The 57,671-nt window shown below is 42.4% G+C and carries 51 protein-coding genes (2 of these 51 cut by a window edge); 20 read left to right on the plus strand and 31 right to left on the minus strand.

Annotated elements, in window-relative coordinates; translation table 11 throughout:
- From ACQ4LT_RS12875 to ACQ4LT_RS12920, 10 genes are all read right to left on the minus strand, one after another.
- On the minus strand, positions 1 to 445 hold the 5' end (the start) of the coding sequence (locus ACQ4LT_RS12875; RefSeq protein WP_445666469.1) for an HlyD family secretion protein. It extends 470 nt beyond the left edge of the window; only the first 445 of its 915 coding nucleotides appear in the window; the start codon lies at positions 443 to 445; its stop codon lies beyond the left edge, outside the window.
- A 7-nt stretch (positions 446 to 452) separates the two neighbouring features.
- Entirely contained in the window at positions 453 to 1,736 is a 1,284-nt protein-coding gene (locus ACQ4LT_RS12880; protein WP_445666470.1) for a TolC family protein, read from the minus strand.
- A gap of 6 nt (positions 1,737 to 1,742) precedes the next feature.
- Positions 1,743 to 2,348, minus strand: coding sequence for a TetR/AcrR family transcriptional regulator (locus ACQ4LT_RS12885; RefSeq protein ID WP_445666471.1), 606 nt, complete (start codon positions 2,346 to 2,348; stop codon positions 1,743 to 1,745).
- Positions 2,349 to 2,578: 230 nt separating this feature from the next.
- A complete protein-coding gene (locus tag ACQ4LT_RS12890) occupies positions 2,579 to 4,291 on the minus strand; it encodes an ATP-binding protein (RefSeq protein ID WP_445666472.1) in 1,713 nt (570 codons plus the stop codon).
- Positions 4,292 to 4,404: 113 nt separating this feature from the next.
- Entirely contained in the window at positions 4,405 to 5,679 is a 1,275-nt protein-coding gene (locus ACQ4LT_RS12895) for a hemolysin family protein (RefSeq protein WP_445666473.1), read from the minus strand.
- Positions 5,680 to 5,888: 209 nt separating this feature from the next.
- Positions 5,889 to 6,665 (minus strand): enoyl-CoA hydratase/isomerase family protein, encoded by a 777-nt coding sequence (locus tag ACQ4LT_RS12900; protein ID WP_445666474.1) that lies wholly within the window; start codon positions 6,663 to 6,665, stop codon positions 5,889 to 5,891.
- 7 nt (positions 6,666 to 6,672) lie between these two features.
- The gene (locus ACQ4LT_RS12905; RefSeq protein WP_445666475.1) at positions 6,673 to 7,569 is read right to left on the minus strand and encodes a hypothetical protein; all 897 of its coding nucleotides are present in this window, start codon (positions 7,567 to 7,569) and stop codon (positions 6,673 to 6,675) included.
- 6 nt (positions 7,570 to 7,575) lie between these two features.
- Positions 7,576 to 8,031 carry a hypothetical protein gene (locus ACQ4LT_RS12910; protein ID WP_445666476.1) on the minus strand — a complete coding sequence of 152 codons (456 nt, stop codon included), beginning with the start codon at positions 8,029 to 8,031 and terminating at the stop codon, positions 7,576 to 7,578.
- Between the two features lie 16 nt (positions 8,032 to 8,047).
- Positions 8,048 to 8,836 carry a PspA/IM30 family protein gene (locus ACQ4LT_RS12915; protein WP_445666477.1) on the minus strand — a complete coding sequence of 263 codons (789 nt, stop codon included), beginning with the start codon at positions 8,834 to 8,836 and terminating at the stop codon, positions 8,048 to 8,050.
- 111 nt (positions 8,837 to 8,947) lie between these two features.
- Complete coding sequence (locus ACQ4LT_RS12920; protein WP_445666478.1) at positions 8,948 to 10,288, minus strand: thymidine phosphorylase; 1,341 nt, start codon at positions 10,286 to 10,288, stop codon at positions 8,948 to 8,950.
- Between the two features lie 65 nt (positions 10,289 to 10,353).
- Between ACQ4LT_RS12920 and ACQ4LT_RS12925 the strand changes: the two genes are divergently transcribed.
- Positions 10,354 to 11,481, plus strand: a complete 1,128-nt coding sequence (locus ACQ4LT_RS12925; RefSeq protein WP_445666479.1) for a 4-phosphoerythronate dehydrogenase — start codon at positions 10,354 to 10,356, stop codon at positions 11,479 to 11,481.
- Here ACQ4LT_RS12925 and ACQ4LT_RS12930 read toward each other — a convergent pair.
- Both ACQ4LT_RS12930 and ACQ4LT_RS12935 read right to left on the minus strand, forming a co-directional pair.
- Positions 11,474 to 12,235 carry a TatD family hydrolase gene (locus ACQ4LT_RS12930; RefSeq protein WP_445666480.1) on the minus strand — a complete coding sequence of 254 codons (762 nt, stop codon included), beginning with the start codon at positions 12,233 to 12,235 and terminating at the stop codon, positions 11,474 to 11,476. The two genes, ACQ4LT_RS12925 and ACQ4LT_RS12930, sit on opposite strands and share 8 nt — an antisense overlap.
- The gene (locus tag ACQ4LT_RS12935; protein ID WP_445666481.1) at positions 12,232 to 13,083 is read right to left on the minus strand and encodes a hypothetical protein; all 852 of its coding nucleotides are present in this window, start codon (positions 13,081 to 13,083) and stop codon (positions 12,232 to 12,234) included. Before ACQ4LT_RS12935 ends, ACQ4LT_RS12930 begins: the two co-directional genes overlap by 4 nt.
- Positions 13,084 to 13,222: 139 nt before the next feature.
- On the opposite strand from ACQ4LT_RS12935, the gene ACQ4LT_RS12940 reads away from it, so the two are divergent.
- The 12 genes from ACQ4LT_RS12940 to rodA all read left to right on the plus strand — a co-directional run bounded on the left by ACQ4LT_RS12940 (position 13,223) and on the right by rodA (position 26,166).
- Complete coding sequence (locus ACQ4LT_RS12940; RefSeq protein WP_445666482.1) at positions 13,223 to 14,005, plus strand: tryptophan 2,3-dioxygenase; 783 nt, start codon at positions 13,223 to 13,225, stop codon at positions 14,003 to 14,005.
- 25 nt (positions 14,006 to 14,030) lie between these two features.
- A complete protein-coding gene (locus ACQ4LT_RS12945) occupies positions 14,031 to 15,221 on the plus strand; it encodes an aminotransferase class V-fold PLP-dependent enzyme (RefSeq protein WP_445666483.1) in 1,191 nt (396 codons plus the stop codon).
- Between the two features lie 238 nt (positions 15,222 to 15,459).
- Complete coding sequence (gene recA, locus ACQ4LT_RS12950; protein WP_445666484.1) at positions 15,460 to 16,524, plus strand: recombinase RecA; 1,065 nt, start codon at positions 15,460 to 15,462, stop codon at positions 16,522 to 16,524.
- Between the two features lie 2 nt (positions 16,525 to 16,526).
- The gene (locus ACQ4LT_RS12955) at positions 16,527 to 17,195 is read left to right on the plus strand and encodes a regulatory protein RecX (RefSeq protein ID WP_445666485.1); all 669 of its coding nucleotides are present in this window, start codon (positions 16,527 to 16,529) and stop codon (positions 17,193 to 17,195) included.
- The gene (locus ACQ4LT_RS12960) at positions 17,192 to 18,271 is read left to right on the plus strand and encodes an AI-2E family transporter (RefSeq protein ID WP_445666486.1); all 1,080 of its coding nucleotides are present in this window, start codon (positions 17,192 to 17,194) and stop codon (positions 18,269 to 18,271) included. Before ACQ4LT_RS12955 ends, ACQ4LT_RS12960 begins: the two co-directional genes overlap by 4 nt.
- Before the next feature lie 81 nt (positions 18,272 to 18,352).
- Entirely contained in the window at positions 18,353 to 18,955 is a 603-nt protein-coding gene (gene purN / locus ACQ4LT_RS12965; RefSeq protein ID WP_445666487.1) for a phosphoribosylglycinamide formyltransferase, read from the plus strand.
- Between the two features lie 15 nt (positions 18,956 to 18,970).
- Positions 18,971 to 20,551: a bifunctional phosphoribosylaminoimidazolecarboxamide formyltransferase/IMP cyclohydrolase gene (purH, locus tag ACQ4LT_RS12970; protein ID WP_445666488.1), complete on the plus strand. Its 1,581-nt coding sequence runs from the start codon at positions 18,971 to 18,973 to the stop codon at positions 20,549 to 20,551.
- Positions 20,552 to 20,684: 133 nt separating this feature from the next.
- On the plus strand, positions 20,685 to 21,737 hold the full coding sequence (locus tag ACQ4LT_RS12975) for a rod shape-determining protein (protein WP_445666489.1): 1,053 nt from the start codon (positions 20,685 to 20,687) through the stop codon (positions 21,735 to 21,737).
- A 15-nt stretch (positions 21,738 to 21,752) separates the two neighbouring features.
- The gene (gene mreC / locus ACQ4LT_RS12980; RefSeq protein ID WP_445666490.1) at positions 21,753 to 22,595 is read left to right on the plus strand and encodes a rod shape-determining protein MreC; all 843 of its coding nucleotides are present in this window, start codon (positions 21,753 to 21,755) and stop codon (positions 22,593 to 22,595) included.
- Positions 22,592 to 23,062, plus strand: a complete 471-nt coding sequence (mreD, locus tag ACQ4LT_RS12985) for a rod shape-determining protein MreD (RefSeq protein ID WP_445666491.1) — start codon at positions 22,592 to 22,594, stop codon at positions 23,060 to 23,062. The genes mreC and mreD overlap by 4 nt, the downstream gene beginning before the upstream one ends.
- Positions 23,063 to 23,066: 4 nt before the next feature.
- A complete protein-coding gene (mrdA, locus tag ACQ4LT_RS12990; RefSeq protein ID WP_445666492.1) occupies positions 23,067 to 24,938 on the plus strand; it encodes a penicillin-binding protein 2 in 1,872 nt (623 codons plus the stop codon).
- Positions 24,916 to 26,166 carry a rod shape-determining protein RodA gene (rodA, locus tag ACQ4LT_RS12995; RefSeq protein ID WP_445666493.1) on the plus strand — a complete coding sequence of 417 codons (1,251 nt, stop codon included), beginning with the start codon at positions 24,916 to 24,918 and terminating at the stop codon, positions 26,164 to 26,166. Before mrdA ends, rodA begins: the two co-directional genes overlap by 23 nt.
- A 4-nt stretch (positions 26,167 to 26,170) precedes the next feature.
- Here rodA and ACQ4LT_RS13000 read toward each other — a convergent pair whose 3' ends face one another.
- On the minus strand, positions 26,171 to 26,770 hold the full coding sequence (locus ACQ4LT_RS13000; RefSeq protein WP_445666542.1) for a ribonuclease HII: 600 nt from the start codon (positions 26,768 to 26,770) through the stop codon (positions 26,171 to 26,173).
- 112 nt (positions 26,771 to 26,882) lie between these two features.
- Between ACQ4LT_RS13000 and ACQ4LT_RS13005 the strand changes: the two genes are divergently transcribed.
- Complete coding sequence (locus tag ACQ4LT_RS13005) at positions 26,883 to 27,992, plus strand: vWA domain-containing protein (protein WP_445666494.1); 1,110 nt, start codon at positions 26,883 to 26,885, stop codon at positions 27,990 to 27,992.
- A 56-nt stretch (positions 27,993 to 28,048) separates the two neighbouring features.
- Here the strand turns inward: ACQ4LT_RS13005 and ACQ4LT_RS13010 are convergent, their stop codons facing one another.
- From ACQ4LT_RS13010 to ACQ4LT_RS13070, 13 genes are all read right to left on the minus strand, one after another.
- Positions 28,049 to 28,600: an OmpH family outer membrane protein gene (locus ACQ4LT_RS13010; RefSeq protein WP_445666495.1), complete on the minus strand. Its 552-nt coding sequence runs from the start codon at positions 28,598 to 28,600 to the stop codon at positions 28,049 to 28,051.
- 18 nt (positions 28,601 to 28,618) lie between these two features.
- Positions 28,619 to 29,155, minus strand: a complete 537-nt coding sequence (locus ACQ4LT_RS13015; protein WP_445666496.1) for an OmpH family outer membrane protein — start codon at positions 29,153 to 29,155, stop codon at positions 28,619 to 28,621.
- 59 nt (positions 29,156 to 29,214) lie between these two features.
- Positions 29,215 to 29,718 carry an OmpH family outer membrane protein gene (locus ACQ4LT_RS13020; protein WP_445666497.1) on the minus strand — a complete coding sequence of 168 codons (504 nt, stop codon included), beginning with the start codon at positions 29,716 to 29,718 and terminating at the stop codon, positions 29,215 to 29,217.
- Positions 29,719 to 29,762: 44 nt separating this feature from the next.
- Complete coding sequence (gene bamA / locus ACQ4LT_RS13025; protein ID WP_445666498.1) at positions 29,763 to 32,243, minus strand: outer membrane protein assembly factor BamA; 2,481 nt, start codon at positions 32,241 to 32,243, stop codon at positions 29,763 to 29,765.
- Between the two features lie 50 nt (positions 32,244 to 32,293).
- Positions 32,294 to 33,112, minus strand: a complete 819-nt coding sequence (locus ACQ4LT_RS13030) for an isoprenyl transferase (protein ID WP_445666543.1) — start codon at positions 33,110 to 33,112, stop codon at positions 32,294 to 32,296.
- Between the two features lie 80 nt (positions 33,113 to 33,192).
- Positions 33,193 to 33,660: a 6,7-dimethyl-8-ribityllumazine synthase gene (ribH, locus tag ACQ4LT_RS13035; RefSeq protein WP_445666499.1), complete on the minus strand. Its 468-nt coding sequence runs from the start codon at positions 33,658 to 33,660 to the stop codon at positions 33,193 to 33,195.
- A 3-nt stretch (positions 33,661 to 33,663) separates the two neighbouring features.
- Complete coding sequence (locus ACQ4LT_RS13040) at positions 33,664 to 34,503, minus strand: PHP domain-containing protein (RefSeq protein WP_445666500.1); 840 nt, start codon at positions 34,501 to 34,503, stop codon at positions 33,664 to 33,666.
- Between the two features lie 2 nt (positions 34,504 to 34,505).
- Positions 34,506 to 36,155, minus strand: a complete 1,650-nt coding sequence (locus tag ACQ4LT_RS13045) for a S41 family peptidase (RefSeq protein ID WP_445666501.1) — start codon at positions 36,153 to 36,155, stop codon at positions 34,506 to 34,508.
- An 11-nt stretch (positions 36,156 to 36,166) separates the two neighbouring features.
- Positions 36,167 to 38,167 (minus strand): LysM peptidoglycan-binding domain-containing protein, encoded by a 2,001-nt coding sequence (locus ACQ4LT_RS13050; protein ID WP_445666502.1) that lies wholly within the window; start codon positions 38,165 to 38,167, stop codon positions 36,167 to 36,169.
- Positions 38,168 to 38,219: 52 nt separating this feature from the next.
- Complete coding sequence (locus tag ACQ4LT_RS13055) at positions 38,220 to 39,890, minus strand: NAD+ synthase (protein ID WP_445666503.1); 1,671 nt, start codon at positions 39,888 to 39,890, stop codon at positions 38,220 to 38,222.
- A gap of 14 nt (positions 39,891 to 39,904) precedes the next feature.
- Entirely contained in the window at positions 39,905 to 41,581 is a 1,677-nt protein-coding gene (locus ACQ4LT_RS13060) for an amidohydrolase (protein ID WP_445666504.1), read from the minus strand.
- A gap of 96 nt (positions 41,582 to 41,677) precedes the next feature.
- On the minus strand, positions 41,678 to 42,139 hold the full coding sequence (locus ACQ4LT_RS13065) for an NUDIX domain-containing protein (protein ID WP_445666505.1): 462 nt from the start codon (positions 42,137 to 42,139) through the stop codon (positions 41,678 to 41,680).
- An 11-nt stretch (positions 42,140 to 42,150) separates the two neighbouring features.
- On the minus strand, positions 42,151 to 43,803 hold the full coding sequence (locus ACQ4LT_RS13070; RefSeq protein ID WP_445666506.1) for a CTP synthase: 1,653 nt from the start codon (positions 43,801 to 43,803) through the stop codon (positions 42,151 to 42,153).
- A 164-nt stretch (positions 43,804 to 43,967) separates the two neighbouring features.
- On the opposite strand from ACQ4LT_RS13070, the gene dnaE reads away from it, so the two are divergent.
- Together dnaE and trxA are read left to right on the plus strand one after the other, a co-directional pair.
- The gene (gene dnaE, locus ACQ4LT_RS13075) at positions 43,968 to 47,450 is read left to right on the plus strand and encodes a DNA polymerase III subunit alpha (RefSeq protein ID WP_445666507.1); all 3,483 of its coding nucleotides are present in this window, start codon (positions 43,968 to 43,970) and stop codon (positions 47,448 to 47,450) included.
- A gap of 94 nt (positions 47,451 to 47,544) precedes the next feature.
- Complete coding sequence (gene trxA, locus ACQ4LT_RS13080) at positions 47,545 to 47,910, plus strand: thioredoxin (RefSeq protein WP_445666544.1); 366 nt, start codon at positions 47,545 to 47,547, stop codon at positions 47,908 to 47,910.
- Positions 47,911 to 47,994: 84 nt separating this feature from the next.
- On the opposite strand, the gene ACQ4LT_RS13085 is transcribed toward trxA, so the two are convergent.
- Both ACQ4LT_RS13085 and ACQ4LT_RS13090 read right to left on the minus strand, forming a co-directional pair.
- Positions 47,995 to 48,417 carry an ATP-binding protein gene (locus ACQ4LT_RS13085; RefSeq protein WP_445666508.1) on the minus strand — a complete coding sequence of 141 codons (423 nt, stop codon included), beginning with the start codon at positions 48,415 to 48,417 and terminating at the stop codon, positions 47,995 to 47,997.
- A gap of 61 nt (positions 48,418 to 48,478) precedes the next feature.
- Positions 48,479 to 49,786, minus strand: coding sequence for a Glu/Leu/Phe/Val family dehydrogenase (locus tag ACQ4LT_RS13090; RefSeq protein ID WP_445666509.1), 1,308 nt, complete (start codon positions 49,784 to 49,786; stop codon positions 48,479 to 48,481).
- Positions 49,787 to 50,105: 319 nt separating this feature from the next.
- Here ACQ4LT_RS13090 and ACQ4LT_RS13095 point away from each other — a divergent pair, with 319 nt between their 5' ends.
- The 3 genes from ACQ4LT_RS13095 to ACQ4LT_RS13105 all read left to right on the plus strand — a co-directional run bounded on the left by ACQ4LT_RS13095 (position 50,106) and on the right by ACQ4LT_RS13105 (position 52,731).
- Positions 50,106 to 50,603, plus strand: a complete 498-nt coding sequence (locus tag ACQ4LT_RS13095; protein ID WP_445666510.1) for an HNH endonuclease — start codon at positions 50,106 to 50,108, stop codon at positions 50,601 to 50,603.
- A gap of 108 nt (positions 50,604 to 50,711) precedes the next feature.
- Positions 50,712 to 51,842: a tRNA 2-thiouridine(34) synthase MnmA gene (gene mnmA, locus ACQ4LT_RS13100; protein ID WP_445666511.1), complete on the plus strand. Its 1,131-nt coding sequence runs from the start codon at positions 50,712 to 50,714 to the stop codon at positions 51,840 to 51,842.
- 133 nt (positions 51,843 to 51,975) lie between these two features.
- Entirely contained in the window at positions 51,976 to 52,731 is a 756-nt protein-coding gene (locus ACQ4LT_RS13105; protein ID WP_445666512.1) for a hypothetical protein, read from the plus strand.
- Positions 52,732 to 52,812: 81 nt separating this feature from the next.
- Here ACQ4LT_RS13105 and ACQ4LT_RS13110 read toward each other — a convergent pair whose 3' ends face one another.
- Positions 52,813 to 53,676 (minus strand): anti-sigma factor, encoded by an 864-nt coding sequence (locus tag ACQ4LT_RS13110; RefSeq protein ID WP_445666513.1) that lies wholly within the window; start codon positions 53,674 to 53,676, stop codon positions 52,813 to 52,815.
- Positions 53,677 to 53,761: 85 nt separating this feature from the next.
- Between ACQ4LT_RS13110 and ACQ4LT_RS13115 the strand changes: the two genes are divergently transcribed.
- A complete protein-coding gene (locus tag ACQ4LT_RS13115; RefSeq protein WP_445666514.1) occupies positions 53,762 to 54,934 on the plus strand; it encodes a metallophosphoesterase in 1,173 nt (390 codons plus the stop codon).
- Positions 54,935 to 55,167: 233 nt separating this feature from the next.
- Here the strand turns inward: ACQ4LT_RS13115 and ACQ4LT_RS13120 are convergent, their stop codons facing one another.
- Both ACQ4LT_RS13120 and ACQ4LT_RS13125 read right to left on the minus strand, forming a co-directional pair.
- Entirely contained in the window at positions 55,168 to 57,258 is a 2,091-nt protein-coding gene (locus ACQ4LT_RS13120; RefSeq protein WP_445666515.1) for a thioredoxin domain-containing protein, read from the minus strand.
- A protein-coding gene (locus ACQ4LT_RS13125) for a methylglyoxal synthase (RefSeq protein WP_445666545.1) crosses the window boundary here: on the minus strand, positions 57,259 to 57,671 show its 3' portion. The gene runs 31 nt beyond the window's last position; 413 of the gene's 444 nt are visible here — the last part of the coding sequence; its start codon lies off the right edge, out of view; its stop codon occupies positions 57,259 to 57,261. It lies immediately after the preceding gene.

Below are 57,671 nucleotides of genomic sequence, written 5' to 3' on the forward strand. Positions count from 1 at the left end.
CCTGGATCTGTTTCTGGATTGTTTGAACATTACCTTCAGCATCATCTAGCTGTTGTGCAGTAGCTGCACTTTCTTCTCGCATTGCACGAATTCTCTTCAGGCTTTTTTGCGCCGTCTCCAGCCTTTGCTGCTGCACGGCAATTTCTGCATCAATATTATTTATTTTAGATTCAACCGCTTCCCGCTGCGACAGCAGTTCATCCTTTTTCAAATTCAGCTGCACCGTATCAATTACCGCCACTTTTTCTCCCGCTGTAATAGTTTCTCCCTCCGAAATGTTAAATGACAATAACTCACCGGATACCTTGGCCGAAATAGTCGTTTCTACGGCTTCAAATTGCCCGTAGGCATCTGACTTTTCGTTATTAACACATCCACTAATCATCACAAAAGAGAGGATACCTAAAAATACTCCATACAAACTATTTCCTTTATATCTCATCATATCGTCTTTATTGTCTATGTTCTGAAATACCCAATGTTGTTTGATAATTAATTTTTGACTGCGACAACTTTGTACGATGAATCATCTGCGACATCCGGGCCTGTGTAACTTTATTCAACTCAATGATATATTCTGTTGCAGTAACACTACCGTTTTTCATCTGACTCGCTTTCTCGTCCACCACTTTTTCTCGCAGTTCAATGATCTGTTGATCCTGCTCTAACTTCACCTCAAATAATTCTATCTGCCTCCTAATTTTACTTAAACTGGCTTTTAACTGACGTTCAAACGCCCGTTCTTCTTTAGTGATTGCTTTCTGCTTCAGCTGATACACCTGCTGCTTTTTTGCTGCATTCTGCGCATTCCAAAAGTTCCATTGCAGCTGCAAACCCACCATATAAAAGGCATGAAACTCATCAGCAAATACATTATAACCCGGACGTCCATAGGTAGCACTTCCAAACGCTGAGAGCGTAGGCCATTTATCGGTTTGTGCCAGTTCTTTTCGATAACCCAACACCTCGCGGTTGTTTTCAAAAAGCTCGAATTCGGGACGCTGCCTCGGCAATTCACCTGCCTGAGGCAAATTTACTCGTGGCATTTGAAGTTTCGTATTGGGATTTATTTCCTCTCCGATAAGATCACTTAACATTTGATATCCGGAGGAAATATTGGATCGTATTTCTGCCGAATCCTGTCGGGCGTTGATAAGTTCAGCTTCCAGCGTATACTTTTGGCTTGGAAGCAGTACCCCATGGTCTACCTTAGAGGATACCTCTTTGATTTGGGCTTCAATATTTTTCATCAACATATTAATAATGTGAAGCTGCTCCTGTGCTAATAATATCCCAAAATAAACTTGGTTAACTTGCTCTTTAATTTGACGCAACTCCACTTCTGTAACTTTATTTTTTCCTTGCCCACGGATTTCCTCAAGCTCTTTTCTGATACCTACAGCTCCGCTATTGTAAATAACCTGTGATGCCTCTACTGTCGCCTTATACTGATCTTTGCTGAGCTCGGGAGCACTAAACTGCCCACCGGATGGAAATGAAAGCTCTGTTACTTCGGATTGATAAGTTGCAGTGGTCCCAAAATTAAACTGCGGATAAGCCGCTGTGCCTGCAATCTTTTTATTGAGCTCAGTAATATCTTTTTGCAGATCAATCTTTTGTGCCAGCGGATAATTAGCCTCAATTTGCGTATGAATATCGTCGAGTGAAAGCGTATCCGTGGAAGTCGGTTGAACGCCTATCAGCGTTATAATGGAAAACAGTAGTGCAGTTAGCATATTCGCTTACTTTTTTACAGCGTTTAGAATAAATTTTGGCAGCTCTTTCTTGCGCTGCTCCAAAAACTGTTGATACTGATCTTCGCTCATATCAAAAACGGTCTCTATCATTGGACGGGCGATAAGCGGAAACACACAAAGGCCAATCGTGTTGATGATAAATTCGCGGGGATCAATTTTTCGCATGTTTCCTGATTCAATTTCAGCCCGAATTTGTTTCACAAATCGTTCTGGAATTTCAAAACCTGTCCTTTTAACAAATTCTCTAAAACGATCGGGATGCTGATTCATCTCGTGGATCACAAAGCGTGGCAAATGCGGATGCTTTTTAAACATCTCATAATAGGTTTCTACCAGCTTTTCGACCTTTGGGACGAAAGCCAAATCTGCATTCAGCACTTTTAGTATTTCCGGAAAAAACTGCCGGATGCTATCCTCAAATACCTTCTGAAAAAGCTTGTCCTTGCTGCGAAAATAATAATGCAGCATTGATTTATTGATGTCCGCCTCGTCGGCAATTTCCTGCATTCGCCCCCCTGCAAAACCCCGCTCTTGAAAAACCTGTTTTGCCGCTTCTAATATCTGTTCTTCGGTCTGTAATTCTTCTGACATAATTCATTTTATTTTAATTCAGCTATAACCTACATACTTTAACCAATTAATTCAACCATATAGTTAAATCAATTGGTTTCAATGTTTAATACAGTTCATAACTGAATTTTATTTAGGTACTGGAACAGGCTTAGGAGAGCAAAAAGGGTTCTTTTTCACAATGTTCAACTAAAAACCCTGCAGAGTTGGGAACTCTGTCAGGGTTATACTCACCGAATCAAATAGTAAATTTAACCGATACGATATTTCAATTCTTCGATCTTGCTAAGAATTTCGCCGCGATCCATCTCCTGGTATCGCTCGGGCAATAGTTCTTTGGAGGTGCATTCAATAACAGCACTGAGCGTTTGTAGCTCAATTTCCTCGGGATAGGTAGGCGGAAGAAAATCATTGAGGGCAATATCTAAAACTTCGGGTGTGACTTTATCTAAATCCTGAGCAGCTGCCCGAAATTTTGCTCGTGTAAGGGCTGCTTCCATATCCGCGCCGGAAAAGTTTTTTAAGCCTTGTTCTATAACCTGCGGCGTATAGTTTTCGGTAAGCTGCAGGCCGGTTTTCTTTTTCATGGCATTAAAAAGCTCTACTCGTTCTTCTTTGGTGTGCGGCGGGAACAATGCCAGATGTTCTTCGGCTCGCCCCTGTCGTTTGAGATCCACCGGCATTAAATCGGGACGCGCAGTCATTAAAAACCAGATAATTTCACCGCGATTTCGGGTATCACTCATAAACGTAGCGATCTGGGAAAATACACGACTGGAAACACCACTGTCCCCGCTGGCATCACGATCGCCAAGATAGGCGTCGGCTTCATCAATCATCACAGCAACGGGAGACATCGCTTTGAGTAGCCCAAGTATCTTTTCCAAATTTCCTTCAGTCACCCCCTGCCATTGGCTGCGAAAGTTTTTCAGTTTCACCATCGGAATACCCACCTCACTTGCAAAACAGGTTACCATAAATGTTTTACCTGTTCCCACCGGGCCACAAACCAGATAACCCATCGGGAGTACATCCTGTCGACCACTTTTGAGCGCCTGTACGGCATGACGAAGATGTTCTTTTACTTTTGTGTGACCCGCAACATCATCGAGCGTATAGTCCGTTTCTACAAACTCCAGCAGTCCGTACGCTTCGGCCTCAATCAGTTCTTTCTTTGCTTCGGATAGCCGATCGTGGGTAATCTTCTCTTGATTCTCCCGGGCATTAGACAGGATGCTGCGAAGATTAATAAAATTGAGACCGGCTGTTTGCTGAGCTACTACTTTTTCGCTGACCTCAGAAAACGCCTCAAACTCCTTTGCTGTAGACTCAAAATCAATAAACTGCCGACGCTGTTGCTCATCAGGAATATTGATTTTGATATCCGTCGTATAGGGATTTTGTACCAGCGTTTTATTCAGATCCGCCAAATTTTCGGTGAGCAACACTGTGGTAAAATCCGCCGCTAAAAACATCGGATCATGCGCCCATCGCGAAAGGTACACCATCGACGTACGATCTTCTGATCCGCTGGTTCCCGCTTCACTCATCGGCACAATGGTATCAGCATAATCAATAATCAGGGCAATGCTCTTTTTATCATCAATACGTACTCGGAAATACTGCTCCAATAGCGAAAAAACGCGTACCGGATCCTTGGGCATTTTATTGGCATAATCAGTACCCAGCAGGGAATCGCGTCCCGACAAAGCACGGTTAAAATCTTTTTTTGACTCCCCATCCCTGAAATAAATACCTGATGACCGATCATAAAAAATGACGTAATCACGTGCCCCAAAAAACTCTTCTGACAAAAATGATTTCAGGCGTACAAAGTCTGTCTGCTCTTTGCGCTGGAGTGGGACCAAATCATGCACATTGCCATGCAGGATAAACTGGTTGATCGTTCGACTGAGATATTTTTGCGCAAATTCCTGCGCCCAGCTGGGATAATGGTCAAACATACAATTTTCAGTTATTAGTTATCAGATGCTGCTGGTTTTGGAAATGTTAGTCAAGTGCAAATTCAAAAAAATCTATATCTTTTCTTAGTACTTCTACCACACTATTAACTGTATTATTCCAACACAACAACTTTTACAGTTTCAATACGGCTTGGTGTTGCTTTACTAATGATGATCTTCTTGCCATCAATTAAAAGCTCTTCATTCACTTTGGGAATACGTCCCAGTTTATTAATGATATATCCAGCTATTGTTTCATACTCAGCGGACTCTTCTGGCAAATCGATTTCAGGAAATTTTTGAAGCAGATCTTCGATATCGACACCACCACTTAAAATATAACTGTTGCCGGATAACTTTTTTAGGATTCGATCTTCAGTATCGTATTCGTCCTGAATATCGCCCACGACCTCCTCTAAAAGATCTTCAATCGTAATCATCCCGGCTGTACCCCCATATTCATCGATAACAATAGCCACAGAAATATTTGAGCTCCGGAATTCAGAAAGCAGATCTTTCGACTTTTGTGACGCAGGGACCAACTTAATGGGACGTATTATCTCAGATAGATTCTCGGGATTACTAAATAGATCGTAAGCAAAAATAACCCCAATAATATCGTCAATTGATTCTTGGTAAACGGGGAGCTTTGAAAAGCCCGAAGAAATAAAAAGCTTTAAGGTTTCGTCAATGCTGGTATTTTTTTCAACAGCCACAATATCAGTACGCGGTATCATCGATTCCTTCACGCGTTTATTCGAAAGCTCAAGCACATTGTGAAGGATTTCAGAATCATCTTTATCCAAATCGTGTCCACCGGTGTCGCGCAGCTCTTGAAATATTAGCTCTACATCTTCTCGGCGGAATACATTGCCAGAGCTATCTACTTCTGGGTTAATAAGCTTAATAATAAAATCTGAAGATTTATCCGCTATAAAGATCAGTGGCTTAAATAGCTGATTACATACTTTTTGAGGAATAGCAATGATCTTCATCCACCAGTCGGCATTTATTCGGAATAAAGCCTTTGGTATTATTTCACCAAAAAGCATAATCACAACAGAGGCAATCACTGTTTGAATCACTAAAACCAGCGCTTCGGAAGGCATTGTCCCCATCCAACTTTGATAAATTTCGGTGATGGGACCTACCAGAAAAATCGTCATCAAGGTAGCATACAGTACATTAACTATATTATTACCTACCAATGTAGTGGTTAAGAAGGTTTCCGGATTATGGATAAAGTCATTTACGATACGCCCCGTCCATGATCCTTTTCGCGACTCTATCTCCAGCTTTAGTCGATTGGAACTGACAAAAGCTATCTCTGATCCCGAAAAGAAACCACTGAGAAGAATAGTTAATATAATAAGGAGTAATTCAGTCATATATCAGGTATAGGGAAATAGGGGGATAAGGAATTTGAAGATTTTCGACAACACTAAATTCTGCCAGTTTCTTTTTACTTCGTTACAAAATTAATGTATCCATTCAATACTTTCTTTGATTCTTCAAGCAATTTCAACAGTAAAATGCACGTTTTCATTATCCATTATAACTCTATGCAATCCTATACCCTATTCCTATATATCTATTATTACTTCCCCTTAAACTCAGGTTTTCGTTTTTCAAGAAAGGCTAAGGTTCCTTCCATGCTATCTTCTGTTTCGCAAAGTTCACCAAATAGATCTGCCTCTACCTGATAACCGGAACGGTGATCAGAATGATAAACAGCTTTAATAGCATTCCTAATGGCTATGGGGCCATTTTTCAAAATATTATTTAATAGCTCTTTTGATACTTTAACCGGATCAGTACTTACCTCGTTAACCAAACCGAGCTGGAGGGCCTCTTCAGCTTTTACCTGTTTTCCGGTTAAAATCATTTCCAAGGCACGAGCTTTCCCTATTAAACCGGGCAAGCGCTGCGTACCACCGTATCCCGGGATTAATCCTAAACCAACTTCCGGCAAACCAAATACCGCATTTTCACCAGCTATGCGCAAGTGACACGCCATGGCCAACTCTGCGCCACCACCTAACGCATATCCGTTTACAGCACCAATAACCGGCTTGCGGGTATCCTCAATAAGTTGAAAGATCTGTTGTCCTTTTTGAGAAGCCATTCTCCCGGATCGATCATCCAACTCGCGAAGCTCTTTAATATCAGCCCCTGCTACAAAAGCCTTATCACCGGCTCCTTTAACAATAACAGCATTTATATCTTCATCTATTTGAATATCCTTAAAAGCATTGGCAAGCTCATTTAACACCTCATCATTTAAGGCATTAAGTTTTTTGGGACGATTAATCGTAACAGTAGTTATTCCCTTATCATCGGTTTCCAACGTAATAGTACTAAACGATTCACTCATAAATACTTTATTCTTTAACTCGACTTGAAGAGTCAACCTTCGCGTCGACTTCTGTTTCCTGTTTTAGTTCATCTTCCATTTCCAAAAAATCAGAATCTAAATCAATATCGTCAAGATCGGAACTATAGGGTAAAATATCCCTATCTAAATCATCGATTAACTGTGATGTTTCCTCAACTTCCTCAAGAAGATTATCAAGCTGGAATCCAATTTCTTCAGGATTACTCATCGTCATAGATTGTTCATAAATATATCGGATAGCATCTTCTATCGTTTCAAGATGTGTTTCACAGATCAAATATTTTTCTTTAGCAACTTCAAACTTTTTGAGCCGTTTTTTCAAAATCCCCACGCGCCGTGCTGTTGTTCGCTTCAAGCGTTCCGACTCCATATTTTGCATTTTGCGTTCCTCTTTTTGAACCTCCTGCTTCAGACTTTCTTCCACCGAGGTATCCATATATAAACGATAACGCTTATGGAGATCCAACAAGGTAAGATAATTAGAGAGAAGTTCTTCAATCTTATCGCGGATATTTTCCAGCAATCCTTGTGAGCTGTAAGGCAGTTTATCAAAATTCTCCTTTATTAGTTTAGCAAGATGTTTCAATACCAAAAAGCGTTTCTGACTTTTTTTATCGAGCTCCTGGAAAGTAGATTTTTCCTTTGCCGCAGGATTCTGTTCGCGCACCTTTTTCAACTTTATATTCTTTCTAAATCGGGGTAGCCGGGGAACAATTCCCAAATACATAAGCTCAACGGCGAATGTCATCGTAAGAATCAGGCTTGAAATCAGTCCCATGCCACTCATTGCAAAGGCGGAAATAGCGGCAACCAGCAGTACTCCTAAATTAAGGGGATGTAAAAATGCTTCGCGTGTAAAATTTATGGTGTTATCATCACTCATAATCGCTTACTCATCTTCAAGTTTATTATCAGGTCTGTCAGAAAGTGCTGACGAATTCCGGCCAATTGTTTTATTTACCTTGATGTTATTTGCCTGTTCTTCGATCTCATTATACAGGAGTCCCATCTCCAACTTAACTTGTCGCAGGGTATCTTTCGCTTTGGATTTTCTCATCTCTTCATCCATTTCCTGCTCACTAATATTTTTCTCACCTTCATCTACAAGGCTATCCATGGCCAAGTCAAGTCGAGCTTCAACCGAAGCTAACTTATGCTTTACCGAATAAAGAAAATCATCAAAAGAGTTCAGCATCTCTGTTTTATCCATATTTTTGAGCGCACTGGCAATACTCTGCGTGCGTTTGACTCGTGAGGCACGTTCTTTTATTTCGCGCATCTTTCGATAGTGCGCTTTGTACTCTTCTTTAAGACGTTCCCGCTCACTTCTGCTATCGTTAGCCATGGCTCAAAATCATTTCTTAGGATTTCGACCGTTCCTTATTGCCAATTGTTTTATCCTGCTGTTTCTCGGATGTTTCCTCATCTATTTCAATTTCTTTTTCACCGTCAGATGAACCTACGCTCTTTTCTTTTTCTGATGAGGTTGTTTTGCCCATTTCAGACTTAAATTGTTCTACGAGCTCATGAGCGCGTAGCTTCTCCGCATTGGCTTCGATCTCCATCGTTTCCGTATCAATGCTATCCAAAGCTAATTCCATACGAGCTTCGTTCTTAGCCGTTTGCTCATTAAGTCGATTAACCATCTCGTCATGTGTCTGATCAAGTCCACCGGTTTCAAATTGCTCCAGTGCATCTGCAATTCTCCCCTGCCATTCAGCACGTTCACTGGCCCGCATCGCTTCTTTGGCCTCTTGAATCTTGCGATCCTTTTCGCGCATAAATGCCTTTTTGACCTTCAACGCCTTTTCATAAGCCTGTTCAGCAAATTTTAGCTGCTCTTTTGTAGTCTCCAAATTCTCTTTGGCCTTCTCGAGCTGCATGGCATACCCTTCGGCAATATCATCACGATCGGCCTGAATGGCTGATTTTATTTTCGCCGTAAGATCATCAATCTTTTTCTCCAGCTTATTCACCTCTTTCTGGAGCATAATCTTATTCGCCTTTACCGTAGCGATATTTTCATTCATCTGGGGAATCTGATCGTTAAGATCCCGGATATTCTGCTCTAAAATAAGTTTTGGATCTTCCATTGAACTCACGAACCCACCAAATAACGACTTGATTGCTCGAACGAATCTTTTAAACATAGTATTATCGATTTTATTAAACTTTGCCCTACCCTTCAGTACTATTTTTTGCCCTTAGTACTATAAAGTTATGTTAATTTAATGATATTGCAATTAATAAGTATTTATGCTTTATAATTCGTGAACACCGTCTTTATCAACACGATGCGTAATCATTGTCAATTTGTCTGTTGCCTGCTCACGAATTGAAAACGCATTTTTCAACTCATCAATTGCTGTGTCTGTTAACTGTTTGTTATTCGTATATCCCACAGCTAATGTTTCACCTTTTTTAACGGAATCACCTATTTTCTTCTTCAACGCTATACCTGCAGCCGGATCAATGTCATCTTCCTTTTTCTTACGACCGGCGCCCAGTTCAAGTGAGGCCATACCTATACTGTAAGCATCTATTTCAGAAACATATCCTGATTCCCTGGCTGTAAACTCAAAAGAGTGTTCTGCATGGTCATAAGTAGAAAAATCTTTTAACACACTGGTATCTCCACCCTGTTCTTCCGTCAGCTCCAGCCATTTATCAAAAGCCTGGCCATTCTGCACTGCCTTATGACTCATTCCAATACCTTCTTCCACGGTATCAGCTTTACCGCCGAGCATAATCATCGTACCGGCCAGCATATGCGTAACCTCCATTACCTCATCGGGCCCATTCCCTTGCAACCCCTCCATAGATTCTTCGACCTCCAGCCAGTTTCCAACTTTATATCCCAACGGCTGATTCATATTCGTCAGATAAGCTACTGTCTCCTTTCCGAAATCTTCACCGATAGCAACCAAAGTTTCAGCCAGTTTTTGGGCATCCTCATGCGTTTTCATAAAAGCCCCGGAACCAAACTTAACATCAAGCACCAAGGCATCAATACCCTCAGCCAGTTTTTTACTCATGATACTACCCGCTATTAATGGAATAGATTCTACGGTTGCCGTCACATCGCGCAGTGAATACAGGCGTTTATCGGCCGGAGCCACCTCCTCGGTTTGTCCCGCCATCACCATATTGCACTTTGCTAATATCTGCTGATACTGCTCCAAGGTCATATCAACCGTAAAGCCGGGAATAGACTCCATCTTGTCGAGCGTCCCACCGGTATGTCCCAATCCGCGACCGGAAATCATGGGTACTGGCACCCCATAGCTGGCAACAATGGGAGCTAGAATAAGCGACAGCTTATCACCCACGCCACCTGTTGAGTGCTTATCCACTTTTTTGCCGGGAATATCGCTGAGATCAAGCACGCGTCCCGAATGAAGCATAGAATGGGTCAAGGCCGAAGCCTCATCTTCATCCATCCCATTTAAAAAAGAGGCCATCAAAAAGGCACTCATCTGATAATCAGGAACTTCATCTTTTGTATATTCATCAATCAAATAAGATATCTCATCCCTGGTGAGTGAATTGCCGTCTCTTTTTTTTCGGATTAAAGAAACAATATTATACCCTTTGGTACTCATAAAATAATGCTGTTAAATTGGTTTTACGGTGACTTAGATAATTAATCTCTTTAAGAAAATCTCTGATGATCAACGTTTTAGCCGATCAATATCTATATAATATACAGTCTTATCTACCTGAAAGTGTAAATTTACAACTTTTTGATCCTGCTCAAGGTTTACCGTCCGAAATTGATCAGGCTCATGCCCTGCTCATTCGCACGGTGATCCCCATAAACAAACAGACACTGCCAAATATTCCAAAGAACCTCACTTTTATAGGTACCGGATCTTCGGGCACCGACCATGTAAACCGGCAATATCTTGCAGAACATAATATTCATTTTGCTGACGCAGCCGGATGCAACGCTCGATCAGTAGCTGAATATATCGCCACCGCACTACTACTTTGGTCAGAAAAACGGAATATAGATTTATCGAACCTTTCAGTAGGCATTATTGGCGTTGGACATGTTGGCACAGAAGTGATCGATATCCTAAATAGCATAGGATTACAAACGGTAGCATACGACCCACCCCGCGCCTATCGCGATCCCGACTTTGCAACAACATCACTTGACGAAGTATTGAGCTGCGATATTTTATCCTTCCATACCCCGCTCAATCGCGGTGGCAAATATCCGACCTTCCATTGGCTGGACGAAAAAAAGCTGTCTGAGAATACTTTTCATCTGATTATAAACTCAGCCCGTGGCGGCGTCGTGGACGAAAGTGCATTGCTCGCTGCCATGAAAAAAGGAACGGTTAGAGATGCCATTATTGATACCTGGGAGGATGAGCCAAAAATTCATCTCGAAACTGCCGGAGCTGCATTCCTTAAAACACCGCATATCGCGGGATATTCGGTACAGGCCAAAGAAAATGCTTCTAAATTTGTTGCAGATAAGCTAATCAATTTCTTTGAATTAGATCGTCCTGACAACGCCAATGAAGCTGGACAGATCACTTTAAAAAAAGAACTTTCCCAATTTGATTCACTTTCATCCCTATTGACGGATCTTCATCCCATCAAAAAATACGAAAAACGGTTAGCAGCGATTATCAGGGATCATCCTGAAACCCGCGGAGAGCTGTTCAACAAATTACGTGCAGAATTCCCACTGCGACAACAATTCACACATATCAAATTACCTTCGGCTTATTTTAAACATTTTCCAGTACTTAAGGCTTTGGGATTTTCAAAAATTAATTGATTTCAAAAAGCCGGAGGGCATTTTCGTCGGTGATGGATTCCACTTCTCCGAATGACATATCCATCACTTCCGCAAGTCGCTCGGCAGTATGTTTTACGAAAGCCGGCTCGTTACGCTTGCCGCGCTTGGGATCTGGTGCCAAGTAGGGAGCGTCGGTTTCAACCATCATGTAATCAATGGGAAGTTGGGCTACTGCTTTATCGACACCGGCATTTTTAAAGGTGAAAATGCCTCCGATACCTAATTCCAATCCCAAATCAATAGCACGTTTTCCTTCATCAACCGAACCGGTAAATGAATGCCAGATACCGTTCAAACTGCCATCCTGCTCTTCCTCAATTATATCGAGGAGATCGTCCGTACTTTCGCGATTGTGCAACACAATTGGCTTTTGAATTTCTTTCGCCACCCTGCAATGTACCCGCAGGCTTTCTTGCTGGTCGGACTTATAATCTTCACTCCAGTAATAATCCAATCCCGTTTCGCCCACAGCCACATATTCCGGCTGGCTGCAAAGATCATACAGTTTTTGTTCGGTGATGCCCTTGCCGTCATTCACACTCGTGGGATGAATTCCCGCCATTTTATGAAAGGCAATTTCGGGATGTTGAAGCTGATCCATTTTTGGAAGTGAGCCGAGATCGATGGCCGGCAGAAAAATATGCGATAACCCTGCTTCGGCCGCCCGATCTAAAACTGCTTTAAGATCATCTTTAAATTGGTCGAGATAAAGGTGGCAATGGGTATCAATCACGATTGTTGAAGAGCTGGATCTGTATGAAAGGTTACAAGTCGTTCCATCGGATTTTTGACGAACAAACCCGGTTTAAGATTGTGCTTATTCAAAATTTCTTTGATTAAATCCTGATGGGCAAATGCAACTGATCCAATAAAACGAACCTCATAATCTGTAGCGTTAGTGTAGTTTAACAAGATGCGAGAAATAAAACTCTCGAATCCCTCGTACAACATTTCCTTGATAAAAGGATGGTCAGCATGATCGCCTAAAAAGGCTCCATACGAAGCAATAAACCTGCTTTTTTGATCACCGTCGTACAATCCCTTTGTAATATGATCGAGCGACATATTATAATTTTGCTCGAGATCTTGCTTTAGATCATCAGGAATCTCGAAACGGAAATATTTATTGATCAACTTCTTGCCGAAATAACCGGCGCTTCCCTCATCACCCAAAATAAAAGCCAGCGAGGGAATATGTTCCACAATTTTATCACCATTATAGAGGCAAGAATTGGACCCGGTTCCAAGAATACAGGCGATACCGGGCTCATTGAGGAAGCAAGCTCTTGCTGCTCCTAACAGATCGTGGTATACATTGTTATTTGAATCAACAAAGCAGGAATCAAGGGCTTTTTTTACAACCTGATCTTTTTCATCGCTGTCGCATCCAGCCCCGTAAAAGAAAACCTCATCGACTTTCCCTTCGATCTCAGGCAACAAGTTTTGACGGATCACACCCTCAATGCTCTCTGTAGTATGATAATAGGGATTAAGTCCTTCAGTAAAATACGTTTGGGTCTCATCGTTAACCAAACACCATTCTGTTTTTGTAGCCCCACTATCAGCGATTAAAATACTCATCAATACTTTTCTTTTGTTAATTCCGCGCCAAATTTAAGCAATTTTAACTCCATACAACAACTGTAATCCAAGATAGAGACTATCACAAATTCTACCTATTATTAGCTGCTGTGTAAATGTATAAAAATACTTATTGGGGATGAAACTTACCTATAGCAACTATCTCAAAATCGATGAACTCCTGGAATTACAACAATTGCAGTCGGAGCCGGAAGAGCACGACGAAATGCTCTTTATCATCATTCACCAAACCTATGAGCTCTGGTTTAAGCAGATTCTGCACGAAATGGATAAGCTTCGTGACGATCTAAAAACAGGCAAAACCTGGGCGGTCGGTAAAACGATGAAGCGCATTCTAACCATTCTAAAAACGATGGTTGCGCAAATTGATATCCTCGAAACCATGACGCCGCTGGAGTTTGAGAGCTTCCGCGGATTCTTGGATGAGGCCAGCGGATTCCAGTCGGTGCAATTTCGCGAAGTGGAAATAGTATGCGGACATCGATCCGAACATATCCTTAAAGTCCACGAGCACCAACCCCAATACGTCAATCGGATGAAAGAGCGTATGGCCGAACCTACGCTCTGGGAATGTTTTTGTGAGTACCTTCAGCAGAAAGGTTACGATCCCGAAATGCCGGAACGTAAACACAAAAATGGCTTGCTCTATGATCCATCAGAAAAAAACCAAGAAATCTTACTCGATATCATGCAAAATGACCAGGAAACGGCTATGCTCTGCGAGTTGTTGGTGGATTTTGATGAGGGAATGCAGGAATGGCGCTATCGTCACGTAAAAATGGTGGAACGTACCATCGGAAACAAGATGGGCACCGGCGGATCAAGCGGTGTGGAATACTTGCGCAAAACCTTACACCAACGCATCTTTCCCGATCTGTGGGAAATTCGATCAGAAATTTAAAATCACAGTACAAAAATTTTAATCAATGTCACACGATATAGATCAACTTGCCCAAAAACTTGCACCGCATTATTCCCACTTTGATGTAAGCAACAGATTACTTTTCACAGGTCATTCTCACCAAGCATGGCCCGATGTTGCCAAAGAAGGTCTGCAGGAGTCATTCGATGTCGCAGCTTCGGATGTAGACAACAAGTGGGAAGCAGCATTTGAAAAAGTTGAAATGCTTCGCAGTTACCTGCGCAACTTTTATGATGACCCGAATGGCATGTATTGCCTCGGACAAAATACGCATCAGCTGTTGGTGTCTTGGCTTTCAAGTTTTGACCTGCAAGACAAACCTAAAGTCATTACCACCGACAGCGAATTCTATTCCATGTCGCGCCAGCTAAAACGATTGCAAGAGGAAAGGCTCGAGATCGTTACTATTGATGGTCATGCCAATAATATCGTTGAACAAATAGAGCGTCAAATCGATGACCGGGTATCGGCAGTGATGCTGTCGCGCGTTTATTTTAACAGTGGGATTGTAAATCAGCATATCAGTGAGATAGCTGAAGTTACCAGAGCACATAACGTCCCTTTTTTGATTGATGATTATCACGGAACAAATGTTGTACCGCTTTCTATTTCAGATGAAAACCTCACGGATTGCTATTTGCTAATTGGCGGATACAAATACCTGCAGTGGGGCGAAGGAAATTGCTTTTTGCGATATCCAGAGGATTGTAATTTACGTCCGGCCATTACAGGCTGGTTTGCTTCATTCAGCAAACTCGATGAATCGAAGGAGAAAGAAAAAGTATCCTATGCCGATCCAAACCAACGTTTTGCCAGTGGCACGTTCGATTCTACATCACAATTCAGGGCGGCTAAAGTAGTTGAGTTTTTCGAAAACATGGAGTTGACACCGCAGGTGCTCCACAAGCAATACCAAGCACAAATAAAGTTGCTTCGAGATACTTTTTTAGATCGTGACTTTGATACTGAAATTATTCAACTTGCCCACCAACAGCCTGTCAAAAATATTGGCGGATTTTTGGCTTTACAATCTCCATTTGCACGAACGATCAGAGAAAAGCTAATGGAACAAGGAGTGTTTACCGATGCCCGCGGCGATATCCTCCGCTTTGGCGTGGCCCCTTATATTACAACTCAACAAATAAGCAAAGCAATGGATGAGTTGAAAGATGTGGTATCTAAAATAAATCCTTAATGTAAGGATTCTCAGTTTCATCGATCTTACTTATAAACATAGTGTATCCTTGGGCCTTCTTGGTTTACCTTTGCACTCAACTATACCGCGAAGTTTCATCAAGAATACACCAATATTCACAAAGCTGAGCAAAAGACTTATCAATTAAATATTTAGGAAGATAGACTGACACTACGTTGTCATTATTATTTAATATATTGACCGATGAAAACACAAAAATCTAATTACTCTTTCATTTATGTCTGACAATAAAGATCGCGAAAAGGCACTGGAAATGGCCATTGGCCAAATCGAAAAACAGCACGGCAAAGGTACCATCATGCGGCTTGGGGATGAAGCCACTCAAGATGTACCCAGCATTTCTACGGGATCCATCATGGTGGATTATGCGCTGGGTGTAGGAGGTGTTCCCCGTGGACGTGTTACCGAAATTTACGGCCCTGAAGCCAGCGGTAAAACGACGCTGGCACTTCATGTTATTGCCGAAGCACAGAAAGCTGGCGGATATGCCGCTTTCGTCGATGCCGAGCATGCTTTTGATCCTCGTTATGCTAAAAATCTCGGTATTAATACCGATGAACTACTTGTATCACAGCCTGACAGCGGTGAACAAGCGCTTGAAATTACAGAAACTCTTATTCGTTCTGCGGCTCTGGATGTTATCGTTATTGACTCTGTAGCTGCACTCGTTCCCCGGGCTGAGCTCGAAGGTGAAATGGGAGACTCTCACATGGGTCTGCAAGCACGTTTGATGTCTCAGGCAATGCGTAAAATTACCGGTATTATCAACAAAACACGAACATCGGTGATTTTCATTAACCAAATTCGCGAAAAAATCGGGGTTATGTTTGGTAATCCTGAAACAACTTCCGGTGGTCGCGCCCTTAAGTTTTATTCTTCCGTCCGAATTGATATCCGTCGTATTGGCTCGCTCAAAAAAGGTGACGACATGGTTGGAAATCGTACAAAAGTAAAAGTCGTCAAAAATAAGGTTGCTCCTCCCTTTAAAGAGGTTGAATTCAATATTATATATGGAGAAGGAATTTCACGATTAGCTGAAATTCTCGATATGGCTGTAGAGTTTGACATCATCGAAAAACGCGGAAGCTGGTATCGCTATGATGGAGAACCTATTGGTCAGGGCACTGATAATGCCATCGAATTCCTTGAATCTGATCCCGAACTTACCGAAAAAATTGAAGAGCAAGTTCGAGAGCAGATGAATCCTTCTGAAGAAAGTGAAAAAGCAGAAGAAAACGGCCAAGATAAAACTGAGGAAGAAGATTCTGACAGCGACGATTAGTGATGGCAGATGAAGCAGACCAACAATTACCCGGAGTAATAAGCTCCATCAGCGTTCAAAAAAAGAACAAGGAACGTTACTCTATTTTTGTTGATGAGGAGTTTCTGATCGGTGTTTCCGAGCAGACGCTCCTCAAATTCAACCTGGCCAAAGGAGATACCATCACGCATGCATTACTCAGAAAAATTGAGCGTGAAGAGGGACGATTTGCTGTTAAATCATATATGATGAAGCGGCTGGGCAGCCGAGATCATTCTCGGAAAGAGCTGTTTACCAAAGCTATTCGGAAGGAATATCCCAAAAATATTATCGAAAAAGTTCTCGATGAGTTGGAAGAAAAGGGATACCTGAACGATGAAAATTTTGCTGAAAAGTTTGCGCAGGATAAAAGTCATCTGAATAAATGGGGACCCAACAAAATAAAAGCACATCTTTATAAAAAAGGGATTTCGGGCAATGTAGCCGAGCGAAGTATCCAAAAAGTATTTGGAGATAAAAATATAAAAGAGGTTTTGTTACATTTAGTTTTAAAACGAAAAAGACGCTTTTTGCGAGAGGATGATCCCTATAAAAGAAAGAAAAAGGTCGTTGATCATCTGGCACGCAAAGGGTATCGATCCTCAAATATCTATAAACACATAGATGAGCTAATGAAAGCTATTGAGCAATGAAAAACATTACTCTTGAACGCGTCATAAAGTCATTGCTGGGACTTGCAGGTGTTGCTGTAGTTAGCTACCTGCTATTTAGATATGGTACCTTGGTGGGATACGCGATTGTTGCTATGATATTTAGTTACATACTTGATCCGCTGGTAAATCGGATGCAATCGGCCGGCATGAACCGAACTTTTTCTATTACGCTCACATTAAGCTCACTTGTACTTATTCTTGTTTGGATTTCAACCAATGTTATCCCTATTGTTGCAAATCAGATGGTTGAATTGGCCACTCAGCTTAACATTCAGAATATTCAAAATATAACACAAAAAATTGAAGTCCGGCTGACAGAGAAGTTTACTTTTTTGCCGGATGGTATCCTGAGCAATAATTTAGCTGCGGTGCTCGAAGATCTTTTTGATGTCGGAGAAATTCCCTCGGCACTAAGTAACATCATTGGTATTTTTACAAACATTTTTTCTGCTGCACTTATTATTCCTTTTGCTACGTTCTTCTTCTTAAAAGATGGCACTAAAATCCGTCGTGATATACTGAAATTAGTCCCTAACAAATATTTCGAAACGACACTTAGTCTAATTGATAAAATCGAAAGTCGTTTGGGTCTTTATTTTAGAGGGGTAATGCTTCAAAGCCTCATCATTGCTTTCACATCTTGGGTTGGATTATCGATAGTTGGCCTTAACAACTCACTTTCGGTAGGTATTGCAGTAGGTATCGCCAACTCTATACCCTATTTCGGTCCAATTATCGGATATATCTTATCAATTGTAGTTTCTATTATAGAGATTGGGAACTTTTCTCTTGTTCTGCCTTGTATTTTGGCCATACTTGCCGTTCAAATCCTCGATAATGTTGTTCTACAACCGCTCATATTCTCCCGCTCTGCTGATATCCATCCGGTAGCTATCCTGTTTATTATTATGATTGGAGCCGAAACTGCCGGTATTCTCGGGATGTTAGTTGCCGTACCCATAGCTACTATCATTAAAATCACATTTAATCAGATTAGCTGGAGCTTTAACAATTACTACGTTTTTCGTGCAGGCAATTCTCCAGAAGCAGAATAAATCATAACAAATCCACACTTAATCTGTCTGCTTTTTTATTTATCTTTGCCAGCAAAACGATAACAATTTTGCCCCTTTATCTTGATTAATATTGTAGTATTTGCCTCGGGATCAGGTACGAATTTTCAAGCTATTATTGATGCTGTCGAAAGCGGCCAGATTAATGGGCGTATCGTCGGCCTTATTACCAATAAAAAAGGAATACAAGCTATTGACCGTGCTCAAAAACACAATATTAATCACAAGTGTTTAACCCCGTCCGACTTTCCATCTCATTCTGATTATGTAACAACCTTACTCAGTCAACTTGAAAAGTGGGATACTGAGCTTATCGCCCTGGCAGGTTATATGATCAAAATCCCATCAGAAATAATCGATAAGTACAACAATCGCATTGTTAATATTCACCCTTCCCTGTTACCGAAATATGGAGGTAAAGGGTTTTATGGGATGAATGTGCATCGGGCCGTCATCGATAATGAAGAGCCTGAATCGGGCTGTACGGTACATCTCGTCACTGAAGAGTATGATCAGGGTCCTATTTTAGGACAGCGCAAAGTTCCAGTTAAAAAATATGACAATCCCGAGACACTGGCACAACGAATTTTAAAAGAGGAGCATAAATTATTTCCCAAAGTAATTGCGAAATTAGCCAAACAAATCAATAAGAAATCCAACACTTAATCTCACTTTTCAATCGTGTCATTACAACCACTCGATTCTCTCCCCAAAAACCCATTAAAGATTAAAAGAGCGCTTCTCTCCGTTTCAGATAAAACAGGCATTGTTAAGCTTGCACGGCAGTTGCATCAATCAGATGTGGAAATTATTTCTACCGGAGGAACAGCACAAAGAATACGCAAAGCGAACATCCCTGTAACTGATGTGAGTGACGTAACCGGATTTGAAGAATGTCTCGATGGCCGCGTAAAAACCCTTCATCCTATTATTCACGGTGGTCTATTAGGACGAACCAGCCACCAACCTGATGTCGAGGAAATGGATCGACTTAATATTAAACCCATCGAGCTTGTTGTCGTCAATTTATATCCTTTTGAGGAAACGATTTCAGATCCCAATTGCATCCCCGCTGTTGCAACTGAGAACATTGATATTGGTGGCCCAACAATGATCCGTGCCGCGGCTAAAAACTTCGCCCACGTTTGTGTACTGACATCTCCAAATCAATACCACGAGTTTACTCAAGAACTCGAAGGAAACAACAAAATCTCATTTGAAAACCGTCAGCAATGGGCCAAAACAGCTTTTAACCATACAGCCCGTTATGATGCTACCATTGCAAATTATTTTAATGATTTGGATAAAAGTGAGGAGAAATTACCACAGCAGCTAAACATTTCACTGCCAAAGTCACAATCGCTTCGATACGGCGAAAATCCGCATCAAAAAGCAGCGGTTTACGGCAGTCAAAATGAATTTATCGACTGCTTCCACGGCAAGCGACTTAGCTACAACAACTTCACCGATGTTGATGCGGGCCTTAACCTTATTGCTGACTTTCAAAATGATAAACCAACTTGTGCAATATTTAAGCACACTGTTCCGTGTGGCGTAGCAGTCTCTGATAAGCTGGATACTGCCTGGGACAAAGCCTTTGCTACTGATACCATGTCCCCTTTTGGCGGTATCGTGGTGGTCAACAAAGAACTGGATATCGATACGGCCCAAAAGATCAATGAGATATTCACAGAAATCATTATTGCTCCATCCTACAGCGAAGAGGCATTAGAGCTTCTTAAAAAGAAGAAAAATAGAAGACTTATTCGCGTCAAAAAACTTCCACACACTATTCAAAATCTTCAATTCCGATCGATTTTCGGAGGAGCCTTAACCCAAGATTCAGATGTTAAAACTATCAGTAGCGAAGAGCTAAAAACCGTTACCAAAAGAAAACCTACAGAGCAAGAGATCAAAGATCTGCTCTTTTCTTGGAAAGTTGTGAAACATATTAAGTCGAATGCGATTGTATATGCAAGGGATGGGCAAACAATTGGCCTTGGTACGGGACAAACAAGTCGTGTAGAAGCATCAGAAATTGCGATTGCCAAAGCCAAACAAGAAGAACTTTCGCTGGAAGGTACGGCCATCGCCTCAGATGCCTTTTTCCCATTTGCTGATGGCGTAGAAGCTGCGGCCGAAGCAGGAGCAAGTTGTGTAATCCAACCCGGTGGCAGTATTCGCGATGAAGAAGTGATTAAAGCTGCTGATAAACTGGATCTGGCCATGGTCTTTACCGGCAACAGACATTTTAGACACTAACATAGTCAACAATTTGGTTTTTACTTTTAATCCTGATTAATTCGCAAATAGACTTACAAAATTGTATTTTCATTGTTTGAAATTATTCAGACGATCAACTTGATTACAATTAGCTCATCTACACAACATAATCATGGATAAACACGCATCTAAAAAGAAGAAAGATCAGCAAAAAGCAGGCTGGTTTGATTGGCTCTATACAGACATAGCTATTGATCTTGGAACCGCTAACACACTCATCTACTCGCGCGGGGAAGGCATTGTGCTCAATGAACCTTCCATCGTAGCCCTGAACTCACAAAATGAGCCGGTAGCAACGGGTCACGAAGCGCGTTTGATGCATGAAAAAACGCATAAAAATATTCGTACTGTTCGGCCGCTCCGCGATGGAGTCATCGCCGATTTTGAAGTAGCTGAGCAGATGATTCGCGGTATGATTGATAAAGTTAAAATGAAATGGTATTCAAGTACGCGACAGATGGTAGTATGCGTGCCCAGCGGTATTACCGAAGTAGAGCGTCGGGCCGTTCGTGACAGTGCCGAACATGCCGGAGCGAAACAAGTACATCTGGTTGACGAACCGATGGCAGCTGCTATTGGCATTGGGCTGAATGTCCATGAGCCTATCGGGAATATGATTGTGGATATTGGCGGCGGTACTACTGAAATTGCCGTAATTGCTCTTTCGGGTATTGTTTATGCTCAATCTGTTCGCCTGGGTGGTGATGAGCTTAATGATGATATCATCAATTACTTTCGACGTAATCATAATTTATTAATTGGAGAACGAACAGCCGAAAAAATTAAGTGTGAAATAGGTTCTGCGGCTCCATTAGATGAGGAGCTTGATATGGAAACCAAGGGACGTGATTTAGTCAACGGTGTTCCTCGAATTCGTCACGTTTCTTCGAAAGATGTTCGGGAAGCAATCTCTGAATCCGTAAATACTATTGTAGAATCCATAACTAAATCACTCGAGCAAACACCACCTGAACTTTCTGCTGATATCCTTGATCGCGGTATTATGCTAACGGGTGGAGGTGCGAAGCTCAAAAATCTTGACAGGTTGATTATTGAAACTACTGATCTTCCCGTTCATATTGCTGAAGATCCACTGACGGCCGTTGTCCGCGGAACAGGAGCGATTCTTGAAGACATTGAATACTATAGAACTGTCATTTCTTAAATCCAGAGAAGGTGAATGCGATTCAAACTTCCCAGCATAGCTGATGCGAAAGATTATATCTTAACAGCGCTTATTCTGATTATTGCCGTAGCGCTGATGATCGGACGGTACCAAGGTGGGCTCAACAACCTGCGCAAAGCATCGATAACAGTATTCAGCTATTTGGAAGAACCGCTTTCAAATGTTCGAGTATACCGGCGGGCTCTAAAAACAAACACCTATCTAAGGAAACAAAACGTCTTGCTTTTAGATGAGCTGAGCCGCCTTAGAGCAGCAGAGCAGCGCAACGAACAGCTTCGGGAGTTACTGCAATTCAGCAGTGAAAGCAATTTGAGCTTATATCCGGTTCAAATAGTCGGTAAAGAGCTTAACCAGGTTACCAACTCTCTTACCGTAGATGCCGGACAAGAAGAAGATATTACTAATGGCATGCCCATGGTTTCGTCCGAAGGGCTTATCGGTAAAGTAATATTAACCGCAAATGGCTATTCGCAAATCATGCCCTATTTTAATACCCTGTTTCGGGTAAGTGCAAAACTTCAGCAATCCAACGCCTATGGTATTGTTTCATGGGATGGCGAAAGTACCGAGGAATTACAGCTTAATTACGTCCCTCAAACTACTGATGTTGACACGGGCGAAGTCGTGGTTACCTCAGGGTACAGTAATCAATTTCCACCTGATATTCCTATCGGAAAAGTACTAAGAACTGAACCACAGGAAGGTAAAGAAACTCAACGTGTTTATATTGAACCGTTTGTGAATCTATTTGAGATAGCCGAAGGCTTTATTGTAAAATTCAAGCCGGATACCACCATCAAAAAACTGAACGAAGATTATGAAAATCTTTTACAATGAATCCTGAACGTTTTAAAAATTTTGGCATCGGGTTTGGATTCCTCTTGATTCAAGTTATGCTTTTTCGGCATCTTAAAATCATGCAGATCCAACCCGATCTGTTACTTATATTTTTGGTTTGGTATATGGCCCGCAAAGACCGGACTGCTGCTTTACTTATGGCTGCAGGATTAGGATTTTTTCAAGACGCTATGCTCGATCTGTGGGGACTAAATATGTTCTCAAAAACATTGTTAGTATTCATGAGTTATAACTTTATCCCAAGGGGATCAAAAAAACAATTACTTATTGGTCAGGTATTTTTGACTATTGCCATTGCGGCTTTGATACACAATCTCATATTTCTCGGGCTTAATATCGCTATTCAAAGCTATACCGGTGAACATTATTTTTGGCAACATCTTATTGGCAGTAGCCTGTATACTGCTTTTGTAGCAAGTTTTATTCAATTATTTAGAACAAACTAATCCAATGCAATCCCGAAAAAAAATACGTACCAAAACCTCCCTCCGGGTATTACAGGTATGTATTATTGTTTTGGGACTTATCATTTTAGGACGTTTATTCCAGTTACAAATCCTTCAGTACGATACCTATAATCCCCTCAGTCGAGAAAACTCGCTTCGACAAGAAGTTATCAATCCCGCCCGCGGATTAATTTACGATCGTAATGGCAACCTGATCGTTGATAACCAACCAATTTACACCATAACAGTAACACCGGCCAGTTACGATCCCACGAACACTCCCATCTTGGCTGAACTTATGGATGTACCCGTAAAAGAGGTAGAAAAAAGAGTACAGGAAGCTCGTGACTATTCCTATTACCGGTCATCTCGTATCTTTACCGAGGTCGATTTTAAAACCTTTTCCATCATCCAAGAAAGTATTTGGCAGCTCCCGGGTGTTGGGCACCAAATTGAAAGTAAACGCGATTATCCCGTAGATAGTCTAAAAGCATCACACATTTTGGGATATTTGCGTGAAGTATCCAAGGAAGAATACCTGGGAACACAAAGTTACCATCTCGGTGATAAAGCGGGCAAAAGCGGTCTTGAAATGTCCTACGAAGAACACCTGCGGGGTACCCTCGGTACCAAGTACATTAAAGTTAATGCCATGGGACAAAATATGGGATCGTATCAGGATGGTGCTATAGATGAAAGTCCCCAAAGAGGATCTGATTTATATACTACCATTGATACGGAGCTGCAACTGTTGGCTGAAGATCTTATGCAGAGAAAACGTGGGGCGATCGTGGCCTTAAATCCTGATAATGGGGCAGTACTTAGCATGGTAAGTGCTCCCGAGTATGATATCCGAAAACTATCAGGACGTCTCGATAAAACCTATTGGGATAGCATCAATGCCGACACCACCAATCCGCTATACAATCGTGCAGTTTCAGGCAAACAACCGCCCGGCTCTACATTTAAACCACTTATGGCTTTGATGGGATTGGAGCTCGGAATTATTACTCCTAAAACAGAAATTGATAATCCAGGTTACTATTACCGCGGACGACGTTATAACGACTTGGCTGATCCCGGCAAATATGATGTCGGTAAAGCTCTTCAGGAATCCAGCAATACCTTCTTCTTTTGGCTGATGGATAAAATTGCCACTCAAAAAGGTCTTGATAAATGGCACGAATTAGCTACGTCTTTTGGATTGGGACAGCACAATAACATCGATATTCCTAACGAGGTAGCAGGAACCATTCCAGACAGTACGTTTTTTAATCGTGTACTGGGCGAAGGCAAATGGGGAATTGGTGATCAGCTTAGTCTGGGCGTTGGTCAGGGATTTGTAGCCGTATCGCCGCTGCAAATGGCATTAGTTGCGGCCCAAATTGGCAATGGCGGATATAAACTCCAACCCCATTTTGTTAGCGCAATTCGAGAAAATAATGGTACTATGATGTTAACCAACCCAAAAAAGGAAAAAATTAACTGGGTCGATCCCAACGAAATAACAGTAGTAAAAGATGGAATGCGCAGAGTTGTTACCGAAGGCAGTGGTCGCTACTATGCCGACTTGGATAGCGTTAAAGTTGCCGGAAAAACAGGAACAGCCCAAAATCCACATGGGCAGGATCATGGTTGGTTTATTAGTTTCGCCCCAGTAGATAACCCCAAAATTGCTATTGCCGTTCTTGTTGAAAACGGAGGCTATGGATCCATTTCTGCAGCGCCGATCGCCTCACTCCTTATTGAGCAATACCTGACCGGAGAAATAGATCGATCATATGTATACAACTATGTGAAGACTTTTGAGCCCAGAAAACAAACAACCGATGAAGAAGAGGAAGAGGACATAGATGACCAATCTCAAGGAACTTAGCTGGTCGCTCGTTATAATTTGGGCAAGCCTAATTGCCGTGGGATTGGTGGCTATATACAGCGCTACCCAAGGTCCTGTGGCTGAGTTTCTCCCCAGCTATATCCAATTCAATTTCTATAAACAATTGATCTCCTTTGGTATTGCGGTACTTCTCTTAATAGGACTTCAATTTATCAATCCGCGTGCCTTCCAAGAGGGATCCTACATATTTTACGGGCTTGGAATCCTGTTAATGATTCTCACACTCTTGATTGGAAAGGAAGTTAACGGTGCCAGAAGCTGGCTTGTACTGGGGCCCTTCAACCTGCAGGTAAGCGAATTAATGAAAATTGCCACCATCCTCGCCGTAGCGAACTATTTGACCAGCGGCCGTAATATATCAGCAGAGAATTTAAAATCAGCAATTATAGCTGTTTCCATTATAATAGTACCGGCCTTCTTGGTTATTCTCCAAAACGATATGGGTACCGCTATCATCTTTTTCGCGTTAATACCGGTAGTACTGTTTTGGTCGGGTCTCCCTTATGGTATTTCATTATTTATAATATCTCCTGCCATTATTGGATACCTCACTATAATATCTTGGTATTGGGGGCTTGTTGCCGCAATAATTATTACACTGGCAATTTTTATGCTCCAGCGACGAATATGGTTAACATTTACCTCATTTGTTACCGGAGTTTTGCTTGTTATTGGTATTCAAGTTGCCCTCAATCAAGTATTGCAACCTCATCAGCGTGCCCGGATAGAAGCCTTTACCAATCCTTCTTTTGATCCCCAGGGTGCAGGCTGGAACGTCATACAAGCCAAAACCGCAATAGGCTCTGGCGGGATTTACGGCAAAGGCTTCCTTGAGGGAACCCAAACGCAACTGCGCTTTTTACCCGAGCAATGGACCGACTTTATTTTCTGTGTGATTGGGGAAGAGTTCGGTTTTCTTGGAGCCGGATTTACTGTTCTATTATTACTTACACTTACACTACGATTACTACGAATGGCCGCTGTCCATAAGCATCCCTTCGCCCAACTGGTGATGGTGGGCGTACTAACTATTTTCTTCACTCACTTCTTCATTAATGTGGGATCGGCCACCGGTTTATTACCCGTTATTGGGATTCCCCTGCCTTTTATTAGCTACGGAGGTTCAGCGCTTATCACTAACACCCTGATGTTGGGGATTTGCTTAAATCTCGATTTCTATAAGCGGCAGTTTAGCATCTACCGATAGCTGCCTATTCTTCTAACTGCTTATCGGTGCGCAAGTTAAAACTCTGGCGATGAAACTTTGTGGCTCCGTGCTTCTTTAAACCTTCAAAATGTTTGGCTGTTGGATATCCTACATTTGTATCCCAGCCATAATAAGGATATTCCTCGTGCAGCTTAATCATCCACTCATCGCGATATACCTTTGCAATTATCGAGGCCGCAGCAATGCTCATCGATCGATCATCTCCCCCGACAATACATTTGTGGGGGCACAGCCCCGAACTAAATCGATTCCCATCTACAAGAAGGTAATCCGGATTGGCACCGTTCGCTTCGGCACATTTTGTCATCGCTTTAATAGATGCATGCAAAATATTTAGCTCATCAATCTCAGTGGGACTACACCATTGAATAGTCCAATACAAGGCCTCTTTTTTGATCTGCTCTGTTAATTTTTTTCGTTCAGTAAGCGTCAGTTTTTTGCTGTCACGAATCGCTTTTACAAAAGTCCCGGGCTCAAAAATTACCCCCGCTGCTACCACCGGCCCCGATAGACATCCTCGACCCACTTCATCCAGTCCCATCACTCGCTCATATTCCTCTCCCCAAAGCTGGCGTTCGAACATGATGCGGTCTGTAGCCTCGGCATTATTTAAATTACTCGAATTATTCATTACAATGAATTAAAAGGATTTCTAAAGCGTTTGGATTAGTCAAGCTAAAGTCAACCTTTTTACTATGCATTTCAAGTACCAACAATGGGATGAACGATTCGCCAAATCCAAGGGAAAATCCCCTTTTGATTCCCTTTGGGATACCTTTCAAGAGCTATTAACCATTGCCAGCGGTGATGTAGAACAAGCACTGCGTTGGCTTACGGAGCTTGATAATGATTATGATCTTACCGATCAGTTTGACCATTATAATATTGGTGATTTTGTCGATGAACTAAAAGAACGCAATTACATCGAGCAAGATGAAAAACAACAAATATATGTGATTACACGCAAAACTGAGCGAAGCCTACGCCAACGCTCTTTGGAAGAAATTTTTAATGATCTCAAAAAAGGAGCTGCCGGAAATCATCAGACCGACCATACAGGCAAAGGCTTAGAACGTCAGCCCGAAACACGCAAGTGGCAGCAGGGTGATGATATTGCCAATATCGATAGTGTGGGTACTATGATGAATATGCTACGGCACAGTAACATTGATCAAATGAAGCTCCACGAGGATGATATCCGTGTTCATGACACCGATCATTACACTTCAGTAGCTACGGTATTGCTTATTGATTTGAGCCACTCTATGGTACTTTATGGCGAAGATCGTATCACTCCTGCTAAAAAAGTGGCGATGGCGCTGTCGGAACTTATCCTAAATAATTACGCTAAAGATTCATTGGATATCGTTGCCTTTGGTAATGAAGCCTGGAAGGTAGACATCGAAGATCTCCCCTACCTTAAAGTGGGACCCTATCACACAAACACCCAACAGGCACTCGAACTGGCTCGCCATACCCTGCACCGGCGCAAGTTTGCCAATAAACAAATTTTTATGATCACCGATGGTAAACCATCCTGTATTATTGAGAATGACAAAATGTATAAAAATAGCTTTGGCCTCGACCGAAAAATTATAAACAGAGTTTTAGATGAGGCTGTTAAATGCCGACGAGACGATATTGACATCACAACATTTATGATTGCCCGAGATCCTTATCTGCAAGATTTTGTTCGAGAACTTACCCAAGCAAATAAAGGACGAGCCTACTTTGCATCCCTGGATAACTTAGGTGGCTATATTTTTGAGGATTACATCCGAAACCGTAAACGAAGGGTAAAATAAAAAAGGCAGCCCGTTATGCGAGCTGCCTCAAAAATACTCTAATATCGTTCGCTGCCTTAAATTCCCAGCTCCTGCATTACCTGATCAGTAATATTGTATTTCTCCTGGGCTTCATCAGAAGCATAAAGAATAATCTGATCACCCTGGCTGGTAGTGGTGTTAATCACATAGCTAAGCCCCATATCTTCAGCAACAGTACCTACAGCGTTATCAATCTGATCAAGAAGCGGACCTACCAATTCTTGCTGTTTCTGCTGTATCTCCTGCTGAATCTGTGTTTGATATTGCTGCAGCTCTGCATTCAACTTACCAAGGCGCTCTTCTTCGCGTTTACGAGCTGATTCGTTAATAACATCAGCTTTTTGTTGATATTCGGTAAGCTGCTGTTGAAAGTCTTGCTGCTTGTTAGTGAACTCTTCACGCTTACGCTCTATGAAGTTTTGCAAGCGCTGCTGAACCGCTTTCATTTCAGGCATCTTATTTAAGATTGCCTGAGGATCAACATAACCAATTTCCATTTGCTGGCCCTGTGCCTGTGCAGTAGAAAGCCCTGTAAAGCCAACAGCCAAAAGACAAAGTAGTGATATCGATAGTATTCGTTTTAACATAGTATGATGTGTTTTCAATTAATTCTGGTCAGATGTTTCGTTGATATATTGTGATACTTGCTCGGTAATATCCATTTTTTCGCTGGCAGCGTAGTAAACGACACTTTCACCATTTGCGGTTGCCTCGTTAATTACAAAATCGAGATTATTTCTTTCTGCAACCGTACTAATAGCTTCATTCATCTTATTGTACAAAGGTTCTAACAATTTGGCTCTACGCTGTTGAATCTGCTGCTGAAGCCCTTGGCGATATTGCGTCATTTCAGTTTCCATTTGTGCGAGCTGCTTTTCTCTCTTCTGGATTTCAGCATCAGACATATTTTCCTGATTCTGCTGAAATTCAGCAACTTCATCCTGAAATTCTGTTGTTCGTTGTTGGAGTTCTTGTCTTTTTTCCTGGATAAAACTATTCAACTCCTGCTCTACTTGTGAGCGTTCAGGCATCTGGCTCATTACTTCCTGGGTATTGAGATACCCTATATTCAGCTGTCCAAATGCCGATGTACTTACAACAAAAAGAAATAGAAAAAATAAACTTGCTAACTTTCTAAACATCAGATCAATTTATTTTTGGGATTCAATTATTCGGCTTGTGAGTATAAAAACTATTTTTATCAATTGCCTACTTCATTTAACGTAATACCAAGCTCTCTTAGTACCTCTTCATTTAAATTCCATTCTTGTTCACCGAACAGCATGTTTGAATTTTGGGCGCGATCAAAAACAAAATCGAAATTCTGGCTGTTAGCCACCTTGTTTATAGCTTTAAACACTTTACGTTGAATAGGTTCAAGTAGCTCTTTCTGTTTTTGATAGTATTCGCCTTCAGCACCAAACTTTTCATCCAAATACTGTTGTCGCTGCTGAACTTTATTTTGAATTTCCTGCTGTTTCTGCTTTTTGAGATCTTCAGTATATAAAATCTCTTTAGCTTTAAAATCTTCCTTCAGTTGCTCAATTTCCTGCTCCATTTTATCCAGCTGTTTATTCCACTCTGAACTGAGTGTACTCAACTGTTCCTGGATTCCTTGATACTCTGACATCTGAGACAAAATTTGATCGGTATTCACATACCCGATCTTTTGATCTTGTGCAGCAGCCACGCTGACACAAATCATCAGTACAAAACAGGTAATCGCGCTATATGAAAACAGATTTCTCACTATTCAAAAGGAGCTCCGATGTTAAACAAGAACTGCCATTCGCCCGGTAGAATTGGATTATTCGGAATCGGAATACCATCCAGACGATAACCATAACTAAGGTCAACCAGTCCAAGTATAGGCAAGTAAATGCGTGTTCCGAAACCAACAGACCGTTTTACGTCAAAAGGTGAAAATTCTCGACTATTGGCAAAGGCATTTCCGGAATCAAAAAACATATAGGGATGAACCTGTGCCTGCTGTTCAGTTATCGCAGGATAACGAAGCTCAAACGAATACTTCGTATATAAGCGTCCACCAATCGGCTCTCCATTTTGTATTGGTGAAATAGAGCCATTACGTCCACCGGGGAAACCACGAAGATCTATATTATCATCCAAAAAGCTCTGACGCTGCTGCATCTGCGTACCTCCCAGCTTAAAGCGTTGGAAATCACTTCGCTGGCTATCGGTCAGATAACCCAAATAACCATACTCAACGGTATTGGTCATCACGAGTTTACCAGCAACCGTTGTGTGATTTTGATACTTTGTCTTCAACTTATAGTACTGTGAAAAGCCGGGTAAGGGTGGTGCAATTTCACCTGAGATACTTAACTTCGATCCTGTTGTAGGGGCAATAGGATTATCCACAGAATTACGCTCCAACACCTGTTTTATGCTTGCGATACTTGATGTTCCCTCCGCAAGAAATGAAGCCCCACCAGCCACATCATACAGCTGATAAGAAATTACCGAACGATGGGTGAAGTAATCATCGGGCCAGTTCAATCGCCTGCCGAGAGAAACACTTCCCGAAAGCATTTCGTTACGGGAAGAAGAACCTCGATAACTGATTAAATCATAGCTCATATTTACACCCAGCGACAGTGGCCTTCCGCCTAACCACGGTTCTTGAAATCCAAGACTATAACTCTGATAGCCACTACCGGTAACCTGTACACCCAGTGATAATTTCTGCCCGTCTCCTGAAGGAATAGGATTCCATCCCTCACCTCTTAGAGCACGTTGCATTGAGAAGTTGTTAAAATTCAATCGCGCTGATAAAATGAGTCCAATACCCTGTCCCCCGAATCCGCCAGAGAATTCAAAGTTATCGGTACTCTGTGATTCATCAAGCTGGTAATTGATATCGACTGTATGATTTTCACGATCAGGTGACAAGTTAGGGGTAATTGCTTGTGATCGGAAATATCCCAACTGCCCCAACTCGCGAATAGTTCTTACAATTGCCTGTTGGCTATACTTCTGGCCAGGCACTGTTCGCAGAGTTCTACGTACAACATCATCGTGTGTTTTATTATTGCCTGTAAAGGAAACCTCTTCGATATATGCAATTTCATCTTCGTAGATATTCATATTTAAATCCACAGAGTCTTCACCTACAACTTCAATCTCAGGCTCAACTCTAAAGAACAAGTATCCTATATCGCGATAGAGACTGGTTATGTCAGTGCCTTCTTGGGAGAATTGCATCTTATCCTGGAATTTCTTCTGGTTGAAGATATCTCCCTTTTTAAAGCCCAATACTTCAGTAAGACGTTCATCGGTATAAACAGTATTTCCTTCCCAAGAAATATCACGAACCTTGTACTGTGGTCCTTCATCAACCGTAAGATTTACTTTTATACCTTCGGCAGGGGTCTTCAGAAACACTAACCTGCGTTGCGTATAAGGAAAGGTATAGACCGTATCGCTTGTTACGCGAAAATCGAGGAATCCATGTTCGCCATAGAAATCTCGCAAATTTTCTTTGGCTGTTTTAAAATCTTCTTCTTTGAAAAGCTTTTTTGAAAAAAACTTCCACCAGCGGTCTTCATTAATTTCGCCCAGTTCCTTTCGAAGTGTTTGATCGCTAAATTCCTCATTGCCATCAAATGTAATTTCTTTAACCTCCAACCGTTCACCGGGATCCACATTAAAATAAACTGTTACTCGATTACGAACCGTATCAGGTTTCGATTTCTCAACTTCAATATCGGTATACCAATATCCTTTATCGTCGTAATATCGCTGTATGGTATTTTTAGCCTGTGCCAATGATGATTCAGTAACAGCATACCCTCTTAGCAGGGTGATCTCTTCCTCAAGGTCTTTACGATGCGACCGTTTTGTGCCGCGTATCTCAAAACCTTCTAACCGGGGTTGTTCTTGTACTACGATTTTCAGATATATGCCCCCCGGTTCACGATTGGTCTCAATAATTTCTACATCAGAAAATAGCCCTGTTCTGTGTAGACTTTTAATGGCTCTTGACAAATCCTGCCCTGGAATAGTGATTTCAGTACCAACTTGCAGGCCACTCGTACCGATTACAAACTCTTTTCGCGAAGTTGTTAATCCCTCCACTTCTACCCCCAGTACTTCGAACTGCTGGGGACGATTATTCATCGGATTTTCGATATCTATAGTGGTATTCTGAGAAAAACCAGGATTATAAATGAAACAGAGGACGAAAAGAGTAACTAATAATTTCTTCACGTGGGTTCGTTGTTGAAACAAAATTGAGCTTACGATATTTATATGAAAGGTTAGGGTGTCAGCTCTTGAACGTATCGACTTGAGGATTTCTTTTGCGTATTTTCAGTAACTTTACCAAATCTACGTTCTCGTTGTTGAAATGATTGAATTGCTTTATATAACTCATCTCGGCGAAAATCCGGCCAGTATGTTTCTGTTATGTATAGCTCGGAATAAGCCAACTGCCACAGTAAAAAGTTACTGATCCGATATTCACCGCTTGTTCGAATTATTAGCTCAGGATCGGGGATATCAGCGGTTGACAAATGGGCACTTATCATCTCATCGTCAATCTCACCGGGATCAATATCACCTTCTTTCGCTGAAAGAGCCAGCTTTTTAACCGCTTCCGTAATATCCCAACGGCCCGAATAGCTGAGTGCAAGACAAAGTTGCAAACGATCATTATCTTTGGTCAGATCAATAGCTTCACCTAATTCTCGCTGACAACTTTTAGGGAACCGATCGATCTGTCCGATCGTTTCAAGCTTAATATTATTTTCATTCAAGTTTTCCGCTTCCTTACGCAGTGAGCGAGCCAACAAACGCATCAGGGCACTGACTTCCATCTTGGGACGACCCCAATTCTCAGTCGAAAATGCATAGAGTGTTAAATACTTAACGCCTATTTGTGCGCAAGCTTCGGTCACATCCCGAACAGAATCTACACCAACTTTATGCCCATACGAACGGATATTGCCGCGACTTTTAGCCCAACGTCCGTTGCCATCCATAATAATAGCTATATGTTCAGGGACTCCCCCCTGCTCTATTAGCGTGGACTGTGACTGCTTGTCACTGCTATTCTGTTCTTTATTTGTGAGCGAAATTGGTTCCAATACGTAGTATCCGTGTTTTATTAAGCTATCAATATTAGAGTATTATACCCGTTATTTCAAGCTAATAAGAATTATAAATTTTCAAATTTTTTAGTCAACGAGATCATTTCAATAAGGGCAAGCGCAGATTCTGCTCCCTTATTTCCTTTGAGCCCAGAACGTTCCTGCGCCTGAGCTACATTATCCGTTGTTAAAACGCCAAAAACCACTGGCTTATTACCCTCTAAATTAAGATTAGTCACACCACGATTTACGGCATCGCAAACATAGTCAAAATGCGGTGTATCACCTCGTATAACAGCTCCCAGCGTTATTACACCATCGGTATGATCTAATAATTTGCGCGCTGTAAACGGAAGTTCATATGCTCCGGGACAGTGAGCTATCCATATTTGTTCGTCACTAAACCCTTTGCTCTTCAGCGTATTTAGTGCACCTTCCAATAATTCATCCGTGATAAAAGAGTTCCATTTTGCAACGGCAATACCAATTCTAAACTCATTGCTATTGGTATCACCCTGTAAAATATTATCTGCCATAACCTAAACTTTGAGTGCTTTACGCTGATCCGTCAACCGAATCAATCGGTGCACATACTTGGTATTAATAGTGACGACTCCAAAAAATTTCTGATATTCTTTATCCCCGCCATGAAAATCACTACCACCGGTTTTTAGGAGATTGTGTTTTTCGGCAAATGCCTCGATCTGTTTTTGCCGATCATAATCGTGGCTCGGGTGAATAAACTCAATGCCATCAATTCCAGCCTCAACAAGTTCTTCGAGTTCATCCTCAGAATATAAATTACCGGGATGTGCTACCACAATAGCCCCTCCGGCTTCTTTTACCTGTTCAATAACCTTATGATGTGAATAATACTCATTATAAATACTGCCGAGCGACTGATCACTCAGATATCGAATAAATGCTTCTTTAAAAGAAGCAACATATCCCTTGTCAATAAGCACAGAAGCAATATGCGGACGACCAATGTTACTACCATTCGCTTCAGCTTTTACCTCCTCAATATCTATATCCAGGCCCTTTTTTGTAAGCTCATTAACAATCCACTTTCCCCGTTCCAACCGAGAGCGATAGTGTTGAGCTAATAACTGAGTAATGACTGAATGATCTGGATCAAAGCAATAAGCCAGCAAGTGACATTCACGGCCATTAAAATCTGCTGTGATCTCAACCCCGGAAAGCAAGGTTATATCTGTTTCTTCAGCTGCCGTCACCGCTTTTCGATAACCGCGAATGGTATCATGATCGGTGATGGATATGACATCCAAATTATGCTTTTTTGCATTTTTTATAATTTGCTGCGGCGTTGAATGTCCGTCAGATGCCGTCGTATGAATATGTAGATCTGCTTTAGCCACTCCTAATTAGATCCTGCTAAAATACTGTTATACTGTTCATTATTCTGTAATATTGATACAGCTTCATTGACCACCTCATCATGCGGCAGCCATGCAGCTGTTTGTCCCTGCTGACCTTTGTAACGCGCTATCAATTCCAGATATAATCTTTTTTCGAGATCAGGACGTTCTTCATCGAACTGTTGCTTCTTTTTTTCTCCAATAACGTTTTCCAACTCCTCAAGATGTTCCTTACTCTCACCCTCTATTCCATTGAGTAGCGAATCAATTTTCGCCAAATGCTTCTCGGAGGGCGTTTGATACTGGAAATCCTTCTCGGATACAAAAGCAGTAAATTCATCATATAAAGCATCAGAGCCAAAAGACTCACTTAAACTATCATGCGAAGCCGCATACTGATTGGCAAAATTAAAAAACAGGTTCTCCCTCAAAAGAGAAGTTTCAAGCAGTGATGATTCCTCATTGTCCACCTTGATATCCGGGGCAATACCGTTGCCATCATAAACCGTTCTGCCATTACGTGTTTTAAATTTCTTACGGAGTGAATCGGGTTTCAACACCGCACTGTTATCATCATCGTGCGTATAAGTTATAGACTGAATGCTGCGTCCGCTGGGAATATAGTATCTCGAAATTGTCATTTTAAGAGCTGTATTATACGAAAGCTGGGTTACGGTCTGCACCAAACCTTTTCCAAAGCTTTGTTCTCCCATAATTACAGCTCTATCATAATCCTGAAATGCTCCGGCCACAATTTCGGAGGCACTGGCACTACCTCCGTTTTGAAGTACTACTAATGGCATATCCGGCAAAACAGGCGTTTCTTCGGTTGTAAATGCATTATTATGCTTACTTTGACGCCCCCGTGTTTCAACAACCATCTTATTTTGTGGAATAAATTTATCAACAATCCCCACAGCCTCTTCTAACAATCCACCCGGATTATTACGCAGATCTAAAATTATTCCGTCAAGCTGGTTATTTGTGGTAAGATCTTCAATCGCTTTTCGCACCTCTTCTGCTGTGCCCGTTGAGAAGCGATTTAACAAAATGTAACCAATATTCTGAGAGTCTCCCACCAAGCCTGTATATCCTACATTTTTGACCTCAATGCGCTGGCGCTCCAACTCAAATTCTATAGGATTGTCGCTGCCATACCGCTCAATAGTTAAGGTAACCGTAGATCCCAGCTCTCCATCTATCAACCCTTGCACTGCTTCGGGCATCAAATCCTCAACCGATACCCCATCAACTTTTTTAATCACATCGCCCGATCGGATACCTTTGCGATGTGCCGAATACCCTTCTATAGGGGCAATAACCACAATTTTACCGCTCCGGAATCCTACATTCAAACCTACCCCTCCATAACTGCCACGACTGATGATTTCCATATTTTGCTGTTGAGCTTCATCAACCATTACTGTATAGGGATCAAGCGATTCCAGCATCGCATCAATCCCTTTGCGCATCAGTTTTTCGGGGTCCACCTCATCCACATACTCCAGAGAAACCGTCCGATATACTTCGCTGAAGATGGTAAAGTTCTTTTTAATGAGGAAATAGATATCCGGATTACGTGCCACACCTATCAGCGCTAAAGAAGTCAGCGCCAGCACTCCGGCAACTATAAGTTTCCTCATCTTGCTCATTGAAGAATATCTTATTTAATCTTCAATTGTTGACCAACATAAATTCTTGATCCGTTAAGATTATTCAACCGCTTAATCTGATTTATAGACACCCCAAAAGTGTTGGCTATTTGGATAAGGGTATCATTGGATTGTACGGTATACGTCACTTCTTCACCACCATCAGCCGATGCCAAATATGCTTCAGTTATATCTTTGCCGGATCGTTGCTCACGTTCCAGCTCCTGCTTTTTACTGAACGACATACTGTTGATCTGGCTGTAATACGACTGCTTTGACTGGGGAACATAAATCGTCAGATTTTGTCCCGGACGAATATAATTTGATATCCCATTCCAAGAACGTATTTGCCAAGCCCGCACATCGTACCATTCGGCAATATGACCGATGGTATCACCACTTTTGACCTTGTAGGTCAACTGGGCTGAATTAGCCGGCGCTTTTGATTTGGATCTTCCCTGACTCGTAGAGGTATTCCCTCTGGGCTGATGGGTAGGTTTATTAACGGCAATCTTTTCACTACTTCCCGGTGCCAGTGGTACTACGATTTTTTGGCCGGGATAAATGGTGTTTGAAAGACTTTCATTCGTCTCATAAAGTGCCCGCACCGAAGTTCCGTATTTCCGTGCAATATATCCTAAGGTCTCTCCCCTGTTTACCGTGTGCATAGCTACATTCTGGCTGCGCTCTTCTTTGGGGATGTCCTCGTAATTCGCAGCAAATTGTTCTTTCGTACCTGTTGGTAATTTTAGCGGATAACTGTTGCCTGGCGGTGTTGCCCAACGTAGTAACTCAGGATTATACTCTTTCAATTTTTCTGTTGTAATACCTGCAGCATCGGCCAAAGCGTCAAGCGGCATTAATGGGGCAACCTCAAAAACTTCGTAATCATATTCATCAGCCTCATATGTCCCTTTAAATCCAAACTGGTCGGGATTCATCTCAATCATAGTTGCTGCTATAAATCCGGGCACATACCCTTGGGTTTCTCGCGGTAAATAAGGGAGCGCAGCCCAATAGTCTTTTTCTCCGGCTGCTCTGATAGCACGTTTTAATCCACGGGGACTAATATTATATCCCGCCATTGCCAAGTGCCAGTCACCCCAAATATTATATAAATCTTTTAAATGCCGTGCTGCAGCGCGAGTTGCTTTTTCGGGATCGCGCCGTTCATCAACCCACCAGTTGACCTCCAGCCCATACATAGAACCGGTTGCACGAATAAACTGCCACATTCCAACGGCCGAAGCCCAGCTTCTTGCCTCGGGATTTAATCCACTTTCTACCATCGCAAGGTGCATTAACTCGGTGGGCACTCCCTCATCTTCAAATATTTTTTTCATCATCGGAAAATACTTCTTGGTACGCTTCAACCACGTTTCCATTACTTCCGGTCGTTTAAGCGTATAATACATCAGGTGGCGATTAACCTGACGGTTTTGAACCAGAGGTACTTCAGTTTTTGGGGTTGTAATATTATCCGGGAGTACATATCCCTCATTTTCATTCATCCAGTTATCTTCTTCAGAGTACAGCTCTTTCTGAATCGCAAAAATTTCACCCTTAACCTCTTTAGTAGAATCTTCTACCCCATAAAACTCTCGGTATTCGGTCATTACCGATCGGTATAAGGCACTAAATCGCTTATTGGATTGCACCTCGGGGTAAGTATCCAAAAGATTCTGCATAGCATTTAGGGCATCGGTGATATGCGTCTCGGCACTTAACGGATCATCCTGAATTTGTGCCTCAATCGCATTAACATGCATGCGATATATATCAGCAATCCGGCGCATCAAATCTTTTTGGAAATCGTCGAGCTTCACTTCCGACTTGGCTTCTTCGACTGCAAAATCATCCCCGCTCGTTTCCATAGGATTATTATAGGGAAGGAGCTTGGCAGGCATTGGGGTTTCCTCCAACTGGATATCTTCATCCTGTTGCTGAGCCCGTGAGGGGATAATACCTATGATTAAAACGAAAACAAGTAAAAGCTGTAACTTATTTTGCATAAAATTCTTCAATATAGAGTTAAATTTTTCGATGCGCTCCCTAATAATAACGTCAATTTCGATTACTTGTCCAACGTTGTACCAACGGCCAGCGTCTACCCGTCCCGAAAGCCTTGTCGCTAACTTTTAGTACAGGAACAGCCTGGAAACGCTTATACTCGTTACGATCAACCAGTGCAGCAATTTCTTCGACAACTTCAATATCAAATCCCTGTTCGGCAATTTCTGCAACTGAGAGCTGCTTTTCAATATAAGCCTCCAGAATAGGATCTAAAATATCATATTTCGGCAAACTATCTGCATCTTTTTGATCAGGACGCAATTCGGCACTTGGCGGCTTTTTAATAGTTTCTTTCGGAATAATTTCTTCACCATAATACTCTTCATTTAGCCAGTGAGCCATCTCATACACTTCCACCTTATACAAATCGGCTATTACCCCCAGCCCTCCGGCCATATCGCCATACAACGTGCAATAACCCGTAGCCAGCTCAGATTTATTACCGGTATTCAAGAGCATATTCCCAAATTTATTGGAGTACGCCATTAACAACGTACCCCGAATACGCGGCTGCAGGTTTTCTTCAGCTACCCCAAAAGTGGCATCCTTAAAAAGCGGATCTAAAGCTGCACTAAACTGATTATATAGATCTTTAACCGCTATCTCATGTAACTCGATTCCAATATTTTGCGCCAGTTGTTGTGAATCTGTAACACTTCCTTCTGATGAAAACTCTGACGGCATAGTTATTCCAACTACATTTTCACCCCCTAATGCTTCCCTCGCAATGGCAGCAACTAACGCAGAATCAATTCCTCCACTCAGTCCCAATACAACGTCATCGGCTATACCTGTTTTATCAAGATAATCTTGTAATCCCAATTTCAAGGCGTTGAACATCTGGACAATTTTTCCCGGCATCTCAGCAGGCTCAGGGCCTACATTTTCTAACGTATCCATTTTGGACTGCCAGTCAAGGTCAACATGTGCCTCTTCAAAAAGCGGAGCCCGACCTACTACTTCGGCATCACTGTTAATAGCCATTGAATCACCATCCGAAATTAGTTCTGTATTTCCCCCTACCTGATTCGCATAAAAAATGGGGACCTCCAAACGTTCAACATGCTGTTGCAACATTTCTTGACGCTTTCGAGGCTTCTCTTTGGTATAGGGAGATGCCGAGAGATTAAAAATCGCTTCTGCTCCCTTTTCCACCAGCTCTTTTGCAGGATCTACATCGTACGTCAAATAAGAAAGCTCAAAATTATGCCAAATGTCTTCACAAATCGTTATACCAATTTTTATCCCTTTAAACTCAATACACTCAAAAGCATCATTCGGCTCAAAATACCGGAGCTCGTCATATACATCATAGGTGGGCAACAGTGTTTTATGGATCTCTGCCACTTTTTCTCCATCCTGAGCTAACAGTGCACTGTTAAAACAATTGCGACCAGTACCATCATTTGGAGTTACCGTCCCGAATAAAACAGCAGTATCACCGGAATTTCTAACAATCCTGTCATTCGCTCGATATATGGTATCTAAAAAAGCCTGACGTTCAATTAAATCCATAGGTGAATATCCACAAACTACTAATTCCGGCAGCACCAGCAAATCTACATTATCTACTTCTGCATTGGCTATAGCCTGCTCAATCAGCGCAATATTACTGCTGATATCACCTATAGTAGGATTTAATTGTTCTAATCGGATGATCATAAATCAAAAAATATTTATTCCTCTGCAGAATATACCTTTTCGCCGCCGACCCAGGTCTCGAGTACTTTGGTTTGCCAGATTTTGATTTCCGGAACTTCAAAAAAGTCCCGATCTATAAGAATAAAGTCAGCCCACTTACCCGGTTCTAAACTGCCAAGCATATCTTCCTGATGTGCAGCGTAAGCAGCATCCAGCGTAAAAGAGCGAAGTGCCTGCTCACGAGTCAAACTTTCGGATGGGTACCAACCGCCTTCGGGATTCCCCTGATGATCTTGCCGCGTTACTGCTGAATATAAACCGTAAAACGGATTCACATGTTCTACCGGAAAATCTGAACCGAAGGCCAATGTCGTGCCCTGATCTACAAAAGTTTTCCAGGCATAACCGCCCTGAAGGCGTTCGGGCCCCACGCGATCTTCTGCCATATTCATATCACTTGTAGCATGTGTAGGCTGCATGGAAGCGATAATATTAAGCTCATTAAAACGGGGAATATCTTGCTGAGAAACAATCTGTGCATGTTCTACTCTGTTTCTCAATCCCTGATCTCCCAAACTGTCTTTAGCATTCGCAAATGCATTTAGCACCTGACGATTGGCTGCATCTCCGATGGCATGAATATTCGTTTGAAATCCATTAGACATCGTTTTTAGGACCATTTCATTCATCTCTTCTTGGGTATGGAACAGCAAGCCGGTATTCCCGGGATCATCGGAATAGGGCTCCAACATGGCCGCACCACGACTGCCCAACGCGCCGTCACCATAAATTTTAACACTTCGCAATGCCAACAGATCATCGGCATACGAAGTAATAGGACCATCTTGAGCAAGCTTATCAAAAGTATCCCCGGCTCCGCCAATCATCGCATAAATGCGTGTGGATAATTTTCCTTCATCAGCAAACTTTTTGTAGAGCTTCCAAACCTGTGCAGAAACACCCGCATCGTGAACACTTGTCAATCCCTTACTACGCATTTGCTGAAGTGCATTTTCCAATGCCATTTGTTGCTCTTGGGCCGTAGGATCGGGAATATGTGAAGTTATGAGTTGTTCTGCTTCATCTATAAACACACCGGTAGGCTCACCATTTTCATCGCGAATAATTTTTCCGCCTTCTGGTGCTTCCGTCTCAGCAGTGATGCCTGCCATTTCCATTGCTTTGCTATTCGCCCAGCCGGCATGACCATCCACTCGGCTCAACCAAACGGGACGCTCGCTCACTACTTTATCAAGATCTTCAGCAGTAGGAAAATCGCCATCGCCCCAATATGTATTATTCCATCCTCGACCTTCTACCCACTTTAAATCGGGATTTTCAGATGCATACTCTTCGATATGTGCTAAGGCCTCATCCAATGACTCGATGCCCATCAAATCTATATTCATAAGCATATTGCCCAATCCCATTACATGACCATGGGCGTCTACCAGGCCGGGAAGCATAACTTTTCCTTCACCGTCGACTACCTCTGTTTGGGATGATTGCTCAAACGTTGTATCTGAATACACATCCACAACCTTGCCATCTTTAAACGCCAAAGCTGAAAATTCTTTAAGGTCACCATCATAAAAAGTATATCCTTTGACATTTTGGATCACCGTTGTCTTTGAGCTTTGATCATTTTGGCAAGCATAACCAGCAAAGCCCACACATAAAAAGGCTACAATTAAAAGTCGAAGATTAAACATAAGTTAAGTGTAGATATGGTTAAAAATTAAGCTTCTAAATTTATGACAATCCCATAGGATTAAAAAACAGATTATCATCCTAAACACAAGAAGCAATTAAAACACCGGATACTTAAACCGTCGGTCCCAGTCTTGAATTTTCTCTATAAGGCTGGAAGGGGCAAAATCTAATTCAGACAACTCATCAATAGGCATCCATTGTAAATCGTGCAATAACTGACGATCCCAAGATAACTCTGGATCTTTGCCTAACTTTTCTGTTCCACTCGTTTTTTTAACTTCAAAGAAACATTCCACAGCATGGTACGATTTGCGTAACAACTCATTCACATGTACAAGCTCATTAACTTTCACCGAAAGATTCGTCTCTTCTTTAAATTCTCGTTTTAGACAATCCTTCATCGATTCTCCAAACGTAAGCCCACCACCGGGAGGCATCCAAACCAATTTATCAGTAATGGGAGAATGGATTTGAGCCAACAATATTTCATCATCTTGGATCAGCACTCCGCAAACTCGTACTCGCAATTTATTAGCAAACGTCTGATCCAGTGACATGGCTTTTCCTCTTAGTTAATTACAACTTTTTCCCGTTTAATGGGCTCAGCCAAATCGTTGTCTTTAGCATGTTTTAAGCTGGCCTTAACAAAATCTACAAACAGCGGTTGGGGATTATTTACTGTTGAGCAATATTCGGGATGGAACTGTACGCCCACAAACCAGGGATGATCAGGTAATTCAATAATCTCCACAAGATCGCGTTCGGGATTAAATCCAACCAACTTCATGCCGTCTTCTACCAACTTATAGCGCAAGTTGTTGTTAACCTCGTAACGATGGCGATGACGTTCCTGCACAAGTTCTTCGCCATAGGCCTCATATGTCTTGGTATCCTTTTTGATCTTGCAATCATAAAGTCCCAAGCGCATGGTACCACCTTTTTCTTCTATATTTTTCTGATCTGGCATCAAGTCAATAATCGGATACTCGCTATCTTCATCAAATTCTGTACTATTAGCTGTTTCCCATCCACATACATTACGTGCAAATTCAATGACAGCACATTGCATTCCCAGACAAATTCCAAAATAAGGAATTCCATTTTCACGGGCATAGTTGGCCGCTGCCAATTTTCCGTCAATACCACGCCCTCCAAAACCCGGAGCCACCAAAACACCCGAAACATCCTCCAGATTTTCAACTATATTTTCTTTGGTCAAGTCATCTGACTGTAACCAGCGGATATTCACTTCACAATCGTTTACCGCTCCTCCATGAATCAACGCTTCCACGATTGATTTATAAGCGTCATGATGTTCCACATATTTACCTACGAGGGCAATAGTTATTTCGGTAGATGGATTTCGAATGGCCTCAACAAACCCCTTCCATCTCTCCAAATCCGCATCACCGGCTTCGAGTTTCAGCTTTTCAATCACTCGCTTGTCAAGTCCCTCATCCTGCATCATAAAGGGGACCTGATAAATGCTCTCAGCATCCAGCGATGCAATCACATCATCATATTCAACATTACAGAACTGGGCAATTTTATTACGAATAGTATCGTCAAGCTCATATTCCGATCGAGCTACAATAATATCGGGCTGAAGCCCACTTTCGGAAAGCGTTTTTACGGAGTGCTGGGTCGGCTTGGTTTTGAGCTCACGGGCTGCTGACAAATACGGTACCAACGTTAAATGTATAGAAAGCGTATTCGATCGTCCTACATCGTACCGCAGCTGTCGAACGGCCTCGATATAGGGCAGGCTTTCGATATCGCCTACCGTACCCCCAATCTCGGTGATTACGACATCGTAATCTCCGGATTCGCCCAGATCAACAATATGCGACTTAATTTCATCAGTGATATGCGGAATCACCTGAACGGTCTTTCCCAGATATGCCCCCTGACGCTCTTTAGAAATAACATCATTGTAAACACGTCCGGTGGTAACATTATTCTCTTGGGATGTCTTGATATCCAAAAAACGCTCGTAATGCCCCAAATCGAGATCGGTTTCCGCACCGTCTTCGGTGACGTAAACCTCTCCGTGTTCGTAGGGATTCATCGTTCCGGGATCCACATTGATATAAGGATCAAGCTTTTGAACAGTCACGTTTAATCCGCGTGCAACCAACAGACGCCCCAGCGATGCACAAATAATTCCTTTTCCCAGTGAAGATGTAACTCCGCCCGTTACGAAGATATATTTAGTGGACATGTCAGATCAGTTTGATTAGGTAAAATTAAAAATAGAATGTTTCCGCTCACCATTCAAACCCGAATGAATATTTTTTTGAGATTTATCCCAAAATACGCCTTAATATTGTCGATCAGGAATAGTATTATTATTCCAATCCAAGGATCAAAAGAAAAGCCTCCTGAATGAACTTCTCACACCTCCACAATCACACGCAGTTTAGTATGCTCGACGGTGCTGCGAGCATTAATCAGCTCATCAAGAAATCCAAACAACACGGCATGCCCGGGATCGCCATTACCGATCACGGAAATATGTTTGGGGTGCCGGAATTCGTCAACACAGCCAATAAGCACGACGTTAAACCTATTATTGGCTGTGAGTTCTATGTGACTCCCTCGGGGATGGAGGACAAAAAAGATCGCACCCGCTATCATCAGGTGCTACTGGCCAAAAATATGACTGGCTACAAAAACCTGTCTAAGTTATGTTCGCTTGGATATACCGAGGGCCTGTATTACAAACCCCGTATTGATAAGGAAACGCTGGCTGAGCATGCTGAAGGACTTATTGCCACGACCTGTTGCATTGCCAGCGAGATCAATCAGACGATTATCAACAAAAGTGAGAAGGAAGCGCGCGCCATTTTTGAATGGTATCTCAATCTTTTCGGGGATGATTATTATATCGAACTGCAACGACATGGGCTGAATGATCAGGACCGTTGTAATGAAATCCTTGTAAAATGGTCGAAAGAATACAATGTGAAAATGGTGGCCACGAACGACTGTCACTATGTAAATGAGGAGGATTCGGAAGCCCATGATATTCTGCTTGCCCTGCAAACCAATGCCGATATCAACGATCCCAATCGTTTTCGATTTACGGATGACAACAACAATCTGAATACCGATTTCTATCTAAAAACGCCTGAGGAGATGGAGGAGCTGTTTAGTGATCTCCCTCAGGCTATCGACAACACCAATGAGATAATCGAAAAGGTCGAAAATATAGACCTCAGCTCTGAGCTCCTGCTTCCGCATTACAGTATTCCGGATCAATTTAATTCAATGGATGAATACCTACGTCATTTGACGTATGAGGGAGCGAAAAAACGTTACGGAGAAATTACCCAGGAAATTAGCGAACGCCTTGAACAAGAGCTCGGCATTATAAGCCGGATGGATTTCTCCGGCTATTTTCTAATCACGCAGGACTTTACAACCGAAGCTCGCAAGCGGGATGTTTTCGTTGGCCCGGGTCGTGGATCTGCTGCGGGTTCTGTTGTAGCCTACTGCTTGGGGATTATCAATGTAGATCCCATGCGGCACGACCTACTGTTTGAGCGTTTCCTAAATCCCGAGCGCGTAAGTCCGCCGGATATTGATATTGACTTTGATGACAGCGGCCGGCAGGAGGTAATTGACTATGTTGTTGAAGAGTATGGCCGGCAGAATGTGGCCCAAATTGTAACCTATGGCACGATGAAAGCCAAGACAGCCATTCGTGATGTAGGTCGTGTGTTGGGAGTACCTTTGCAGGAAGTGAATCGAATCACAAAACTATTTCCCGATCAGCCCGGCCTTAACACCTTTGATAAGGTACTGGATAAATCAAGGAATCCGGAGTCAGCGAATGATATTCAAGAGTTGTTTGAACATCCCGATCCGCAGATTCAAAAGATGATGCGATTTGCCCGCACGCTGGAAGGTTCGGCAAGACAGACGGGCGTGCATGCAGCAGGTGTTATTATTGCGCCGGGTGAAATCAGTGAATATGTACCCGTAGCACTATCCAAAGATAAGGAATTGATTACGCAGTACGACGGTCCGCACGCAGAGGAATGCGGCCTGCTTAAAATGGATTTCCTTGGGCTAAAAACACTCTCCATTCTAAAAACATCCATCAAGTATGTCGAGAAAAATCACGGTGTCCATTACGAGCTGGATGAAATTCCTGAGAATGACGAAAAAACGTTCGAACTGTATCAAAAAGGAAATACCATTGGCACCTTCCAGTTTGAATCGGATGGCATGCGCAAGTATCTCAAACAGCTGCAACCGACGGAGCTGGATGACTTAATCGCAATGAACGCCCTCTATCGTCCGGGTCCCATGCAGTTTATCCCGGAATATATCGACCGCAAGCACGGGCGTTCGGAAGTGGAATATCCACACCCCGACTTGGAAGAACTCCTGAAGCCCACGTACGGCATTATGATTTACCAGGAGCAGATTATGAAAGCGGCTCAGAAAATTGCCAATTACTCACTCGGCGAAGCGGATTTGCTGCGCCGGGCAATGGGTAAGAAGAAGAAAAAAGTGATGGCCGAACAGCGCGAAATTTTCACCAAACGCGCTATCGACAACGGGGTATCCGAGGAAAAGGCTGAAGAGCTGTTCGATATCATGGCCGAGTTTGCCAATTACGGCTTTAACAAATCGCATTCTGCGGCCTATTCCGTAGTAGCATACCAGACGGCCTTTTTTAAAGCCAACTACCCAGCAGAATATATGGCGGCCGTGCTTAGCCACAACATGGGCGACATCGATAAGGTGTCGAAGTTTATTGAGGAGTGTAACCGTATGGGCATCACGGTTGATCCCCCCAATATTAACACAGGTCAGGGAAAATTTGTGGCCGTAGATGGACGTATTCAATACGGGATGGAGGCTATTAAAGGTGTAGGATCGAATGTGGTAGAGGAAATTGTCAAAGAACGGGAAGAAAACGGAAAGTTTGATTCCATTTATGATTTCGCGCGCCGTGTTGATTCCAGCGTTTGTAATAAGCGAACGCTGGAAAGTCTTTTCCAGGCCGGAGCTTTTGATGAGCTGAATCCCAATCGTCGACAGCTCTTGCAGCACATGGAGATTCTGCTCAGTTACGGATCGCGCGTGCAGGAGATGGAAAACTCTAACCAATCAGATCTGTTCGGGGATGGTGGAGACAATTCATCCGCCATTGATGAACCTCAACTGGAACCCGTTGATCGATGGTCAAATATTGAACGGCTTAACAAGGAACGGGAACTTATCGGCTTTTATCTGAGCGGCCATCCGCTGGATAGATTCCAAGAAGATGTGAATATGTTCTGCTCGCATACCCTGGATGCAGAAAAACTTAATCAGCTTAACGACGGAACAGACGTGCGCGTTGCCGGTATCATCACCAAAGTTAATCGAGTTACGGATAAAAAGGGTCGTCCATTTGCTTTTCTGGAGATGGAAGATCGCCACGGACATGTGGAAGTCGTTGTCTTTAATGAAGTATATGATCGCTGCCTGGGCATGATTCAGGAGGATACCCGTGTTGTAGTGGATGGCAGCTTCGATTCATCCCGGGGAAAACTACAAATCATTGCCAACGGCTTTGAACGCATAGAGAGTATGCGCGAAAAATATCAGGATCAGATTGAACTAAAGCTGGATATTGATACTAATTATGTTGATGAAGAGGATCTGGAACAGATAGCACAACTCTTCAGAGAGAATCAGGGAGAAACGAATATTCGGTTTAACGTGTTAAGCAGTGAAGCTAAACGGCCCTTTGCTATGCACGTACGCAAGTTTGTTATTGATCCCAACGAAGAATTACTGGATGGACTCAGATCCATTGTAGGTAAAGAAGCTGTTGCTTTAAACCGTTATAATGGCAATGGTCGGTAAGATAAGTTTTGATAATGCATTATATAGTAAGAAACGATGTGATAATTGGATGATATTATCCGATATTAATGCTGTTGCATTTAAGGCTATTTAAATAACAACTAATGAAGATGAAAGAAATATTATGAGTAAAGCAATCGAATTTACAGACGACTCTTTTGAAGACGAAGTCATTAATGCCGATGCTGACAAACCCGTATTGGTAGATTTCTGGGCAGAATGGTGTGGCCCTTGCAAAATGGTTGGACCTGTTGTTGAAGAACTGGCTGAAGAGTTTGAAGGAAAAGCGAAGATTGGCAAAGTCGATGTTGATTCTAATCCTGAAACATCGACAAAATATGGTATCCGAAGCATTCCATCGCTGCTAATTTTCAAGGACGGTGAAGTAGTAGATCAAATTGTTGGAGCAGTACCAAAAGCTCAGCTTAAAAAACAGCTTAAAGCTCAACTTACGAACTAACAGTTTTCAGCGATTTACTTATTACAAAAGGCGATGAGGCTTCCGCTTCATCGCCTTTTGTATTTTTACTCTTTTGACCTGCTGTCAACTATTATCTAACTGAAAAATAATAGTAACTTTGGAACCTCCTTTCGAAAAATGCACGTCATCTGCATATTGCCGGATCAGATAAACACCTCTTCCACTCTCATTTAATAAGTTCTCTTCTTTGAGAGGATCAGGTATTTCTTCGGGATCAAACCCTTCGCCTTCATCTTCAACACTGATAGTAAGAATCCGATTTTCCTCATCAAAGGTTGAAAGCACAACAACTTGTTTCTCCGGATTCTCATTATTGCCATGCATAATCGCATTATTCACGGCTTCGCTAAGCGCAAGCATAATTCGATTAGAATCCTCATCATTTACATCAGCCCACTGCTTAAGCTCATCGACGAACGACTCTAATCGTCCCATCTCTTCAAACTTGGAATCTAAAACAAGTTTTTTAATATCGGGTTTTGACATAAACAAAAAATATATGAAGGGATGTCTCTCATCGAAACATCCCTGAAAGTGCAAAAAATGACTAAGCGTACAATCCGCGCATTTTCAACGTCATAGCCACTTTATTAATTCCAAACACATATGCAGCTTGGCGAAGTGTAATATCATATTCGTTACGCACTTCAAACAGATTATCAAAGGCATTGCGCATCATCCTGTTAAGACGACGATTTACGCGCTCTTCGGTCCAGAAATATCCCTGGCGATCCTGCACCCACTCAAAGTAGGAAACCGTAACACCGCCTGCATTCGCAAGAATATCGGGCACTACCATAATGCCTTTATCTTCAAGAATGGAATCGGCATTAGCCGTCACCGGGCCGTTAGCCCCCTCAGCAATAATCTTGGCATTAATATTACCAGCATTTTCCCGGTTTATCTGATCCTCTTTAGCCGCCGGAATCAATACATCGCACTCCATCTGCAACAGCTCCTCGTTGCTGATCTTCTCGGCTTCGGGATATCCCTCAAGCGAATTATCATTATTTTTGGAATACTCTATTGCAGCCGGAATATCGATACCGTTTTCATTGTAATAGCCACCGGAGATATCACTGATAGCAATAATCTTGGCGCCCTGTTCATACATTAGCTTTGCACTAACTGAGCCTACATTCCCAAATCCCTGAACAGCGACGGTACATTTATTGGGTAAAATCCCCACCTTGTTGAGTGCGGCCAATGTAACCGTTACCACTCCACGTCCTGTAGCTTCTTTACGTCCGTGCGAACCTCCCAATATGATGGGCTTGCCGGTCACTACTGCCGTTTCTGTTTTATGAGCATTCATACTGTAGGTGTCCATCACCCATGCCATAATCTGCTCATTGGTATTCATATCCGGAGCAGGAATATCACGATCGGGACCAAATACCTCAAGCATATTCGCTGTATAACGACGTGTCAGTCGCTCCAGCTCACCGTCCGAAAGCTGTTTAGGATCAACGCGCACCCCACCCTTGGCTCCACCAAATGGCACATTTACAATAGCGCACTTCCAAGTCATCCACGCAGCCAATGCATTCACCTCTTCAAGCGTTACATCCGGAGCATATCGGATACCACCCTTGGACGGTCCCAGCAAATTATTGTGGATAACACGATATCCTTCAAAAACACGAATATCCCCACTGTCCATAACAATAGGGATGGAAACAGTAACCTGCTTAACGGGACTAGCCAAATATTGAAACATTCCTTCGTCAAGCTCAAGCACTTCCGCAGCAAAACGAAAACGCTCTAACATCGATTCAAAAGGTGATTCTTCATCAAGTTTGGGCCCGGGCTCCTTATAATAACCGGTGGTATACATATTTTTATTGTAAGGCATAAATTGAGATTAAAAAATCTGATCTTATTATGGTTAAAGGCTCTGAATCTTTTACGATATTGGTTGCCTGATAGCAATTTTTAAAAGACAGAAAGGTATAAAAAAATTTTTAGATGATATAGGTAAGATTTGAGAAGCACATGAAAAATTCTTTCGGCCGTAACACGATAAATAATATAACATCATTCCCCTATTAATACATAATAGCATGTTGCATTTGAATGAAATTTAATGTTGATTCTACACATTAAACATGCAGAGAAACGTTATAACATCTTTTTGATGTTAATTTCATTGCTGTAATAATAACATGGATGCTATGGACGCGAATGTTCTGGTATTAAATAAAGATTACCAACCGTTAAGTATTTGCTCGGTACACCGATCGGTAAAACTTCTATTCCTGGATAAGGCTGAAATGGTTCATGACTATCCAGAGCGAACCATCAGTACCGTCTCAGAGGATTTTTCGTATCCCTCAGTAATCCGGTTACGACGATACATCAACATTCCCTATAACCAGATTATCTTGTCGCGTCACAATATTATGAAACGCGACCATAAGACCTGCCAGTATTGCGGTTCATCGAAAAATCTTACGATTGATCACGTGTTACCCAAAAGTCGCGGTGGTAAAGACACGTGGGAGAACCTCGTAACGGCCTGCAATACATGCAATGTTGAAAAAGGAAACCGTACCCCTGAAGAAGCGAAAATGCCGTTGAACCAAAAACCTTTTCGCCCCATCCATATTACCTTCCTACAATCTATCCTGGGTGGTGTTCAGGAGGATTGGAAACCCTATCTGTATATGTAATGTGTTGAAAACACCCCATCAACGAACCTCAAATTCTCTTCATAAGAAATACATAAAAAAACCTTATCTTCGAGGTTCATTTACACTTTTCAAAATTCAACCAGTACAATGAGTAGCAAAGGACGAGTATTAGTAGCTATGAGCGGAGGGGTAGACTCCTCTGTTGCAGCTGTTATGCTCAAAGAACAAGGATATGATGTCATCGGAATTACGATGAAAACATGGGATTACTCCCGTGTAGGCGGAAAATCTGATAAAGAGACAGGATGCTGTACTCTTGAATCCATGAACGACGCACGACAGATTGCCGTAAACCATGGCTTTAAGCATTTTATTGTAGATATCCGTGACGAATTCGGCGATTGGGTTATCGACCGCTTTGTTGATGACTATATGAATGGACGCACACCCAATCCCTGTGTTCTATGTAATACTCACATCAAGTGGGCAGCACTGCTGCGCCGCGCCGATAACCTGGGATGCGACTATATTGCTACCGGGCACTACGCCAACGTACGTGAAGAAAACGGTCGATACGTTATTTCCAAAGGACTTGATCCCAAAAAAGATCAGTCCTACGCACTCTGGGGTGTCGAGCAAAAGCATTTAGCACGTACCATATTCCCATTGGGAAGCTACGAAAAGACTGAAATTCGCGATATGGCAGAAGAGTTTGGGCTGACAAAAGTAGCTGATAAGCCCGACTCCTACGAAATCTGTTTCGTCCCTGACGATAATTACCGCCGGTTTTTAAAAGATCGCGTTGATGGACTTGAAGAGCGCGTCAAAGGTGGCAAATTTGTCGATCAGGATGGAAACGTTGTGGGGGAACACGAAGGATATCCGTTTTACACCATTGGCCAGCGTCGAGGGTTGGATCTGGCACTTGGCAAGCGCGTGTATGTTACCAATATTAATCCCGATACTAATGTCATTACTATTGGCGAAAAAGAGGATCTCGTAGCTACTACCTGCAAGGCCAAAAACATCAATTTGAGTAAATATGGTGAAGTTCCCGGTGGAGAGATGGAAATTACCGGAAAGATTCGCTATAACGACGACGGGGTCGTTGGGCAACTAAAACAGCTGGGCGATGACGAAATCGAAGTCACCTTCCCCACCGGTCGCGAAGCCATTACTCCCGGACAGGCTGTAGTCTGTTACGAAGGTGATGACGTTGTCGGCGGAGGTTGGATCCATAAAGTAAATGTAGATACCAACGTTCTGCAAGAAGCATAATCTTTGTTGTTACTAAACGTTAAATAGCCTGCTCGTTAATTCGGGCAGGCTTTTTTATTTTATAGCGAAACTTTGTATCTGTTATTGATGTAAAAAGGCATAACTCAATTTATTTACCTAAACTTTTTTGATCATGAAAAAAGCGTCCTATTATCTTTCGGCTATGCTCTTGGTTGCTTCTTTTAGTCAGCAACCTGCTTCGGCACAATTCGAGGGCAAAATAACCTTTAACAGCTACAATTATTCATCCCAAGGAGTTGAGCAAAAAGACGATAATTTTACCTTGTATGTAACCTCAGAGCGCATTCTATTGCAAGGCGAAAAAGAATATGGATTTATGGAATCCATCCAAACAGAAGGTGTACTGGTTCGCCTCGACTTCGAAGATTTTGTCCTCCTTACCGGTGGCAATGAAGCCCTCAAAATTTCCAAATCCGATATTACCTCCATGATGAATATGTTTGGAAATGGACAGAGTGCAAACAAAGCAGCTGACAAAGCCGATAATGTTGATTATGAACGCACTGATGAATCAGCTACCATTCACGGATATCGGGCAGACAAATTTATTTTTCGTGATGAGCAAGAACCCAACGAACATACCGAAGTATGGATGACCAATCAGCTCGATGTAAACTGGGGTATGTTGGCTGAATCCTGGAGCGGCGGTGCTGAAACCATTATCAGCAGCCTGCCAACAAATCTTGTGTTTAAAGAAAAATATTTCCCGCTTAAAGTAGAGGTATTTAAAAACGATCAGCTGGTATCAAAGCTGGAGACCACTGAGGTAAGCCCTTCATCCATAGCCAAAGCCATGGTTCAGGTTCCTTCAGGCGTTAAAGTGCTCAGCTTCCAGGATTATCTCTTTCAGAAAATGAGTCAGCAGTAAAAATAGTAGTGAGATAAGAGTATTGAGTAGTGAGACTCTTTACCCACTGCTTTCTACTCAATACTCATCACTCGTTACCGATTACTGACCCTTAAAGCTTCCCATCAGGTGCATTTCGCCATCCGGTTGAGACGACCCGCCATCGGACTCCAGCGTCACGGCAAAAGAAAAATCATCTCCATTATCCAGCATATCCAAATCATCAGTCATAAATAATGCGTTTCCATTGTCATCTACCGAAAATGATTTAATATCTACAGCCTTATTATCAAAAATAGCCCAAAACTGATATTGTCCCTCTCCTCCCGGATCCGGTAACTCGGCAAGCCACACAACAGCCCTGTTATTCTGCGAATCCCAAATAACATTACCGTATCCAAAGGGATTCGCCTCCATCCCCAATAACCTCACCACATGCAACTGACGAGAATTAATCACTGCAAGCATCTCCTGCAGTTCCTGCATCTCATTTTCAAGATCTATTATCTGCTTTTCCTGTTCAGCAATAACATCACTTTGGGCACTAATCTCCGATCGTAAGGAAAAGGCATAAAACACCAGGCTCAAACAAATAAACCCCAGAACAATTGATAGTACCAATGTAAGAGACACTCTGGTTTCTTCAGAATCATCAGCTCCTTCTATAACCTCTTCATCCGACTCTACCTCTGCATGTTCCGATGAACGATCCGGCACCTGCTCATCCGAATCCTCCACCTCCGCAAGCAGCTCCTCTCTCAGCTCCTCCGGCGAAGGATCATCCCTGTCAGAAAATAAGAGTTTATTCCCCTTCGTGCGCATCTGCTGATACAGTTCCCGCTCCTCTTCCGTCGCCTCATCCAGCATTTCCTCGAACCGCATGCGCTCATCCTGATCAAGGATATTCAACACATAATCAGCACAAAGTTCTTTGAACGTTTTCGTATTTCCTTGTTGTTTAGCCATCGCAAAATGTATATTTGATGAATATTACGTAAGTCATTATTGCACCATAGAAATCAAAAAATTGAACCAAAAAAATTATTAAAACGTGCCCTGGCTCCTTAGAATGACACTCGTGGTAGCACTGCTCATGCTGCCCGTTCAACTTTACCTATCATTCAGCTATTACGCAAACCTCAAATCTGTATTTCAAAAACGGGTCATCATCCCCATTACCCTTCTCACATTCTACTTCTACCCCCTCGTTGCCCTAATCGACTTTTACACCACCGGAACCATTAATCTGCTCAGCTATCCTCAACCCTTGGTCTACTGGTTCTGGTTTGGACTCATATTCGTATTTCAATTGGCAACCTGGACCATACCCCTCGACCTCATCAAAGTCGCTACGAACTATTTTTATGGAGATAAAAACATCATTAACCGGTGGCATCCTCACATAATCGTTGCACTATTTACAGCTATATTTCTGTTTACCGTAACAAAAACCTACCTCCACACAACCCAGGTGGAAGCAGAGCATCATACAATTCCCGTAAAAAACCTGCCGGCATCACTCGAAGGGTTTACAATTATTCATATCACCGATATCCAGGGTGATGAATACACCGGCCGCGATGAAATCCGGAATTACATCCAACAAATAAATGCTCAGAATCCTGACCTCATTATTTTTACCGGAGACCTCATTTCCTACGGCACCGACTTTATTGAGATGTCAGCACAAGAATTGGGCAAAGCGGAATCAAAATACGGAACCATTGCTATCGTTGGCGACCATGATTATTGGGCGGGACTCGACAATATAAAACCTGCACTCAACGAACAGGATATTCCCTTGCTACAAGATGAAAATCACACCATCCAAATTGACAGTGCCAGCAAAATTACCATTACCGGCGTTACCGAGGTGTACAGCAAGCAATCCGATCCCGTAACAGTAGACTCTCTGACCAAAAACACAAGCAACAGTGCACTAAAAATATTTGTCTCCCATCAGGTCAATGACCAATTAATCGCAAAAGCCCAACAGCAGAACTACCACCTTATGCTATCCGGGCACACGCACGGCGGACAGATTCACGTACCATTTATGGGGATGAATTTTTCCGCATCTCAGCAGGAAACCAAATACATTCAGGGACTTTACCGAGAAAATGGCTTGCCCATCAATGTAAATAACGGGCTGGGATTTACGCTGGCTCCCATTCGATACGAAGCCCCACCTAACATTTCAGTTATTACCCTGCAAAAAGAGTGAAGTAACCTGCCTATCAGTTCCAAGAGAGTTGCACTCTCGAGTAATAGCTCTCTTCATCAACCAATTTTACTGAAACTAAGACGAAGATTTTTCATTTCACTATGCTCCATTCCAAATGACAAATCTAATTTTTCTGTCATATCGACCGTAGGGAGAAATCTATGTTTTCCACTATTATCTCCAAGGGCTACCATCCCACAGTGGGATCAAGCGCCCACGCTTCATGCTAATTACTATTCAATCAGCTCCAGCATTTTATCGGGATCATTGGTCGGCAACTCACATGCATAATTCTGACACACATAGGCGGTAGGCTTGTCATCTTTCATTCCAAAATCCGAAAGGTACGGTACCAAATCGCCAATCTTGTTATCCCTCGGATCGTGGAGAATAATGACCGATCGGGGTAAAAAGCGATCGTGCAGCGGACGTATAAATTGATTTATCGTAGAATCATTTTGGGAACCGGTGATAACAATTTCCCGGGTATCTCCCTCCACAAAATCAACACTTTGCAGGGCCGCACCAAAGCTCGTCGGCGCTTTTTCAATACTGTTGGCAAACAGCTTTAGCGATTCATCCGCCATCTGTTCCCACTCAGTATTTGCGGTCATTCGTCCTAATCGAAGCAGGTTCATCATGGCAATAGAATTCCCTGAAGGCATTGCCCCGTCATAAATTTCTTTCTTACGACCCAGCAGCTCCTCAGCGGATTCATCCGTAAAGTAAAAACCACCGTTTTCATTATCCCAAAACTGATCCACAAATTGCTCATTCAACGAAATGGCCTGCTGCAAATATTCCGTTTTAAATGTAGCCTCATACAGTTCCAAAAGTCCCCATATGACAAAGGCATAATCGTCGGCATGACCATCAATAGCCACATCCCCATCGCGATAACGATGCTTCAGAGTTCCTGCATCAGTTACCATCTTATTATGAATAAACTTCCAAGATCGTTCGGCTTGTGTAAGATAATTTTCATTTTCAAAAGCCGATCCCGCCTTGGCCAACGCAGCAATGATTAATCCATTCCAATCAGTAAGAATTTTATCATCAAGGAGCGGATGAACCCGTTTTTTTCGTTCCTTCAATAATTTTGCTCGAATTGATGTCAATGCAGAACGGAGTTTTTCAGATTCCATATCCCGCTCTTGGGCAAGTTCTTCAAATGGTTTTTGAAGATGCGGAATATTCTTGCCCGTTTTCCGACCCGTAGCCTCATCATGATAATTGCCTTCATCAGTCAGGTTATAGGCTTCGATAAAAAGCTCCGCCTCAGCCAATGGTAATATCTCTCGAATTTCCTCGGTGCTCCAAACATAAAACTTGCCCTCTTCTCCCTCACTGTCAGCATCCTCAGCAGAATAAAATCCACCCTTTTCATCCTGCATCTTACGCATCAGGTAACTGCAAATTTCATCCGCCGTCTGCTTGAATAAGTCGTTATTGGTGCATTGCCACCCTTCGGTATAAGCCATCAACAGCATCGCCTGATCGTAAAGCATCTTTTCAAAGTGAGGCACCAGCCATTGCTGATCCGTTGAATAGCGGTGAAAACCTCCGCCGACCTGATCAAAAACACCGCCCATTCGCATCCGGGTGAGCGTCTTCTCTACCATATCCAGCGCTTTTAAATCCTTGTGGCGATCAGCATAGCGAAGCAAAAACATTAAATTATGCGAGCTCGGAAACTTGGGTGATGAACCAAAACCGCCAAATTGCTCATCAAACTGCTTCTCATACTGATGATAGGCTTCATCTAAAATATCACTGTCCAACCGATCTGCCCGCGTAAATACATTCGACTTCTGAAAAGCATTGACAATTTCATCTGTAGAGTTGATAATTTTTTTCCGGTCATTCTGCCAAAGCTTGGAAAGCCATGGAATCAACTCGCGCATTCCAGGTCGTCCCTGCCGCCCGACTTTGGGAATGTACGTCGCCGCATAAAAAGGCTTCTTATCAGGCGTCAAAAAAACGTTGAGCGGCCATCCGCCACTGCCGGTAAGCATCTGACAAACCAGCATATAAGTATTATCGATATCCGGACGTTCTTCGCGATCCACTTTAATATTTACAAAAGCTCGATTCATCAATTCAGCAACCTGCTCATCCTCAAACGACTCGTGCGCCATCACATGGCACCAGTGGCAGGTCGCATAGCCGATAGATACCAGCACCGGCTTGTCTTCTTTCTTTGCTTTTTCAAATGCTTCTTCTCCCCATGGATACCAGTCTACCGGGTTATCGGCATGCTGTAGCAAATACGGACTGGATTCATTTGCCAGGCGGTTTTGATTGTGATCAGGAGAATCAGTCATTTACTTTTTATCCACATCTTTAGAAAAACGATCGCTGTAATCCACAATAAAACGATCGTACTCTTCATCAATAAGTTCCGTTGAAATCAGAAAGTCGGCCGATGATCGATTACATGCCATTGGAATATTATAAAGCACACCAATCCGCAGCAGTGCTTTTACATCCACATCATGAGGCTGGGCCTGCAGCGGATCCCAGAAAAAAATCATCATCTCAATCTTATTTTCTGCAATGGCGGCTCCAATTTGCAGGTCCCCTCCCAGCGGTCCACTGTTAAAGCGATTTACATCCAACCCTACCTTGTCGGCAATCATCTTGCCTGTCGTTCCCGTACCAAACAAATTGTGCTTTGAAAGCGATCCTCTGTTAAAATCGCACCAATCAATTAAATCTTTTTTGCGGTGGTCATGGG

This window comes from Fodinibius sp. AD559 (genome assembly GCF_052712805.1).

Coding starts and splice junctions, on each gene's coding strand:
- ACQ4LT_RS12880 (WP_445666470.1), bottom strand. CDS start 1,736: ATGCTAACTGCACTACTGTTTTCCATTATAACGCTGATAGGCGTTCAA.
- ACQ4LT_RS12885 (WP_445666471.1), bottom strand. CDS start 2,348: ATGTCAGAAGAATTACAGACCGAAGAACAGATATTAGAAGCGGCAAAA.
- ACQ4LT_RS12890 (WP_445666472.1), bottom strand. CDS start 4,291: ATGTTTGACCATTATCCCAGCTGGGCGCAGGAATTTGCGCAAAAATAT.
- ACQ4LT_RS12895 (WP_445666473.1), bottom strand. CDS start 5,679: ATGACTGAATTACTCCTTATTATATTAACTATTCTTCTCAGTGGTTTC.
- ACQ4LT_RS12900 (WP_445666474.1), bottom strand. CDS start 6,665: ATGAGTGAATCGTTTAGTACTATTACGTTGGAAACCGATGATAAGGGA.
- ACQ4LT_RS12905 (WP_445666475.1), bottom strand. CDS start 7,569: ATGAGTGATGATAACACCATAAATTTTACACGCGAAGCATTTTTACAT.
- ACQ4LT_RS12910 (WP_445666476.1), bottom strand. CDS start 8,031: ATGGCTAACGATAGCAGAAGTGAGCGGGAACGTCTTAAAGAAGAGTAC.
- ACQ4LT_RS12915 (WP_445666477.1), bottom strand. CDS start 8,836: ATGTTTAAAAGATTCGTTCGAGCAATCAAGTCGTTATTTGGTGGGTTC.
- ACQ4LT_RS12920 (WP_445666478.1), bottom strand. CDS start 10,288: ATGAGTACCAAAGGGTATAATATTGTTTCTTTAATCCGAAAAAAAAGA.
- ACQ4LT_RS12925 (WP_445666479.1), top strand. CDS start 10,354: ATGATCAACGTTTTAGCCGATCAATATCTATATAATATACAGTCTTAT.
- ACQ4LT_RS12935 (WP_445666481.1), bottom strand. CDS start 13,083: ATGAGTATTTTAATCGCTGATAGTGGGGCTACAAAAACAGAATGGTGT.
- ACQ4LT_RS12940 (WP_445666482.1), top strand. CDS start 13,223: ATGAAACTTACCTATAGCAACTATCTCAAAATCGATGAACTCCTGGAA.
- ACQ4LT_RS12945 (WP_445666483.1), top strand. CDS start 14,031: ATGTCACACGATATAGATCAACTTGCCCAAAAACTTGCACCGCATTAT.
- recA (WP_445666484.1), top strand. CDS start 15,460: ATGTCTGACAATAAAGATCGCGAAAAGGCACTGGAAATGGCCATTGGC.
- ACQ4LT_RS12955 (WP_445666485.1), top strand. CDS start 16,527: ATGGCAGATGAAGCAGACCAACAATTACCCGGAGTAATAAGCTCCATC.
- ACQ4LT_RS12960 (WP_445666486.1), top strand. CDS start 17,192: ATGAAAAACATTACTCTTGAACGCGTCATAAAGTCATTGCTGGGACTT.
- ACQ4LT_RS12975 (WP_445666489.1), top strand. CDS start 20,685: ATGGATAAACACGCATCTAAAAAGAAGAAAGATCAGCAAAAAGCAGGC.
- mreC (WP_445666490.1), top strand. CDS start 21,753: ATGCGATTCAAACTTCCCAGCATAGCTGATGCGAAAGATTATATCTTA.
- mreD (WP_445666491.1), top strand. CDS start 22,592: ATGAATCCTGAACGTTTTAAAAATTTTGGCATCGGGTTTGGATTCCTC.
- mrdA (WP_445666492.1), top strand. CDS start 23,067: ATGCAATCCCGAAAAAAAATACGTACCAAAACCTCCCTCCGGGTATTA.
- rodA (WP_445666493.1), top strand. CDS start 24,916: ATGACCAATCTCAAGGAACTTAGCTGGTCGCTCGTTATAATTTGGGCA.
- ACQ4LT_RS13000 (WP_445666542.1), bottom strand. CDS start 26,770: ATGTTCGAACGCCAGCTTTGGGGAGAGGAATATGAGCGAGTGATGGGA.
- ACQ4LT_RS13005 (WP_445666494.1), top strand. CDS start 26,883: ATGCATTTCAAGTACCAACAATGGGATGAACGATTCGCCAAATCCAAG.
- ACQ4LT_RS13010 (WP_445666495.1), bottom strand. CDS start 28,600: ATGTTAAAACGAATACTATCGATATCACTACTTTGTCTTTTGGCTGTT.
- ACQ4LT_RS13015 (WP_445666496.1), bottom strand. CDS start 29,155: ATGTTTAGAAAGTTAGCAAGTTTATTTTTTCTATTTCTTTTTGTTGTA.
- ACQ4LT_RS13020 (WP_445666497.1), bottom strand. CDS start 29,718: ATGATTTGTGTCAGCGTGGCTGCTGCACAAGATCAAAAGATCGGGTAT.
- ribH (WP_445666499.1), bottom strand. CDS start 33,660: ATGGCAGATAATATTTTACAGGGTGATACCAATAGCAATGAGTTTAGA.
- ACQ4LT_RS13045 (WP_445666501.1), bottom strand. CDS start 36,155: ATGAGCAAGATGAGGAAACTTATAGTTGCCGGAGTGCTGGCGCTGACT.
- ACQ4LT_RS13050 (WP_445666502.1), bottom strand. CDS start 38,167: ATGCAAAATAAGTTACAGCTTTTACTTGTTTTCGTTTTAATCATAGGT.
- ACQ4LT_RS13055 (WP_445666503.1), bottom strand. CDS start 39,890: ATGATCATCCGATTAGAACAATTAAATCCTACTATAGGTGATATCAGC.
- ACQ4LT_RS13060 (WP_445666504.1), bottom strand. CDS start 41,581: ATGTTTAATCTTCGACTTTTAATTGTAGCCTTTTTATGTGTGGGCTTT.
- ACQ4LT_RS13065 (WP_445666505.1), bottom strand. CDS start 42,139: ATGTCACTGGATCAGACGTTTGCTAATAAATTGCGAGTACGAGTTTGC.
- ACQ4LT_RS13070 (WP_445666506.1), bottom strand. CDS start 43,803: ATGTCCACTAAATATATCTTCGTAACGGGCGGAGTTACATCTTCACTG.
- dnaE (WP_445666507.1), top strand. CDS start 43,968: ATGAACTTCTCACACCTCCACAATCACACGCAGTTTAGTATGCTCGAC.
- ACQ4LT_RS13085 (WP_445666508.1), bottom strand. CDS start 48,417: ATGTCAAAACCCGATATTAAAAAACTTGTTTTAGATTCCAAGTTTGAA.
- ACQ4LT_RS13090 (WP_445666509.1), bottom strand. CDS start 49,786: ATGCCTTACAATAAAAATATGTATACCACCGGTTATTATAAGGAGCCC.
- ACQ4LT_RS13095 (WP_445666510.1), top strand. CDS start 50,106: ATGGACGCGAATGTTCTGGTATTAAATAAAGATTACCAACCGTTAAGT.
- mnmA (WP_445666511.1), top strand. CDS start 50,712: ATGAGTAGCAAAGGACGAGTATTAGTAGCTATGAGCGGAGGGGTAGAC.
- ACQ4LT_RS13105 (WP_445666512.1), top strand. CDS start 51,976: ATGAAAAAAGCGTCCTATTATCTTTCGGCTATGCTCTTGGTTGCTTCT.
- ACQ4LT_RS13110 (WP_445666513.1), bottom strand. CDS start 53,676: ATGGCTAAACAACAAGGAAATACGAAAACGTTCAAAGAACTTTGTGCT.
- ACQ4LT_RS13120 (WP_445666515.1), bottom strand. CDS start 57,258: ATGACTGATTCTCCTGATCACAATCAAAACCGCCTGGCAAATGAATCC.